The sequence below is a fragment of the Limnohabitans sp. T6-20 genome (genome assembly GCF_003063505.1).
Lineage (GTDB): Bacteria > Pseudomonadota > Gammaproteobacteria > Burkholderiales > Burkholderiaceae_C > Limnohabitans_A.
Map to the genome: position 1 here is coordinate 1,203,628 of NZ_NERW01000001.1, position 57,671 is coordinate 1,261,298.

At 61.3% G+C, this 57,671-nt stretch carries 46 protein-coding genes (2 of these 46 only partly in view); 16 read left to right on the plus strand and 30 right to left on the minus strand.

The annotated features are described in order from the left end of the window. The 3 genes in view from B9Z33_RS05800 to B9Z33_RS05810 are tightly spaced (at most 18 nt apart) and all read right to left on the minus strand, a layout consistent with a single transcriptional unit that may run on beyond the window. On the minus strand, positions 1-886 hold the 5' portion of the coding sequence (locus B9Z33_RS05800; protein WP_108285963.1) for a complex I NDUFA9 subunit family protein. The gene continues 77 nt to the left of window position 1, outside the view; the window shows 886 of its 963 coding nt (coding positions 1-886); the start codon lies at positions 884-886; its stop codon lies beyond the left edge, outside the window. Beyond that, complete coding sequence (locus B9Z33_RS05805; protein ID WP_108286188.1) at positions 887-1,972, minus strand: M14 family metallopeptidase; 1,086 nt, start codon at positions 1,970-1,972, stop codon at positions 887-889. 18 nt (positions 1,973-1,990) lie between these two features. Beyond that, on the minus strand, positions 1,991-3,202 hold the full coding sequence (locus B9Z33_RS05810; RefSeq protein WP_108285964.1) for a M20 aminoacylase family protein: 1,212 nt from the start codon (positions 3,200-3,202) through the stop codon (positions 1,991-1,993). A gap of 118 nt (positions 3,203-3,320) precedes the next feature. Here B9Z33_RS05810 and B9Z33_RS05815 point away from each other — a divergent pair, with 118 nt between their 5' ends. The 4 genes from B9Z33_RS05815 (at position 3,321) to B9Z33_RS05830 (ending at position 7,391) form a co-directional block, all read left to right on the plus strand. Continuing rightward, the gene (locus tag B9Z33_RS05815) at positions 3,321-3,743 is read left to right on the plus strand and encodes a hypothetical protein (protein WP_233252738.1); all 423 of its coding nucleotides are present in this window, start codon (positions 3,321-3,323) and stop codon (positions 3,741-3,743) included. After that, entirely contained in the window at positions 3,740-4,741 is a 1,002-nt protein-coding gene (locus tag B9Z33_RS05820; protein WP_108285966.1) for a CapA family protein, read from the plus strand. Before B9Z33_RS05815 ends, B9Z33_RS05820 begins: the two co-directional genes overlap by 4 nt. Before the next feature lie 223 nt (positions 4,742-4,964). Next, complete coding sequence (locus B9Z33_RS05825; RefSeq protein WP_108285967.1) at positions 4,965-7,061, plus strand: molybdopterin-dependent oxidoreductase; 2,097 nt, start codon at positions 4,965-4,967, stop codon at positions 7,059-7,061. A gap of 27 nt (positions 7,062-7,088) precedes the next feature. After that, on the plus strand, positions 7,089-7,391 hold the full coding sequence (locus B9Z33_RS05830) for a polyhydroxyalkanoic acid system family protein (RefSeq protein ID WP_108285968.1): 303 nt from the start codon (positions 7,089-7,091) through the stop codon (positions 7,389-7,391). Between the two features lie 220 nt (positions 7,392-7,611). Here the strand turns inward: B9Z33_RS05830 and B9Z33_RS05835 are convergent, their stop codons facing one another. Further along, on the minus strand, positions 7,612-9,588 hold the full coding sequence (locus B9Z33_RS05835) for a lytic transglycosylase domain-containing protein (protein WP_108285969.1): 1,977 nt from the start codon (positions 9,586-9,588) through the stop codon (positions 7,612-7,614). A gap of 9 nt (positions 9,589-9,597) precedes the next feature. On the opposite strand from B9Z33_RS05835, the gene B9Z33_RS05840 reads away from it, so the two are divergent. Beyond that, entirely contained in the window at positions 9,598-10,182 is a 585-nt protein-coding gene (locus B9Z33_RS05840; RefSeq protein ID WP_108285970.1) for a 5-formyltetrahydrofolate cyclo-ligase, read from the plus strand. 31 nt (positions 10,183-10,213) lie between these two features. Here B9Z33_RS05840 and B9Z33_RS05845 read toward each other — a convergent pair whose 3' ends face one another. Beyond that, positions 10,214-11,218 (minus strand): LysR substrate-binding domain-containing protein, encoded by a 1,005-nt coding sequence (locus tag B9Z33_RS05845; protein WP_108286189.1) that lies wholly within the window; start codon positions 11,216-11,218, stop codon positions 10,214-10,216. A 152-nt stretch (positions 11,219-11,370) separates the two neighbouring features. On the opposite strand from B9Z33_RS05845, the gene B9Z33_RS05850 reads away from it, so the two are divergent. The 3 genes from B9Z33_RS05850 (at position 11,371) to B9Z33_RS05860 (ending at position 13,847) form a co-directional block, all read left to right on the plus strand. Beyond that, positions 11,371-11,841 (plus strand): DUF2917 domain-containing protein, encoded by a 471-nt coding sequence (locus tag B9Z33_RS05850; protein ID WP_158270181.1) that lies wholly within the window; start codon positions 11,371-11,373, stop codon positions 11,839-11,841. Positions 11,842-11,925: 84 nt separating this feature from the next. Then, a complete protein-coding gene (locus B9Z33_RS05855; RefSeq protein WP_108286190.1) occupies positions 11,926-12,555 on the plus strand; it encodes a TetR/AcrR family transcriptional regulator in 630 nt (209 codons plus the stop codon). A gap of 278 nt (positions 12,556-12,833) precedes the next feature. After that, a complete protein-coding gene (locus tag B9Z33_RS05860) occupies positions 12,834-13,847 on the plus strand; it encodes an MBL fold metallo-hydrolase (protein ID WP_108285972.1) in 1,014 nt (337 codons plus the stop codon). 68 nt (positions 13,848-13,915) lie between these two features. Here B9Z33_RS05860 and B9Z33_RS05865 read toward each other — a convergent pair whose 3' ends face one another. Both B9Z33_RS05865 and B9Z33_RS05870 read right to left on the minus strand, forming a co-directional pair. After that, positions 13,916-14,764: a DUF6279 family lipoprotein gene (locus B9Z33_RS05865; protein ID WP_108285973.1), complete on the minus strand. Its 849-nt coding sequence runs from the start codon at positions 14,762-14,764 to the stop codon at positions 13,916-13,918. Continuing rightward, on the minus strand, positions 14,764-15,369 hold the full coding sequence (locus B9Z33_RS05870; RefSeq protein ID WP_108285974.1) for a proprotein convertase P-domain-containing protein: 606 nt from the start codon (positions 15,367-15,369) through the stop codon (positions 14,764-14,766). Before B9Z33_RS05870 ends, B9Z33_RS05865 begins: the two co-directional genes overlap by 1 nt. A 122-nt stretch (positions 15,370-15,491) precedes the next feature. Between B9Z33_RS05870 and glmU the strand changes: the two genes are divergently transcribed. Further along, a complete protein-coding gene (gene glmU / locus B9Z33_RS05875; protein ID WP_108285975.1) occupies positions 15,492-16,901 on the plus strand; it encodes a bifunctional UDP-N-acetylglucosamine diphosphorylase/glucosamine-1-phosphate N-acetyltransferase GlmU in 1,410 nt (469 codons plus the stop codon). Between the two features lie 169 nt (positions 16,902-17,070). On the opposite strand, the gene B9Z33_RS05880 is transcribed toward glmU, so the two are convergent. Further along, positions 17,071-17,568, minus strand: a complete 498-nt coding sequence (locus tag B9Z33_RS05880) for an Lrp/AsnC family transcriptional regulator (protein WP_108285976.1) — start codon at positions 17,566-17,568, stop codon at positions 17,071-17,073. A 148-nt stretch (positions 17,569-17,716) separates the two neighbouring features. On the opposite strand from B9Z33_RS05880, the gene glmS reads away from it, so the two are divergent. Continuing rightward, on the plus strand, positions 17,717-19,579 hold the full coding sequence (gene glmS / locus B9Z33_RS05885) for a glutamine--fructose-6-phosphate transaminase (isomerizing) (protein ID WP_108285977.1): 1,863 nt from the start codon (positions 17,717-17,719) through the stop codon (positions 19,577-19,579). A gap of 211 nt (positions 19,580-19,790) precedes the next feature. Here glmS and istB read toward each other — a convergent pair whose 3' ends face one another. Continuing rightward, positions 19,791-20,615, minus strand: coding sequence for an IS21-like element helper ATPase IstB (gene istB, locus B9Z33_RS05890; RefSeq protein WP_108285978.1), 825 nt, complete (start codon positions 20,613-20,615; stop codon positions 19,791-19,793). Then, entirely contained in the window at positions 20,608-22,119 is a 1,512-nt protein-coding gene (gene istA / locus B9Z33_RS05895; RefSeq protein ID WP_108285979.1) for an IS21 family transposase, read from the minus strand. Before istA ends, istB begins: the two co-directional genes overlap by 8 nt. 45 nt (positions 22,120-22,164) lie before the next feature. Between istA and B9Z33_RS15700 the strand changes: the two genes are divergently transcribed. Then, positions 22,165-22,632 carry a transposase gene (locus B9Z33_RS15700; protein ID WP_233252739.1) on the plus strand — a complete coding sequence of 156 codons (468 nt, stop codon included), beginning with the start codon at positions 22,165-22,167 and terminating at the stop codon, positions 22,630-22,632. A 230-nt stretch (positions 22,633-22,862) separates the two neighbouring features. On the opposite strand, the gene B9Z33_RS05905 is transcribed toward B9Z33_RS15700, so the two are convergent. From B9Z33_RS05905 to B9Z33_RS05990, 18 genes are all read right to left on the minus strand, one after another. After that, a complete protein-coding gene (locus B9Z33_RS05905; RefSeq protein ID WP_108285980.1) occupies positions 22,863-23,744 on the minus strand; it encodes a formate dehydrogenase accessory sulfurtransferase FdhD in 882 nt (293 codons plus the stop codon). A 70-nt stretch (positions 23,745-23,814) separates the two neighbouring features. Next, positions 23,815-24,165 (minus strand): hypothetical protein, encoded by a 351-nt coding sequence (locus B9Z33_RS05910; RefSeq protein ID WP_108285981.1) that lies wholly within the window; start codon positions 24,163-24,165, stop codon positions 23,815-23,817. Positions 24,166-24,179: 14 nt separating this feature from the next. Beyond that, complete coding sequence (locus B9Z33_RS05915; protein ID WP_108286191.1) at positions 24,180-25,358, minus strand: formate dehydrogenase subunit gamma; 1,179 nt, start codon at positions 25,356-25,358, stop codon at positions 24,180-24,182. 17 nt (positions 25,359-25,375) lie between these two features. Next, positions 25,376-25,600: a hypothetical protein gene (locus B9Z33_RS05920; protein ID WP_108285982.1), complete on the minus strand. Its 225-nt coding sequence runs from the start codon at positions 25,598-25,600 to the stop codon at positions 25,376-25,378. Positions 25,601-25,602: 2 nt separating this feature from the next. Beyond that, on the minus strand, positions 25,603-26,205 hold the full coding sequence (gene fdh3B / locus B9Z33_RS05925; RefSeq protein WP_108285983.1) for a formate dehydrogenase FDH3 subunit beta: 603 nt from the start codon (positions 26,203-26,205) through the stop codon (positions 25,603-25,605). A gap of 10 nt (positions 26,206-26,215) precedes the next feature. Then, positions 26,216-29,176, minus strand: a complete 2,961-nt coding sequence (locus B9Z33_RS05930; protein ID WP_108285984.1) for a formate dehydrogenase subunit alpha — start codon at positions 29,174-29,176, stop codon at positions 26,216-26,218. Between the two features lie 46 nt (positions 29,177-29,222). Continuing rightward, positions 29,223-29,429, minus strand: a complete 207-nt coding sequence (locus B9Z33_RS05935; protein WP_108285985.1) for a formate dehydrogenase — start codon at positions 29,427-29,429, stop codon at positions 29,223-29,225. A gap of 254 nt (positions 29,430-29,683) precedes the next feature. Continuing rightward, positions 29,684-30,310, minus strand: a complete 627-nt coding sequence (locus B9Z33_RS05940; RefSeq protein ID WP_108285986.1) for a molecular chaperone — start codon at positions 30,308-30,310, stop codon at positions 29,684-29,686. Positions 30,311-30,313: 3 nt separating this feature from the next. Beyond that, positions 30,314-32,428, minus strand: coding sequence for a 4Fe-4S binding protein (locus B9Z33_RS05945; RefSeq protein WP_108285987.1), 2,115 nt, complete (start codon positions 32,426-32,428; stop codon positions 30,314-30,316). After that, positions 32,388-33,092, minus strand: coding sequence for a DUF3306 domain-containing protein (locus B9Z33_RS05950; protein ID WP_108285988.1), 705 nt, complete (start codon positions 33,090-33,092; stop codon positions 32,388-32,390). The genes B9Z33_RS05945 and B9Z33_RS05950 overlap by 41 nt, the downstream gene beginning before the upstream one ends. After that, a complete protein-coding gene (locus tag B9Z33_RS05955; protein ID WP_108285989.1) occupies positions 33,089-33,646 on the minus strand; it encodes a DUF3305 domain-containing protein in 558 nt (185 codons plus the stop codon). Before B9Z33_RS05955 ends, B9Z33_RS05950 begins: the two co-directional genes overlap by 4 nt. Positions 33,647-33,676: 30 nt before the next feature. Then, positions 33,677-35,161: a sensor histidine kinase gene (locus B9Z33_RS05960; RefSeq protein ID WP_108285990.1), complete on the minus strand. Its 1,485-nt coding sequence runs from the start codon at positions 35,159-35,161 to the stop codon at positions 33,677-33,679. A gap of 78 nt (positions 35,162-35,239) precedes the next feature. Further along, on the minus strand, positions 35,240-38,026 hold the full coding sequence (gene fdhF, locus B9Z33_RS05965; protein WP_108285991.1) for a formate dehydrogenase subunit alpha: 2,787 nt from the start codon (positions 38,024-38,026) through the stop codon (positions 35,240-35,242). Between the two features lie 121 nt (positions 38,027-38,147). Next, positions 38,148-39,872 (minus strand): NADH-ubiquinone oxidoreductase-F iron-sulfur binding region domain-containing protein, encoded by a 1,725-nt coding sequence (locus B9Z33_RS05970; protein WP_108285992.1) that lies wholly within the window; start codon positions 39,870-39,872, stop codon positions 38,148-38,150. 189 nt (positions 39,873-40,061) lie between these two features. Next, on the minus strand, positions 40,062-41,354 hold the full coding sequence (boxA, locus tag B9Z33_RS05975) for a benzoyl-CoA 2,3-epoxidase subunit BoxA (RefSeq protein ID WP_108285993.1): 1,293 nt from the start codon (positions 41,352-41,354) through the stop codon (positions 40,062-40,064). A gap of 339 nt (positions 41,355-41,693) precedes the next feature. Then, entirely contained in the window at positions 41,694-43,121 is a 1,428-nt protein-coding gene (boxB, locus tag B9Z33_RS05980; protein WP_108285994.1) for a benzoyl-CoA 2,3-epoxidase subunit BoxB, read from the minus strand. Between the two features lie 89 nt (positions 43,122-43,210). Beyond that, positions 43,211-44,869: a 2,3-epoxybenzoyl-CoA dihydrolase gene (boxC, locus tag B9Z33_RS05985; RefSeq protein ID WP_108285995.1), complete on the minus strand. Its 1,659-nt coding sequence runs from the start codon at positions 44,867-44,869 to the stop codon at positions 43,211-43,213. A 161-nt stretch (positions 44,870-45,030) separates the two neighbouring features. Then, the gene (locus B9Z33_RS05990) at positions 45,031-45,945 is read right to left on the minus strand and encodes a helix-turn-helix transcriptional regulator (RefSeq protein WP_108285996.1); all 915 of its coding nucleotides are present in this window, start codon (positions 45,943-45,945) and stop codon (positions 45,031-45,033) included. A gap of 191 nt (positions 45,946-46,136) precedes the next feature. On the opposite strand from B9Z33_RS05990, the gene B9Z33_RS05995 reads away from it, so the two are divergent. Continuing rightward, positions 46,137-47,708 carry a 3,4-dehydroadipyl-CoA semialdehyde dehydrogenase gene (locus tag B9Z33_RS05995; RefSeq protein ID WP_108286192.1) on the plus strand — a complete coding sequence of 524 codons (1,572 nt, stop codon included), beginning with the start codon at positions 46,137-46,139 and terminating at the stop codon, positions 47,706-47,708. A 142-nt stretch (positions 47,709-47,850) separates the two neighbouring features. Then, entirely contained in the window at positions 47,851-49,416 is a 1,566-nt protein-coding gene (locus tag B9Z33_RS06000; protein WP_108286193.1) for a benzoate-CoA ligase family protein, read from the plus strand. A 92-nt stretch (positions 49,417-49,508) separates the two neighbouring features. Here B9Z33_RS06000 and B9Z33_RS06005 read toward each other — a convergent pair whose 3' ends face one another. Together B9Z33_RS06005 and apbC are read right to left on the minus strand one after the other, a co-directional pair. After that, a complete protein-coding gene (locus B9Z33_RS06005; RefSeq protein WP_146183829.1) occupies positions 49,509-51,920 on the minus strand; it encodes a response regulator in 2,412 nt (803 codons plus the stop codon). Positions 51,921-52,072: 152 nt separating this feature from the next. Then, positions 52,073-53,161 carry an iron-sulfur cluster carrier protein ApbC gene (apbC, locus tag B9Z33_RS06010; protein ID WP_108285998.1) on the minus strand — a complete coding sequence of 363 codons (1,089 nt, stop codon included), beginning with the start codon at positions 53,159-53,161 and terminating at the stop codon, positions 52,073-52,075. A 103-nt stretch (positions 53,162-53,264) separates the two neighbouring features. Between apbC and metG the strand changes: the two genes are divergently transcribed. The 3 genes in view from metG to B9Z33_RS06025 are tightly spaced (at most 40 nt apart) and all read left to right on the plus strand, a layout consistent with a single transcriptional unit that may run on beyond the window. Next, positions 53,265-55,358, plus strand: coding sequence for a methionine--tRNA ligase (gene metG, locus B9Z33_RS06015; RefSeq protein ID WP_108285999.1), 2,094 nt, complete (start codon positions 53,265-53,267; stop codon positions 55,356-55,358). A 27-nt stretch (positions 55,359-55,385) separates the two neighbouring features. Beyond that, positions 55,386-56,123, plus strand: coding sequence for a YoaK family protein (locus B9Z33_RS06020; protein WP_108286000.1), 738 nt, complete (start codon positions 55,386-55,388; stop codon positions 56,121-56,123). 40 nt (positions 56,124-56,163) lie between these two features. Next, on the plus strand, positions 56,164-57,671 hold the 5' portion of the coding sequence (locus B9Z33_RS06025; RefSeq protein ID WP_108286001.1) for a SulP family inorganic anion transporter. 172 nt of this gene lie beyond the right edge of the window; the window shows 1,508 of its 1,680 coding nt (coding positions 1-1,508); it begins with the start codon at positions 56,164-56,166; its stop codon lies beyond the right edge, outside the window.

Below are 57,671 nucleotides of genomic sequence, written 5' to 3' on the forward strand. Positions count from 1 at the left end.
CAGCGGCCGATGCGGCACTGATGCCCAATGCGGCCAGGCCGGGGTGTTGACCCGTGGCGATGTTGTCCACCTTCATGGACGCCAGGTTGTCCCGGCTCATCAGCGGCTCGCCGGGAGCCATTTCCATCGCGAGCGCCTGCAACCAACCCACCCAGTGGGGCAGGGGGATGATCGGGCGGCCCCGGCCGTGGTTCACGCCTGCCCACTGGCCAGCGCGCTGCACCAGCTCGCCCAGGGTCATGACGTCTGGCCCGCACAGCTCATACGTCTGACCGATGGTGTCCGGCTTTTGCAGGCAAGCCACCACGGCGTGGGCCACGTCGGCCACCCACACCGGCGCAAAGCGTGTGCCGCTGCCCGCCAAGGGCATGAAGGGCGCGATGGCCTGCAGGTCGGCAAACAGGTTGAGGAATTTGTCTTCAGCACCAAAGATCACGCTGGGGCGCAGCATCGTGAGTTGCAGGCCAGCGCCTTGCAGCACCGTTTCGCCGCGTGCCTTGCTGCGTTGGTACATCGAGGAGCCTTGCGCATCGGCACCCAGCGCACTCACATGCACCAGCCGCTGCACACCCGCTTTTTTCATGGCGCTGGCGATTTTGCCGGGCAAGTCCACATGCACGTTCTCAAAGCGGTCTTCGTCGCCGTGCAGCACCGCCACCAGATTCACCACCGCATCGTGGCCGGGCATCAGGCGGGCCAGATCGGCTTCGCTGTGCACCGAGGCTTCAAGCACCGTCAGGCCTGGCAGGCTTTGCACGCTGGCCGCGTTGACGGCCCGGCGCGTGGGCACCGTGGTCTGCCAGCCCAGACGGGCCAGCTGCTCGCACACATGGCGGCCGACAAAGCCAGTGCCGCCCAGCACCAAAACGCGAGGTGTGGTGCTCATTCAGCTGTTCAGGCCGGTGACCGCTTGGTGCATCGACTCCATGGCCTGGTCCACGATTTGGGTGCGCCATTCGTTGGTGTCGACATAAAAGGCGTCCATTAGGTTCTGCTTGATTTGCTGGCGCAGGGCCTCTGGTGCCTCGGGATGCAGGTGCAGCCAATGGTCACCGCGCAGTGCGTACATGACCTTGTCTTGGGTTTGCGTGCCGTATTCCATGGCAATGCCGGTGTATTCGGCTTGTGGGCATTCCTGATAGGCCGACATCCACATGAGGCCCGTGAGCATGGGGGAGGTGGATGAGCCGTCGTAAATCGAGGTGACGCCTTGGCCCCACCAGGCCTTGGCCCGGGTGTAGGCGGCCGCGTCGTCAGCACAGGCAAAAATGCGCTCACCGAGACCACTGGGGCCCAAGCCTGTGTGCAGGTCGATCCAGGCCAGTTTTTGGCACCGTTGGCCGTACTTTTGCAGCACCTTGCGCAGCGTCAGGTTGCTCCAGGTCGGCGCTTGACCACCAAAGAAAAGGCCGTCGGGGAATTCGTGCTGGCCTTTGGAGATGGCGGCCTGAAAGGCTTTCATGCCACGCTCGGCGATGTACTGGGTGGTCGCGGCCGCGTTGGCGGCATCCGGGGGCCAGACCTCGGGCAACAAGATGGGTTGGATCTCTTTGTAGGCGGCGTTCTCGGGCAGGGGCTTGGAGAAGTCCTGAAAGTTGCGGTTGATGTCCACGTTTTCGTGGGTCACGCGCCGCACATGCGAGAACCCATGCGGGTTGAGCGCATGGATGTAAAGCACCGCCACGCCTTGGGCCTTGGCCGCTGCGCGCCAGGCGGCGTTTTGCAGCGCATGGACCTGCACGCCCGAGCCGCAGTAGCCTTCCACCCCGTGGCAGGCGCTGCTGATGACCAGCAGGCGCTGGGCATCGGGGGCACCATCGAAGACCACGTCCATGGCGAGTTCTTCACCGTCTCGGCCTTTGAGCGGGTGAATGTTCGAGTCAACCGTCAGACCTGCTGCCTGTGCAGCACTCAGGAATTTTTGACGGGCTTGCGCGTAGCTTTTTGAAAAGCCGTTTTGGATGTCGGACATGGGCATTCCTGAAAAGGATTATTTGGCTTGCGTGGGGTTGGCCAGCCACTGTGTGGCGAGTTCCACCCAATAAGTGCCGCCCAGCGGGATCAGGTCGTCGTTGAAGTCGTAGCTCGGGTTGTGCAAGGTGCAGGGCCCGCCGCCGTGGCCCATTTCGCGGTGCGCGCCGTCGCCATTGCTGATGAACACATAGGCACCAGGCTTGGCTTGCAGCATGTACGAAAAGTCTTCGGCGCCCATGGTGGGCTCCTGTTCAACGACATGCTCTGCGCCCACGATGCCCGACATGACCTGGCGTGCAAAGTCGGCTTCGGCTGGGCTGTTGATCGTGGGCGGGTAGTTGCGGTCGAACTCGAATTCGCACTTCGCCTCAAAGGCGGCGCAGATCGATTCGGCCACCTGCTTCATGCGGGTCTCGATCAGGTCGAGCACTTCGATGCTGAAGGTGCGCACTGTGCCCTGCAGTTCACAGAAGTCGGGCACCACGTTGGTGGCTTCGCCCGCGTGGATCATGGTGACCGAGATCACGCCCGCGTCCACCGGCTTCTTGTTGCGGGTGATGATGGTCTGAAAGCCTTGCACCATTTGGCAGGCGATTGGCACCGGGTCGATGCCGTTGTGTGGCAGCGCGGCATGGCTGCCTTTGCCGCGGATGGTGATCTTGAACTCGTTGCTGGACGCCATCACCGGGCCTGCGCTCACGGCAAAAGTGCCCACGGGTGCGCCGGGCCAGTTGTGCATGCCGAACACGGCTTGCATGGGAAACTTGTCGAACAGGCCGTCCTTGATCATCTCTCGGGCACCGCCACCGCCTTCTTCGGCAGGTTGGAAGATCAAATACACCGTGCCGTCAAAGTCGCGGTGCTTGGCAAAGTGTTTGGCAGCCGCCAGCAGCATGGCCGTGTGACCGTCGTGGCCGCAGGCGTGCATCTTGCCTTGGTGTTTGCTGGCGTGGGCGAAGGTGTTGAACTCCTGCATGGGCAGCGCGTCGATGTCGGCGCGCAAGCCAATACCTCGCCCGCAAGCGCCGCCATCGCGCCCGTGCACGATGCCGACCACGCCTGTGGTGCCCATGCCGCGGTGGATGGGGATGCCCCAGTCGGTCAGCAGCTTGGCCACCACATCTGCGGTGCGCACTTCCTGAAAGCACAGCTCAGGGTGTGCATGAATATCTTTGCGAATGGCCGCAATGCTGGCCGCGTCGGTGAGGATGGAGTCGATGATTTTCATGAATACAGTCTAGCGGGACTTGGTGATGTTTGCCAAGCCAACACCCCAAATGACCCGACTGTCACCTGGGTGCCCGGGGCAGAGTGCAAAATCGTGCACACATCCCATCATGACTTGTATGCATCCTTCATCCATTCAACGGCCTTGGCGCACTGTGGTCAGCGCCCTTGGGGCCTTCCTTTGGGCTGGCGTGGTGGCCGCCGAGCCCCAACTCACATGCCAAGTGACCTATGCCGGAAGCACCCACACCGTGCTGGCCCGCCCGGTGGCCGACCCCTATTCAGTGCCGTCTGTGGACATTGGTGGGCGTTTTTTGTTCAAAGCCGTCATGGTGGGCGATGCGGCCAGCGTGAGCCGCGTCTTGCTGTACGCCTACCAGGACGCCACACCCCATCCGGTGTTGATCCATCAGGCCAAATATTTGCCACCTTACCCCCGCGTTTCGCAGCCCTGGCCCATCACGGGTCAGCAGTATTTGTACGCAGGGCCTTTGGAGCGGGAGTTGATTTACAGCTGCACGCTGGAGGGGCTGGCACCATGAAAAAGTTCTTGCTGGTTTGGGCTGTGGTGGGCTGGGGGGCGCTGGCGTGGGCCCAAGAGGCAAGCGCCGCTGACAAGTCCGTCACCTTGGTGTTTGCCGGTGACACGGTGCTCGATGACGCCCCAGGTGCCTTGATTGCGCGTGGCGGTGACCCTTTTGCAGACTTTGCCGCAGTGTTGGCGGGTGCCGACATTCGCATCGCCAATCTGGAATGTGTGGTGGCCACCACGGGAAGCGCTGGCGACAAAAACTTCACCTTCCGGGCGCATCCGCGCGTGTTGCCCGTGGTCAAGAGGCATTTTGATGCGGTGGCCTTGGCCAACAACCATTCGGGTGACTTTGGTCGCGAGGCCTTTGCCGAAATGCTCGGTTTGCTCCAGAACGCGGGTTTGGGCAAGCTGGGCGGCGGCCGCAATTTGTCGGACGCCCATGAACCTTGGGTGGTGGAGCGCAACGGGCTGCGGATCGCGTTCTTGAGCTACAACGAATTCATGCCCCGCAGTTTTGAAGCCGACCACGATGCCCCCGGGGTGGCCTGGAGCGAGGATGAACAGGTGGTGGACGACATCCGCCGTGCCCGTCAGGTGCACCGCGCCGATCTGGTGATTCCCATCATGCATTGGGGCTGGGAGAACGAGTTGGTGGCCAACGCCCGCCAACGCCAACTGGCCCGCCTGATGGTGGCCGCCGGGGCCGATGCCGTGATCGGTGGGCACCCCCATGTGACGCAAGACATCGAACACATCCAGGGCAAGCCCGTCATTTACAGCGTGGGCAACTTCGTGATGAAGGAAACCGACAACGCCAACCAGCGCCGTGGCTGGGTTTTACGCTTGGAGCTGGATAAGCACGGCGTGCGCCTGCTTGACACCCGGGTGGCCCAAATCCGCATGGACGGCGTGCCCGAGCGCGACGACCGTGCGGCCAGCCCTTGCTGGCAACGCGGCGATGCGGCGGTGGGCCAGTGCGTGGCGGGGCGGCGCGTGAAGTCTCGCTGACAGCGAGTCGCGGTGCCTTAGGTTGCTGCTGTGGCGGTGCAAGCATTCGGCTGCAGGGGCAGCCTCCCACAAAACCCCAAAGCTCAAAGCTCATGCCCATTCATGTGCCGCTGACTTGCCCTCCCTGTGGGAGCGAGCCCCTGCTCGCGAATGTTGGCGAGGCCTACGGCGCATGCTGGGCTGCGCGACAATCGGCTTCTGACATGTTGACCGCCATCGCCCCATGAACCACACCCCTGCCACCACCCTGGTGCGCGGCGCTTGCCCGCACGATTGCCCCGACACCTGCGCCTTGCTGACCACGGTGGAGAACGGTCGTGCCACCAAAGTGCAAGGCAACCCGGCGCACGCGCAGACCGACGGCGTGCTGTGCACCAAGGTCTCGCGCTACACCGAGCGCATCTACCACCCGGACCGCTTGCTGCAACCCTTAAAACGTGTCGGCCCCAAGGGCTCGGGCCAGTTCGAGCCTGTGAGCTGGGACGAAGCGCTGGACAGCATTGCCACACGCCTGAAAACCATCGCCGCACGCCACCCGCAGGCCATCCTGCCCTACAGCTACGCGGGCACCATGGGCTTGGTGCAAAGCGAGTCGATTGCGGCGCGGTTTTTTCACCAGTTGGGCGCATCGCTCCTGGATCGCACGATTTGCGCCTCTGCCGGGGCCGAAGCCCTGACGCAGACCTTGGGCAACAAGGTGGGCATGAAGGTCGAGTTTTTTGCCGAATCCAAGCTCATCGTCATCTGGGGTAGCAACTCGATTGGCAGCAACCTGCACTTTTGGCGCGTTGCCCAAGCGGCCAAGCGCCAGGGGGCCAAGCTGGTGTGCATCGACCCCCGGCGCAGCGAAACGGCCGAAAAATGCCACGAACACATCGCCCTGCGCCCCGGCACCGACGCCGCGCTGGCGTTGGCCCTCATGCACGAGCTGATCGTCAATGGCTGGTTGGACCAGGACTACATCGACCGCTACACCTTGGGCTGGGACGCCCTGAAAGCGCGCGCCTTGCAATGGACGCCCGAACGTGCGGCCGACGTGTGCGGCGTGCCGGCCCTGCAAATTCGCCAATTGGCCCGCGACTGGGGCACGACCCAGCCCGCCGCCATTCGCCTGAACTACGGCATGCAGCGCGTGCGCGGTGGCGGCAACGCGGTGCGGGCGATTGCCTGCTTGCCTGCGTTGACAGGTGCCTGGCGGCACCGGGCGGGGGGCTTGCTGCTCAGCAGCTCGGGGCATTTTCCGGTGCGGCGAGCGGCCCTGCAGCGGCCCGACTTGCTGGGCGAGCGCCGCCCGCGCACGATCAACATGACCACCATTGGTGACGATTTGCTGCGCCCGGCTTCGCCCGATTTTGGCCCGCAAATCGAAGCCCTGATCGTTTACAACAGCAACCCGGTGGCGATTGCGCCCGAGTCGGGCAAGGTGGTGCAGGGCTTTGCCCGCGAAGACCTGTTCACGGTGGTGCTGGAGCATTTTCAGACCGATACGGCCGACTATGCCGACTTCATCTTGCCCGCCACCACGCAGCTGGAGCATTGGGACATCCACACCAGCTACGGCCACACCGATGTGTTGCTGAACCGCCCAGCGATTGCGCCTGTGGGCGGTGCACGCACCAACACCGACATCTTTCGGGCGCTGGCTCAGCGCATGGGGTTTGACGACCCATGCTTTGCCGAAACCGACGAGAGCTTGTGCCGCAGCGCCATTGGCGATAACAAAGATTTTGAGGCGCTGTTGGCCAATGGCTTTGCTTCATTGCCCGTGCCCGATGCGCCGTTTGCCGAGGGTGGCTTTCCATCGCCCTCGGGTCGCTGTGAGTTTTTCAGCCAGCGCCTAGCCGACCAGGGGCTGGATGGCCTGCCCGACCATGTGCCCAATTACGAAGTGCTTGGCAGCGATGCGCGCTACCCGCTGGCCATGATCTCGCCGCCTGCGCGCAACTTTCTCAACTCCACCTTCGTCAACGTGCAAAGCCTGCGCGACATCGAAGCCGAGCCGGTGCTGGAGATGCACCCCCAAGACGCGGCAGCGCGTGGCATTGCCGACGGCGCGGTGGTCAAGGTGTTCAACGACCGGGGTACTTACCACTGCAAAGCCAGATTGAACCAGCGGGCGCGGCCCGGTGTGGTCAACGGACTGGGCATCTGGTGGCGCAAGCTGGGCCTGAACGGCACCAATGTGAATGAGCTGACCAGCCAGCACCTGACCGACCTGGGCCGTGCGCCCGTGTTTTACGACTGCCTGGTGGAGGTGGCTGCCGACCCGGCTTTCAAGCCGGTCGCCAATGCAGCGGCCAAGGCCTCAGCCAAGGCCTGAACATCCACGTAACCCCCTTTGCACACCATGCCTGAACTGAAAATTGAACGAGCACACACCCTGGGCCTGGACGGCGCACGCTTGGTGGCCGAACGCTGGCGCGAGCAGGCCGAACAAGATTGGGGCATGACCTGCGCTTCAGAGCCTGGAGAGGCCTTGGACCGCATGCGCTTTGAACGCAGCGGTGTGAGTGGAGAGCTCTCCGTCAGCGCCACCCGCTTTGACTTGCAGATCAAGTTGGGGTTTTTGCTGGGGGCTTACAGCGGCAAGATTGAAGAAAAAATCCAGGCCAATCTGGATGCTTTGTTGGGTCCAGCGCCGCAGGCCTGATTCCGCCTTCGGCCGCAGGGGCGGCCTCCCACGCAGAGCCCGTCTCCTACACAGAGCTTTTGTCCCTCACACAGAGCTTGTCTTCCACGCAGAGCCAGCTTCCCACGCAGAGCTTGTCCATCACGCAGAGCCTGCCCACCAAACTGGGGCGGCCTGATGGGGTATTCATGTGGGAGCGAGCCCCTGCTCGCGAATGCCTGTTATCCCTGGCCTGCAAGACTCAAGGCAAATCCTTGTTCACCTCGGCCACGGTCGAAGTGCGCGGTCCCACCGAGCCCAGGCGGGCTTTGAGTGACTGGGGTTGGCGCGTCAGGATGGCGGCGTAGTTGGTGGTGTTGGACAGCACTTTTTTCACGTAATCGCGGGTTTCCTGGAACGGGATGTTTTCGGCCCAGATGGCCGCTTCGAGCACCGGGCCGTTGCGCCACGTGCGCGATCGACCCGGCCCGGCGTTGTAGGCCGCTGTGGCCAAAGGCATCGAGCCCTCGAAGTCGTCCAGCACCAGTTTCAGGTAACCCGTGCCGATGGCCACGTTCACTTCGCGGTCGGTGATCTGGTCGGGCGTGAAGCCGGTCATGCCGATCTTTTTGGCGGTCCATTTGGCGGTGGCGGGCATCACCTGCATCAGGCCCGAGGCCCCCACATGCGAGCGGGCGTCCATGACGAAACGGCTTTCCTGGCGGATCAGGCCATACACATAAGCCGGGTCGAGCTTGATGTCGCCCGAGCGGCGCACCACGATCTCGCGCAGCGGCATCGGAAAGCGCTGGTCAAAGTCGATGGCGTCTTTGGTGCGGTCGCTGGTGTTGATGCAGCGGTCCCACACTTGGCGTTGGCAAGCCAGATCGGCAGCGGCCAGCAGCTCGCGGTCGTTCATGCCGCCGGGCGTGTGCAGGTTGGTGCTGTAGTTCCACTCGCGGTTGCCTTCGGGGCGCAGCCCCATCTGGATGGCGTACAAGGCGCGCTGCAGGCCGGGGTTGATGAGGGCGGCGGCTTTTTCTTGCGGGGTCAGGGCGGCAGGGCGTTCGGGCAGGGTGATGGCTTGCCCCAATTCTTCGAGGGCCAGTTGCTCATAAAAACCCCGCACGCTGGCGATGCTGCGCAGCAGGCCTTGGGCTTCTTGCCGCTGGGCCGTGTCTTGCGCTGTGGCCATCAGGGCGCGTGCTCGCCAATACACCCATGCCGGGTCTTTTTGCGATTCGGGGCTCATGGCCTGGGTGGCGGTGAGCACCTGACGCCATTGGCCTTGCCGCAAGGCGGCGCGCACTTTCCAACTCAACAGGTCGTCGTTCAGGTCGCTGTCTTTTTGTACCTTGGCAAAGTGGCTGCTGGCGTTGTCTTGCAGTTTTTGCGCAGCTTGCTTGCCAATCACGCCCCAAGTCCAGTTGCGCTCTTCCTGGCTCAGCTGAATCGACCAGTGCCGGTCCAGCAGTTCGGCCGCTTTGTCGGGCTGGTTGGCAGCCAGGCGGATCAGGGCCAGCACCGCCAGCTCCTTGCGGCTTTTGGTGATGGCGATGATGCGTTTGTCCAGATACCGCTCAGGGTCGGCGTAGATCAGGGCCACTTGTTCAGACAAGCGTGGTGCTTCGATGTCGACGGCAGCTTGTGCCGGGCGGGGGCGGTTGGCTTCCATGGCCAGCCGCGCCTTGCGCCACAGGTCCAGTCCGTTGATTTGTTTGCCCGAGTGCAAATGCTCGGCCACATAGGTGCAGCCGTCGTCGGCCTCGCGCAGGGCGTACCACAGGCGCTTGGCTTCTTCGGCCACGTTCGCCTTGCTGTTCATGGCTTCGGTGGCCAGCGCGTAGCAGCGCACCTCGCGGTCGTCGCGCATGCGGTAGCGCGGGTACTCGGCGGTGAAGGTGGCCCAGTCGCGGCGCTTGCCCAGTTGCAGCAGCCAGTCGGTGCGCAAGCGGTCTTCGTAGTAGCTGCCTGAGTAGGCGTTCAAAAAGCCGCGAATCTCGGATTCAGGGGCGATGTCCAGCCGGGCGCGCATTTCCCAATAGGCCGCCAAAGGCTCCATCACATGGCCACGGGTTTGCGGCAGCAAGGCAGACAAGCGGTTTTTGTCGCCTTTTTTGAAGGCCTGCTGCATCTCCAGGATGACGTCGTCGCCCTTGTTTTGGGCTTGGGCGGCGGCGCTCCAGAGGCTTGTCGCGGTCAATGCACAAACCAGTGTCAGAATCTGAGTGAATTTCATGGGTCGATTATGGACAAAGCTGACGCTAAAAAAGCCTTACGGAAAGCCTTGATTGAAGAAAGGTTGAACCTGCCCGACCGCCAGGCGCGGGCTGAAGCCTTGCAGCGTGTCATGCGCATTTGGCTGTTTGACCGACCCGAAACCGTGATCGGCGCCTATTGGCCCATCAAGGGTGAATTTGACCCCTTGCCCGTGCTGCACCGCTGGAAAGAAGACGGCGAACTCAACGGCGAACCCCAACGCCGCCGCATCGGCCTGCCGGTGGTCAACAAGCAGCACAAAACCCTGACGTTCCACACCTGGTATCCCGGTTGTGCCATGGAAGAGGACGCCTACGGCATCCCCAAACCCAAAGACACCGAAGTCATCGTGCCCACCTTGTTGTTTGTGCCCTGTGTGGGCTACGGCATTGGTGGCTACCGCCTGGGTTATGGCGGCGGTTTTTACGACCGCACCCTGGCCACCTTGCAGCCCAAGCCGTTCACGGTGGGCTTGGGCTATACCCATGGCTTTGTGGACGACCTGGAGCCCGAAGACCACGACGAGCCGCTGGACGCGATCCTGAACGACAACGGGGTGGTGTGGCCGGTTTGACGCGGGCTTGGGTGACCTCTGTCGATGGACCTCAATCGGGGGAGGCCAGCGTTTCCGGGTCAGGCACGTCGCCCGTGGCCAGGCGGGTGTTGTCCGCTTGCTGGCGCAGCCAATCGCAAAAGGCGCGCACTTCGGGGCGCAACTTGCTGCGGGGTGCCACCAGCAGCCAATAAGCCAGCGGCGAGCTCAGCCGCATCTCGGGCAACACTTCCACCAAGTCACCGTTGGCCAGGCTCTCGGCCACCAAGGGCTGACGTGCCAAGGCCACGCCTTGGCCGGTGAGCGCCGCCTGCACGATCTGGTGGGCGTAGTTGAAATACAGCCAGCGCGCAGGAGATGGGGCGGCTGTTTTGCCGGGGGCATGGGGGCTGAAGGTGTCCAGCCAGCGCTGCCAGCTTAGCCATTCCATGTGTTGGGTGCGGTAGGCATCGCCGGCTTCGATCAGCGTGCAGCGCATCAAATCGGCCACGTTGCGGATGGGCTGTGATTTCAACAGCCACGGGCTGGCGACCACGGTCAGTTGTTCGCCAAACAGGCGCTCTGCGGAGCCGCTGATTTGGCTGGGGTTGGCGTAGCGCAAAGCCAGGTCCACATCGGTGTTGTTCATGTCCACGGCGGCGTCGGTGGCATCGATCCGGATGTCGATGTCCGGGTGCTCGCGTTGGAATATTTCAAGCCGGGGGATCAACCACATGCTGGCAAACGAAGCCCAGGTGGTGATGGACACGCTTTGGCGTCCGGTGCTCTGGCGGATGCGTCGCACCGCCGAATCGATGCGTTCCAGCGAAGCGCTGGCTGTTCGGTGCAGCAAGCTGCCTGAGCTGGTCAGCTCCACCGAGCGGGTGTGCCGCAAAAACAGCGGTGTGCCGACCTCGTGCTCCAACGCCTGGATTTGCCGGCTGACCGCGCTTTGGGTCAGGGCCAGCTCCTCTGCCGCCACCCGGAAGTTCAGGTGTCTGGCCACGGCGTCAAACGCCCTCAGATAGCTCATCGAGATCGGACGGGTGCGGGCAGCTGGGGCGGGGGAGGGCGGCATGGTGGTGCCCATGATACGGGCGCAGCGCGCTTTCATTCATGCATTTGGCGCATCAATGGAGGTGAGGATTTTCATTGGACGCTGAATGCTTTGGCTTGCATCATGAATGCACCGACGCTTTTGTCGGCGTCGCGATCACCCTGGAGATGGAGATGTCTGAATCCGCACTGTGCACTTCTTTGCAAGACTGTCAAAAACTGAAAACTGTCCGCTGGACAGGCACTTGGCGCTTGGCCCCCCGGCGCGCCATGAGCCTGCTGCCCCGCCAGGACAGCCAGTTGCTGATGGTGCAAGGCACGGCATGGATCACTTGGGAAAAACCCATCGACCGTGGGGCCCGAAGCGATGGCGACCATTTTCTGGAAGCCGGGCAGATCATTGACGTGCCCGCCGGGGCTCGCTTGGTCATGGAAGCGCGCCACAGCGGTGAGACGCTGCACTTTGACTGGCGCGAAATGCCGCCGGGCCTTGCGCTGCAGCGCTTGCCCCAGGCCACTTTGCCTGAACTGCTCAGGCAATGGCTGCAAGCCTGGGGGCAGGTGGGCGGGGCCAGTGCCAGGCTGGCGCGTGGGCTGTGCCGCCCTCGGCTGGGCGGGCTGACCGCAGGTGACTTGCCCGCCTGATGGTTTGACTGCGTGCCCAACTGAGTACCCGATTCAGTGTCCGACTCAGTGGGGGCCTTGGGCTGTGGCTGGCAGAATGCCGCCATGGCCCGACCCAAATCAGCAACCCACGACATCAAGCGCGACGCGATCCTCGACATCGCGGCGCAATGCTTTGCCCAGCGCAGTTACCCTGCGGCCAGCATGAACGAGATCGCCACGGCGTGTGGCACGTCCAAAGCGCGGCTGTACCACTATTACGACAGCAAAGAGGCGATCCTGTTTGACTTGCTGGACCGCCACACCCAGCGCCTGCTGGCGCTGATTGCGCAGACGGAGGCGACTGCGCAGCGCAAGAACTTGGACGAGCGGGCGACGCTGCACGAGCTGGTGCGGGCGTTTTTGCAGGAATACGAAACCTCGGCCACCCGGCACGCAGCCTTGCTCAACGACACGCAGTTTTTGAGCGATGCGCCCGACCCTGCGCTGGGCGCGGCTTTGGTCTCGCCCAGGGACCTGATCCTCAACCGCCAGCGCGACATCGTGGCCGCCATGACCCGCTTCATGAAGCGCGCTTACCCCGAGCGCCTGACCCCGACCAACCAGACCGCGCTGACCATGATGCTGCTGGGCATGATCAACTGGACCTTCACCTGGCTGCGCCCGGGCGGCCCGATCAGCTATGCGGCCTTTGCCGAAGAGGTCATTTCGATGCTGGAAAAGGGTTTGGGCTGAGTTTCTTGCCATCTCTTTGGGGCTTCCATGTGGGAGCTAGCCCCTGCTCGCGAATGTCTGCCAAAGGCATGCAGGCATTCGGCCGCAGGGGCGGCCTCCCACAGGGAGAGAGTCTGTGTCATTCGGTTGCAAGGGCAACCTTTCACGGCAAAAAGAAGCGTTGCAGCTCTTCGTGGGGCTGCCTCCCACAAAGACATTTTGAAGATCTGTCATTTACCAATCCGTAATTCATTTCGTTTAGGTAAAATCCACACCATTCATTGACCGGAGAAACTGCCATGTCCACCGCCCCGACCAAAGCCCCCACCAAAGCCTTCGCCAGTCAAGCCGACTTGGACGAAAAGAAGATCACTTTCGAGCAACTCAGCCAGCATTGCTGGGCCTACACCGCCGAAGGCGACCCCAACTCGGGCGTGATCATTGGTGACCGCTTCATCATGGTGAGCGACGCCACAGCCACCCCGGCCATGGCGCAAGACCTGATCAAGAAAATCCGCACCGTCAGTGACCTGCCCATCAAGTACGTGCTGCTGACCCACTACCATGCGGTGCGCGTGCTGGGCGCTTACGCCTACGCCGCCGAAGGCGCGACCGAGATCATCGCCAGCGAAGGCACTTTGGGCCTGATCAAAGAGCGTGGCGCGCAAGACATGAAGAGCGAGATGGAGCGCTTCCCGCGCCTGTTCCGTGGCGCTGACAGCGTGCCTGGCCTGACCTGGCCCACCATGGTGGTCGATGGCGGCAACCCCACCAAAGGCGAAGTGCCCGGCAAGCTCAGCATCAACCTGGGCGGTGTGGTGGTGCAGATCTGGCATCCGGGCCCGGGCCACACCCGTGGCGACACGATTGCCTGGGTGGAAGAAGAAAAAGTGCTGTTCTCGGGTGACCTGGTCGAGTACGAAGCCGGGGTGTACACCGGTGACGCGCAACTCGAAGAGTGGCCTGCCACGCTCGAAGCCCTGCGCGCCCTGAAGGCCGAGTTCATCGTGCCCGGTCGCGGCGAAGCCATGAAGGGCAATGCCAACGTCAACAAGGCGCTGGACTACACCAAGCGCTGGGTCGAGACCTTGTACAAGGCAGGCAAAGAAGCCGTGGCCGCCAAGATGGACCTGAAAGCCGCCATGGCCCACACCCGCCAAAGCATGGATCCGATCTTTGGCCATGTGTTCATTTACGAGCACTGCCTGCCGTTTGACGTGACGCGAGCGTATGACGAAGCCAGCGGGATCAAGAACCCCCGCATCTGGACAGCCGAGCGCGACATGGAAATGTGGAAAGCGCTGCAAAGCTGAAGCGCTGCATCCGCCCGAGCCCGAACCACAACCCCGCCCTGATCCGGCGGGGTTTTGTTTTTTGGGGGTCAGGGTTTGATCAGGTCTTTGATGTCACGCACATAAGCGCGCAGGGTGCGTGCCGCACGCAGCCGCTGCTCGGGGCTGGTGGTGTTGTGCAGCTGCGCCAGGTTGTCGCAGGCTTGTTGTGTCATTTTTTGCACCAGTGCGCGGCCCGCTTCGTCGGGGGGCATGAACCAGCGTTGCCAGACACCCCACAACTCGGCTTCAGCCTGGTCTGCGGGCAGCTCGCTTTTTGAGAGGCGGCGCAAAGTGAACAGCAGGTCTTGTTCACGGCGCAAGCGGTCGTGCCGACCCCATTCGGGGCTCCACACCGACTGGCTGACCTGCGTTTTGATCAGTGCAATTTGCGCAGCGCTCAGATCGCCATAAAAAGAACGGTAGCGCTCCAGTGTTTTCTCCAGGCGTCTTTCAAGGCGTTCGCTCGCGCTGCCTTGCAGCCATTGCTTGTCCCAGTCTTCGTTTTTGCTTTCCTGATGCCGTGCCAGGTGGCTCAGTTGGCGAGGTCCCAGCATCTGCACCACGGGGGCGGCTTGGGTGATGGCCACCCGCATGCTTCGGTCCATTTTGGTTTGTATGTCAGCCCATGCACTGCACACCTGGCTGGCCTGCACCGGGCCTTGGCTGAGTTCGACGCTGCGCTGCAACAGGTCTTGGTAAGTGGCGAGTTCCTGGCTGCGGTGCCATTGGTAGATGCTGGCCAGCGCGTCTTTGGTTCGGTCGGTCTGGGCGTCATTGAAAGAGATGGCGCTGTCCAGCCACCAGTAAGACAGCGCGGGCAGCTGTTGGTAGCCCAGCTTGATGGCGCTGCAGCCTTGCAACAGCAGCAGCGAGAGGCAGATCAGCCATGCTCGCATCAGTTCAGGCCTTGAACAACGACCCGCCACTGAATCAATGTCCCCACATCGCCTGCATTTTGGTCGCTGACGTTGAGTGTCCAAAGGCCGAGGGTTTTGACACTGGACTGAACCGTCGGCAGCAGGTCGATGCGCTGGAGTTTGCCTTGGCCGGAATCACAGGCTGTTCCTGTCGCGTTCCAGTCGGTAGGGGCTGTCACGGTCAGTGGGCTGCCGGAAGGTGGTGTGATTTTCCACACGAGGTCCGCAGGGCGCTGGTGGTTCAGGCAGATTTCGAGTGTGGCAGAAGAGACGGATGTCAGGCTGCAATTTTGATTGTCCCAAGTGACGGAGATACCGCTTGTGTTGTTGTCCGGTATGGCCGTACCCGATGTCGCAGGATTGGCGGCCCATAAGATGCGGGAGTCGCAGGTGGTGCTGACCGAGCTGGCAGGATTTGGTGCGTCACTGACAGGCGTCCCACCCCCTCCGCCCCCGCAAGCGGCCAGAAAACAGGTCGCCGCGAACAGGGTCGCCAGCCAAAAAGGTGATCGCATGCAAAGCTCCGAAAGGTATTGGGCTTGTATCGGCTTGAGTGGCCAATATTCAAGAACTATTTTCGCCATTGTCCACCCATGCAGATCTCCGCGACTTGACCGTGCTCAAGTGGCAGGGACGGGCCGCCAGTCTGGCGATAATTGCGGGGTGCGCCGCGCCCTGAGCCCGGCCCCGCTTTTGAAAGAAATCCATGAGTTTGAACACCCCGTTTCCTGTTGATGTGGTCGTGATGGCCGCAGGCAAAGGCACCCGCATGAAAAGTCGCCTGCCCAAGGTCTTGCAGCGTCTGGCCGGGGTGCCGCTGGTGCAGCATGTGCTGAACACGGCGGCGCAGCTGAACGCCCGCTCGGCGGTGGTCATCACCGGCCATGGGGCTGACCAGGTCGAGCCACTGCTGCTGGCCTCCGGGCAGGCGCTGGCGGTGCAGTGCGTGCGCCAGGAGCCGCAGCTGGGCACCGGCCACGCCGTGCAGCAGGCTGTACCCGCGTTGGCTGACGATGGCGTGGTGGTCATCCTGTCGGGCGATGTGCCGCTGACCCAGGCTGATACTTTGCTAGCGCTGATCGCCCAGTGCGGCGGCGACAAGCTGGCGCTGCTCACCATCGACTTTGCCGACCCTACGGGCTATGGCCGCATTGTTCGTGATGGTGATGCCGTCAAGGCCATCGTCGAGCACAAAGACGCTACCGAGGCGCAACGCCAAATCAAAGAGGTCTACAGCGGCATCATGGCCGTGCCTGCGCGTCTGCTCAAAGCCTGGCTGGCCCGTCTGGACAACCAGAATGCCCAGGGCGAGTACTACCTGACCGACGTGGTCAAGTTCGCTGTGGCCGACGGCGTGCCTGTGGTGGCCCACAAGATTGCCGATGCGCTGCAAGTGGCGGGCATCAACAGCCCGGTGCAACTGGCCGAGCTGGAGCGTGCCCACCAGCTGCGCCAGGCCCACCGGTTCATGGAGCAGGGCGTGCGCCTGAAAGACCCGGCCCGTTTTGATCTGCGCGGCCAGCTCGACTGCGCACAAGACGTCGAGATCGACGTGAACTGCATTTTTGAAGGCCAGGTGTCTTTGGGCGAGGGCGTGAAGGTGGGCGCGAACTGCGTGCTGGCCAACTGCATCATCGCCACCGGCGCGGTCATCCACCCCTTCACCCACATCGACGGTGAAAAACTCGGCGTGTCGGTGGGCGAGGGCGCGTTGATCGGCCCGTTTGCCCGCTTGCGCCCCGGCGCGCAGCTGGGGGCCGAGGTGCACATCGGCAACTTTGTTGAGGTCAAAAATTCCACCCTGGCCAAAGGCGCCAAAGCCAACCACCTGGCCTATCTGGGCGACGCCACCGTGGGCGAGCGGGTGAATTACGGCGCGGGCAGCATCACCGCCAACTACGACGGGGCCAACAAGCACCGCACCGTGATCGAAGCCGACGTGCACATCGGCAGCAACTGCGTGCTGGTGGCCCCGGTGACCATTGGCGCAGGCGGCACCGTGGGCGGCGGATCGACCATCACCAAGAGCACCGAGCCCGGCGCTTTGAGCGTGGCACGCGGCAAACAAATCAGCATCGCCAACTGGGTGCGGCCTGCCAAAAAGCCCAAGGCCTGAAGCTGCTCAGTGGGGGATGCGGCCTGACCGGGTTTTGGTGGGAGGCTGCCCCTGCAGCCGAACGGTGAATCGACCACTTCTTTTTTTCGGGTGCTTTCGCTGAACCTGCATTCGCGCGCAGTGGCGCGCTCCCACGAAGCCCTAATCGCGGCGGCTGCGATCGGGTTTTTTAAGCAGCAGGCGGTTTCAGCAATGGCCAAGTGGTGGTGAACTTGGCCCGCTTGGTGGCGAAGAACGCTTTCACATTGCGCACATTGGCGTCTTGCGTGAACAGCGTCTGACTGATGGCCAGGTAATGCGGCATGTCGTGGGCCTGCACCACCAGCATGAAGTCGGGGCCGGGCGACACGCGCCAGCACTGCTGCACTGCATCGTGCGCCACGGCGCGGGCCTCAAAGGCATCCAGGTGTTCGCTGCCTTGCCGGTCCAGCGACACCTCCACCAACGCCGTGAGGCCGTGGCCAAGGCTTTGGCTGAGACGGTCGGCGCTCAGCACCGCCACTTGCCGCTCAATCCAGCCGCCCTCGGTCAGCCGTTTGACGCGCCGCAGGCAGGTGGGGGGCGAGACGTTGACCCGCTCGGCCAACGCCACATTGCTGATGCTGGCATCGCGTTGCAGGGCGTTCAGCAGTTGCAGGTCAATAGAGTCGAGCTCGTTGTGTTCCATGAATCGTATTTTATTGAAATTTAATTTCAATATGAGATTTTTGTGAAATTTTAAATCTAAAGAAGTCTTGATATTGATCTGAAATTTCAAGTGAGCAAGCCTAACATCCCACCAGTTTTGTGAAAACACCCCATTCAGGAGCTTCAACATGTGTGGCATCGTCGGCGCCGTTTCTTCCCGCAACATCGTTCCCGTGCTGGTGCAGGGCCTGCAACGGCTTGAATACCGGGGTTATGACTCGTGCGGCGTGGCTGTGCACGCGGCCAGCCTGAACGGCAAAACTGGCGGCTTGCAGCGCGCCCGCAGCACCTCGCGCGTGGCTGAGTTGATGGACCAGGTCACCGCTGACCACATCGAAGGCGGCACCGGCATCGCCCACACCCGCTGGGCCACGCACGGTGCACCCGCTGTGCACAACGCGCACCCGCACTTCAGCCACGGCACGGGCGCGGCAGATGCCAAGCCGGGCAAAGTGGCCTTGGTGCACAACGGCATCATCGAAAACCACGAAGAACTGCGCGCCGCCCTGCAAGCCAAGGGCTATGTGTTTTTGAGCCAAACCGATACCGAGGTCATCGCCCACCTGGTGGACAGCGTGTACGACGGCGATATTTTTGAAGCCGTCAAAACCGCCATCCGCCAACTGCACGGCGCGTACGCGATTGCCGTGTTCCACAAAGACGAGCCCCAGCGCGTGATCGGCGCTCGCGCAGGTTCTCCGCTGATCCTGGGTGTGGGCCAAGGCGAAACCTTCTTGGCCAGCGACGCGATGGCGCTGGCCGGCGTGACCGACCAGATCGTCTATCTGGAAGAGGGCGACGTGGTCGACATTCAGCTGGGCAAATACTGGGTGGTGGACCGTGAGCACAAGGCCGTGACCCGCGCCGTGAAGACCGTGCACGCACACAGCGGCGCGGCCGAGCTGGGTCCTTACCGCCACTACATGCAAAAAGAAATCTTCGAGCAGCCGCGTGCGATTGCCGACACGCTCGAAGGCGTGGAAGGCATCACGCCCGAGTTGTTTGGCGACGGCGCTTACAGCACCTTCAAGGCCATCGACAACGTGTTGATCTTGGCCTGTGGCACCAGCTACTACAGCGGCTGCGTGGCCAAGTACTGGATCGAGGCGATCTCCAAAGTGCCCTGCCAGGTCGAGATCGCCAGCGAATACCGCTACCGCGAATCGGTGCCCAACCCCAACACGCTGATCGTCACCATCACCCAAAGCGGCGAGACCGCCGACACACTGGCCGCGTTGCGCCACGCGCAGAGCCTGGGCATGACGCACACGCTCACCATTTGCAACGTGTCCACCAGCGCCATGGTGCGCGAATGCAAACACGCTTATGTGACCCGCGCCGGGGCCGAGATCGGTGTGGCCTCCACCAAGGCCTTCACCACCCAACTGGCAGGCTTGTTCTTGCTCACGCTGGCGCTGGCGCAGACCAAAGGCCGCTTGAGCGACGAAGAGGAAGCCGGGCACATCAAAGCCATGCGCCACCTGCCCGCCGCGCTGCAAGCCGTGCTGGCGCTGGAGCCGCAGGTCATCGCCTGGGCACAAGAATTCGCCAGCAAGGAAAACGCGCTGTTCCTGGGCCGGGGCACGCACTACCCCATCGCCCTCGAAGGTGCACTCAAGCTCAAAGAAATCACCTACATCCACGCCGAAGCCTATGCGGCAGGTGAACTCAAACACGGCCCACTGGCCTTGGTGACCAGCGCCATGCCCGTGGTGACCGTCGCGCCCAATGACCAGCTGCTCGAAAAGCTCAAGAGCAATATGCAAGAAGTGCGAGCCCGCGGCGGCGTGCTCTATGTGCTGGCCGATGGTGACACCAAGATCGAAAGCAGCGAAGGCGTCAACGTCATCCGCATGCCCGAGCACTACGGTGTGCTGTCACCGATCTTGCATGTGGTGCCGCTGCAGTTGCTGAGTTATCACACGGCGTGTGCGCGGGGGACGGATGTGGACAAGCCGAGGAATTTGGCGAAGAGCGTGACGGTGGAGTAATTCCGTTCGGGGGTATTTCAGAGGGTGGTTTTCTCGTCCGCTTTCAGATGGTGCTGACTACGGGGGCTCTGATGCTCGGAGCATATTCCCCGTACCAAAAGGAACTCTTTGATTGTTGACGCCGATCCAATATTGACCACCTGTGCCGATTGAGTTTTGACCAGGGGCTTGAGCCAGCTTTTATGTCGGCTGGCTGTGGATAACTATAAGTTCAATTGTCGTCCTGCAGCTCCTTTCTCTTCGCTTTGCTTGCCTGCTCCCTGGCTTTAATTCTGCCTCTGGCCTCATTGGAGCTGTGCCTGAACCGGTAGGACTCATTGCCCGTTTCCACAATGTGGCAGTGGTGCGTCAACCGGTCTAACAGCGCCGTCGTCATCTTGGCATCCCCAAACACGCTCGACCATTCGGCAAACGTCAGGTTTGTCGTGATCAGCACACTCACTCGTTCATAGAGCTTGGACAGCAAGTGAAACAGCAAGGCCCCTCCGGCTTGGCTGAACGGCAAATACCCCAACTCATCAAGCACCACCAAGTCCATGCGCGACAAACTCAGCGCAAGCCGACCCGCCTTGCCTTGCGCCTTCTCTTGCTCCAGCGCATTGACCAGGTCCACCGTCGAGTAGAACCTGACCTTTTTGCCGTGTTGCGTCAGCCCCGAGATACCCAGTGCCGTGGCCAGGTGCGTTTTGCCCGTCCCCGGCCCCCCAATGAGCACCACGTTTTGCGCATCCTGCGTGAACGACAGATCGGCCAGTTTGTGCACCAATGCCCGGTCCACTTGCGAGGCCTCAAAGTTGAAGCCCGCCAAATCCCGGTGCACCGGGAAGCGGGCCGCCTTGGTTTGATGCGCAATCGATCGCATGTGGCGATTGACTGCTTCGGCCTGCAGCAAGTGCTCGATCAGCCAGCGAGATGCGTGCAGCTCGGCATTGCCACCTTGCTCCACCAGATCCGCCCATGCCATGGCCATGCCGCTGAGCCTGAGACTTTTGAGTTCGGCCTGGATGTCCCGCTGTGTTGGCTTGTGCTCAGTCATGCGTCACCTCCACGCTGGACCGCAGGTCGTCGTAGCGCGCCGTGTTGGCCAGTGGCACCTCACTGAGCTGCAGCGATGTTTCGGCTTGCTGCGGCATCGGTGGACTGCTCAAGCGCGCCAACACGTTGCGCACATGCTCCACGCTGATGCCACCGTTGGGCGTGGCACCTTCCAGCAAAACCTCCACCGCCAACAATACAGCGTCCAGCCCCGATTGCGGCACCACGGCCAGCACCTGTGCCATCACCCGGTCACCGCCCGCATGGCGCAACAACGACTGCCTCAGCCTCAGCAGCGCAGGTGGCAAGTCCATAAACGGCGTGCCGTTTCTGAGCGCCCCCGGCTTGCGTTGCACCAGATCGATGTAATGCTGCCAGTCGTAGCTGATTTGCGCCCGGTTGGTCAGCCTCGTGTGGCTGGCCACGATGGCGTCTTGGGCCACCACATCGACTCGGCCCGGATACAGCCTTGTACTCACCAGCTGCCCAGCCCACTCGCACGGCACCGAATATTTGTTGCGCGCCACATTGACCAAACAGGTGCTGCTCACCCGGGCCGGATTCTCCACATACCCATCAAACGGCTCGGGCATGCTCATCAAGTGCTCCCGCTCCAAATCCAGCATCTCGGCCAGCGTGAACTGCTTGTGCTCCGGATGTGGTGTTTCGGCCCAGATCGAGCGGCAGCGCTCAGCCAACCAGGCATTGAGCTCCACAAACGAGCCAAAACGCTTGGTGCCAGCCTCTATCCAGATGCGACTGCGGCTGTCCTGCACGTTCTTCTCCACCACCCCTTTCTCCCAACCCGAAGCAACGTTGCAAAAGTCCGGCTCAAACAGGTAGTGGCTGCACAGCGCATTGAAGCGGGCATTAACGATGCGACCTTTGCCTTTCTTGACCTTGTCCACCGCCGTCTTCATGTTGTCGTAAATGCCCCGGCGCGCCACACCGCCCAGCGCTGCAAAACTGCGGGTGTGCGCGTCAAACAGCATCTCGTGTCCCTGGCTGGGGTAGGCCACCACCCAGAATGCCCGGCTGGCGCACAGCTTGAGATGTGAGACCTGCATGTGGTGGTACACCCCACCAATGAGCAATCCTTCCTCGCTCCAGTCAAACTGAAACGCCTCGCCCAGCTCGAAACTCAAAGGCACATACGCCTTGGATGCCGCCTTGCCCTCGTGCTCGCGCCAACCCCGAATGAAATCCGTCAATCGGCTGTAGCCACCCCGATAGCCCTGCGCCTGCAACTGCGCCAACAACGCCCGCGCACTGCGCCGGGCATGTTTGGGTCGATGGGAATCGGCTTTGAGCGCCTGCACCAACGTCGCCTCAAACGCGCTGAGTTTGGTGAATCCGCTTTGCCTTTTGTATTTGGGAGCCTGGTCGCCCGGGGCCTTGAGCCATTTTTTGACCGTGTTGCGCGACAGCCCTGTGCGCTTGGCGATCTCGCTATTGGAGAGTTGCTCGCGCAACTTCATGCGCCTGACCTTACCTATCATTTCCATGGTGATCACCTTCTTGCTCTCCTGCTGAATATTTCAGCAGGCCAGTTGAACACCCTGGTCAATTTTGAGTCGGCACTACTAGGTTTAGATGGTCAGTTTTCGGTCGGCGTCAACAGCCTTGTTTCCAGCGCTCCCACATCAGCGCTTTCTGGCTATCGGAATAGTAAATCCTTGGTCGTCGCTTCATCTGCAACACTCCTTCCGTTTTCGCGGTGGTTAGTATGTTGCATCGACCGGTTGAATCCGCCGGCGTATGTGGTCATGCCCGATCATTTGCACTGGCTGATGCAACTGGGCGAAGAGGTGGATTTGGGTCGCTGTGTGCAAGGCGTGAAGTCGCTCGTGTCTCGTGAATTAGGTCAGCCCATCTGGCAGCCAGGCTTTCATGACCGTGCGATGCGCAAAGATGAAGATCTTCAAGCCTTGGCCCGATACATCGTGACCAATCCACTTAGAGCTGGTTTGGTGAAACGGGTGGGCGATTACCCGCATTGGGATGCGATGTGGCTTTGAAAAACCTTCGGCCGCAGGAGCGACCTCCCACAGAGTCAGGGCATCTGGCGCTTTGTGGGAGCGAGCCCCTGCTCGCGAATCTTTGCTGGAGCCAATTCACACATTCGGCTGCAGGGGCAGCCTCCCACAGGTGAGATTGAGCCCGTTCAAACATTCGGCTGCAGGGGCAGCCTCCCACAGGGACAGCGCTTCTGGGTTTTCGTGGGAGCGAGCCCCTGCTCGCGAATGGTTTATCGGGCCAGCTCAGGTTGCCAGACGAAGCGCTCTGCGCCGCTGAAACACAGAAAGCGTTTGTTGGTGGCGCGTCCGATGGCGCACAGCCCCAGGCGGTTGGCCACGTCGAGGCCCATTTGTGTGATGCCGCTGCGGGACACGACCACGGGCACGCCCATTTGGGCAGACTTGATCACCATCTCGCTGGTCAGGCGGCCTGTCGTATAAAAAACCTTGTCTTGGCCATCGATGTCGTTCATCCACATCCAGCCAGCGATGGTGTCCACCGCGTTGTGACGGCCCACGTCTTCGACGAACATGAGCATCTGCTCGCCCTGAAACAACGCACAGCCGTGCACAGAGCCAGAAGACTTGTAGGTGGTTTCTTGCACGCGGATGGCGTTGACCAAGCCGTACAACTGGCCCTGTGTGATTTGGGCTGACGGCAATTCGATCTCGTCGATGTGGGCCATCAGGTCGCCAAACACGCTGCCTTGGCCACAGCCGGTGGTCACCACGCGGTCGGCGCTGCGCTCGACCACGACTTGGGCACCCGGGCGGGTTTTGACGGCAGCCACACCGGGCTCACCCATCTCGCCTTCGCCCAGACTCCAGTCCACGGTGATGGATTCGATTTGATCCACCGAGTCGATCAGGCGCTGGTTGCGCAAGAAACCGAGCACCAGTAGTTCAGCCTGCCCGCCCAAAGTCATCAAAGTCACCAGCTCTTTTTTGTCGAGGTAAATGGTGAGCGCCCGCTCTGCAGGGATTTGAGTTTCGGATGTCTCGCCAAACTCATTGCACACAGTCACCGCGCGGGTGAGTGCGACCCGCGCATGGGTGAGGCGGGGTTTGGGCAGTGCCGGGGCAGCAACAGGAGCGTTCAAAACAACAGACATGGCTTGAGCCTAACGCAAAAATCCCCCGCCGTTGCCGACGGGGGATTTGCAGCAAACAGGTTGAATGAGGTCAGCCTTTTTTGGCGGGTGCTGCAGCTGCGGGTTTGGCCGCAGGTGCAGGGGCTGCGCCAGCAGCAGGCGCTGCAGCCGTCTGCTCTGCTGGCTTGTAGGCACCAGGGTCCACGCAAGCCGGTGTGGCAGGCACGGTGGATTTGGCCGCCGATTTGTGGGTCTTGTGGTAGTGGGCCGCTACTTTTTCGCGGGACTTGCACAGCTGGAAGTCGGCAACTTTGTTGCCGTGCGAGGTTTTGGCAGCCGCTTCGGCCGCTTTGGCCTTGGCTTCTTCGCTCGGTGCGGGGAGTTTGGCCATTGCACCAAAGCTGATGGCCAGTGCAGACATGACAAGCAGGTATTTTTTCATGATGTTCTCCTGGCTCAAACCGAAGCCGTAGATGCAGCAGGTGCGGAGGCAGCAGCAGGGGTTGAGCGCTGCGCCGGGATCTTGCCTGCCTTGATGTCGTCGTACCAGAGTTCGTGGTGCTCTTTGGCCCAAGTCTCGTCCACATAGCCTTCGCGCATGGCCTTGTAAGCGCCGCGCATGCCAATGGTGCCCATGTAGATGTGACCGATGAACATGGCCATCATGAACAAGGTGGCGACACCGTGAATCATGTTGGCGATTTGCATGGTGCTGCGCTCATAAATGAGGCCGGGAATCAGCTTGTCGAGCACCAGGCCCGACCCCACCACGATGGCGCCCAGGAACAGCACGCCGCCCCAGAACACCACCTTTTCACCGGCATTGAAGCGGTGTGAAGGCACTTCGGTGCCCGAAAACAAACCACCGCCTTTGAGTACCCAGACCAGGTCATCCTTGCTGGGCATGTTGTCTTTGAGGAAGGTGACAAACACCACCACCAAAGACACGGCGAACAGAGGGCCGGCAAAGTTGTGCAGGTTTTTCAGGGCATAGGTCAGCCAGCCAAACAGCGTGCTGCCAATGATGGGCAACAAGAAAAACTTGCCATAAGCCATGACGATGCCGGAGATGGCCAGGGTCACAAAGGCAATGGCGTTGGCCCAGTGGGCCGAGCGCTCAAACGGGGTGAAGCGTTCGATCTTGCGACCGGTTTCCTGGCCATGCAGCTCAAGCGTGCCTTTGCTGAAATAAAACAAGGCCATGGCACCCACGGCGATCAGCAACAAAGCAGCACCATAAGGAATGATGATTTTGTTGCGCACCTGACGCCACGACTCACCGGCCGATGCCAAGCGAGAACCGGGGTATTGCACAAAAGGCTGGATCAGGTTGCCCGCTTCGGGGGCCTGGCTTTTGGGCAGGCTGCTGTAGCCGGTGACGCCCTGCCCCACCGCACGCCACATGGGCGCGTTGTTGCCGGGTTGGACCTGGCCGCGCTCGGCGTTGGTTTGGTCTTTGTATTTCGGATCGGCATCGGCACCCGGTGCGATCTGGAAGACGTTGGCGCTTTTCACGCCCAAGCTGGTCTCAGCCGGGGCAGCTGCTGGAGCGGGGGCTGCTGCAGGGACCTGCGTCTGGGCGGCAACGCCCCACGCGGCCAATGCCAGCCCGATGGTCAGTAAGAAGCGACGCATGAACTTCTCCTTGGCGCTCACTTGGGTGCGCGGACGTGGTCGTTCATGCCATAAGTGGCACGGGCCTTGAGGTGGTTGGCCCACCCGTCTTTGTCACCGGCTTTCCAGCCAGGCGCAGTGAACGTGGCCACGCCAGTGCCGCTCTCGGCAGGCTTGTCGGTGCGCACGCCCTTGACCTCTTGCGGCTTTTCGCCGCAAGCCGCCAACAAAACAACGCTGCAAATGATGAAGGCTGCTTTCATGCTCAGGCTCCTTGCTTGGCTTGGTTGCCGTAGGCGGTGCCCCAACCCCAGACTTCGGCACCTTTGCCACGGCTGATCACCCGGCCGCGCAGGATGTCGGTGATGACATCGCCGTCACCTGCCAACAAGGCCTTGGTCGAGCACATTTCGGCGCAAGCAGGCAGCTTGCCTTCGGCCAAACGGTTGCGACCGTATTTGTCGAACTCGGCTTGGCTGCCGTGCTCTTCTGGGCCGCCGGCGCAGAAGGTGCATTTGTCCATCTTGCCGCGCACACCGAAGGTGCCGCTGGATGGGAACTGTGGCGCACCGAACGGACAGGCATAAGAGCAGTAACCGCAGCCAATGCAGATGTCCTTGTCGTGCAGGACCACGCCTTCTTCGGTTTTGTAGAAGCAGTTGACGGGGCAAACCGCCATGCACGGTGCGTCCGAGCAGTGCATGCAAGCGACCGAGATCGACTTTTCACCGGGAACGCCATCGTTCAGGGTGACCACACGGCGGCGGTTGACGCCCCATGGGACTTCGTGTTCGTTTTTGCAAGCGGTAACGCAACCATTGCATTCGATGCAGCGCTCTGCATCACAGATGAATTTCATTCGTGCCATCGTGTTCTCCTCAAGCCTTCTCGATGTTGCAGATGGTGGTCTTGGTCTCTTGCATCATGGTGACGCTGTCATAACCGTAGGTGGTGGCGGTGTTGACCGCCTCGCCGCGCACGATGGGCGCTGCACCTTTGGGGTAATGCGCCAACATGTCGGCACCTTGCCAACGACCCGAGAAGTGGAAAGGCATCCAGACGGTGCCCGTGTCCACACGCTCGGTCACCAAGGCCTGCACGTTCAGGCGTGCACCTGTCGCGCCCAACAACCAGACACGGTCGCCGTTGCGGATGCCACGGTCGGCTGCTGTCTTGGGATTGATTTCGACAAAGGCTTCTTGCTGCAACTCGGCCAACCAGGGGTTGGATCGGGTTTCTTCGCCGCCACCTTCGTATTCGACCAAACGGCCCGAAGTCAGGATGAGCGGGAACTTCTCGTGCATCTTGTCGGCGATGTTTTTGTCCTGCACGGTTTTGTACAGGGTGGGCAAACGCCAGAAGGCTTTTTTGTCTTCGTGCGTGGGGTACTTGGCCATCATGTCCGGACGGGTGCCGTACAAAGGCTCGCGGTGCTGCGGGATCGGATCAGGGAAGTTCCAGACCACAGCGCGGGCCTTGGCGTTGCCAAAGGGGTGGCAGCCGTGTTCTTTCATGAACACACGGATCATGCCGCCCGACGAATCGGTCTTCCAGTTCTTGCCTTCGGCCGCTGTTTTTTCGGCTTCGGTCAATTCGTCCCACCAGCCCAGCTTTTTCAAAAGGATGTGGTCGAGTTCAGGGTAGCCGGTGGTGATGTCGGCACCCAGCGAGTGCGAACCGTCTTCGGCCAGCAGGCTCTTGCCTTCGCGCTCCACACCGAAGTTGGCGCGGAAGTTACCGCCGCCGTCCATGACGTGTTTGGAGGTGTCGTACAGGTTGGCTGAACCAGGGTGCTTGAGTTCGGGCGTGCCGTAGCAAGGCCATGGCAGACCGAAGTAATCGCCGGTGAAGTCGTAGCCGGTTTCCTTGTCCTTGCCACCTTTGGCCTTGAGGGTCTTCACATCGAACACATTCATGTTCTTCATGTGGGCCTTCAGGCGCTCTGGGCTCTGGCCGGTGTAGCCAATGGTCCAGACGCACTTGTTGATTTCACGCAGGATGTCTTCGGGCACGGGCTCGTCCAGGCCCTTGACCTTTTGCATCTTGTAGTTCTTGGACAGCTCTTTGGCAAAGCCCAGTTTTTCGGCCAGCTGGTGCATGATCATGTGGTCCGAGCGGCTCTCCCACAATGGATCGATGACTTTCTCGCGCCACTGCAGCGAACGGTTGGAGGCGGTACACGATCCGCTGGTCTCGAACTGCGTTGCGGCGGGCAACAGGTACACGGCGCGGTTGGGGTTCAGGTCTTCGGCTTTGCCGGGCATGGCGGCCATGGCCGCTGTGGCCGATGGGTAAGGGTCCACCACCACCAGCAAGTCCAGCTTGTCCATGGCGCGCTTCATGTCGAGGCCACGGGTTTGCGAGTTGGGTGCATGACCCCAATAAAACACGCCGCGCAGGTTGCTGTCCTGGTCGATCAGCTCGTTGTTCTCGAGCACGCCGTCGATCCAGCGCGAGACGGTGATGCCGTTCTTGCCCATCATGGCGGGCGAGGCAAACTGCTTTTTGATCCACTCGAAGTCGACGCCCCAAGCTTTGGCAAAGTGCTTCCAAGAGCCTTCGGCCAAGCCGTAGTAACCGGGCAAAGAATCGGGGTTGGGGCCGACGTCGGTCGCGCCTTGCACGTTGTCGTGGCCACGGAAAATGTTGGTGCCGCCACCGGACTTGCCCACGTTGCCCAGGGCCAGTTGCAAGATGCAGGAGGCACGCACGATGGCGTTGCCAATGGTGTGCTGCGTTTGGCCCATGCACCAGACGATGGTGCCGGGGTTGTTCTCGTGCAGCATCTTGGCGATCTTGAAGACTTGGTCTTCCTTCACGCCGCAAGCCTCTTCCACCTTGTCGGGTGTCCACTTGGCCAGCACTTCTGTCTTGATGGCATCCATGCCGTAGACACGGTCGTTGATGTATTTTTTGTCTTCCCAGCCGTTCTTGAAGATGTGGTACAGCACACCGAACAGGAAAGGAATGTCGGTGCCCGAACGGATGCGCACGTATTCGTCAGCCTTGGCTGCCGTGCGGGTGAAGCGCGGGTCGACCACGATCATCTTGCAGCCGTTTTCCTTGGCGTGCAGCATGTGCAACATCGACACGGGGTGGGCTTCTGCGGCGTTGGAGCCGATGTACAAAGCGACCTTGCTGTTTTGCATGTCGTTGTACGAGTTGGTCATGGCACCATAACCCCAGGTGTTGGCCACACCGGCCACCGTGGTGGAGTGGCAAATGCGGGCCTGGTGGTCGCAGTTGTTGGAGCCCCAGAAGCTGACAAACTTGCGCAGCAAATAGGCCTGCTCGTTGTTGTGCTTGGACGAGCCAATGAAGTAAACGCTGTCGGGGCCGCTGGCCTTGCGCAGCTCCAGCATCTTGGCGCTGATCTCGGTCAGGGCGGTGTCCCAGCTGATGCGCTCGTATTTGCCATTGACCAACTTCATGGGGTAGCGCAGGCGGTATTCGCCATGGCCGTGCTCGCGCAGGGCTGCACCTTTTGCGCAGTGGGCGCCCAAGTTGATGGGCGAATCGAACACGGCTTCCTGGCGCACCCAGACGCCGTTTTCGACGACGGCATCGACCGCACAGCCCACTGAGCAGTGGGTGCACACGGTGCGCTTGACTTCGACCTTGCCTGCGCCAAGCAAACTGGCACCGGTGGCAGCCTGGGCTTTTTGCACCAGGCTCAGCTGCGATGCGGCCAAGCCAACACCGACACCCAGACCCGAACGGCGCAGGAAACTGCGGCGATCAAGTGTGGGCAAAGCCTGCGACAAACCACGGCGCAAGCTGTGGATGAAAGGAGAAGAAACGGCACCGGTCGTACCGGTTTGTTTTTTGGTCAGCAACATGGAGGGCTCCAGTTGGGGATGAACGGGAAGAAGGCGGAAATCGGAATCAGACGCGGGTGGTCTTGTAATACTGCTGAACGTGTTCGCTCAAGCTGTATCCACCGCCACGCGTGGGTTTGGGCAAGGCGGCCGCAACCGGTGCGGTCGACTTGACCACGCCAGGCAACACGGCGGTGGCGGCAGCCACGGCACCCACGGTCGCAACACCCGAGAACAGGCTGCGGCGCGAAAGAGAAGAAGTTTTGGAAGACATGAGAGACTCCAGAATTGATTGAACCAATGACCTATTGACTTAGGCAATTTTTTGCATAGGGCGATGTTAACGGCCCCAAGAGGCCTTCTCAAAGTAAAAACCCTTACATCGCTTGGGTATGGGCCCGACAAATGAGATTCAAAGCACTGACTCAATGGCCATGTGTGCTGGCGAACACAGCCCCGACACCAGAGTCCGCGAAGCAGGCTTGCTCAACTTGAGATTTTTTGCAGCACAAGCCCAAATTTTTTCAATCAAGCAACCAGATCAAAGCCTTGTGACTCCACACTGATGAAGGCAGAGGTGAAGGCCGCTGCGCGTGCATAAAAGACAGCCCTAGGATGGGCTTGCAGCGCTTGGCACAAAGCTGGCAGCCAGGATTGCACATGTTGGTTGAAAAACGCTTGCTGACGGGTCAGGTTGGACACCGCCACATCGTCGCCCGCAATCAAAAACCGCATGACTTCAAAGACGTAAGCCACATGGTCTTCTGTTTCAGGCATGGCCTCGCTGCGGCCCAGGCCCAGCTCTGCCAGATCGTCGCGCAAACGCACCAAGGGCTTTTCATTCAAAAAACCGCTCAGGTAATGCGAGCCGAACAGGTAGACCTCGGGCTTGCCCACGCCGCCAAAGAGGCTGGTGAATTCGCTGGCAATCTGCGCCTGGCTCAGGCTGCGGGCGCAAGCCACCAGCTCACGCCAGGGCTCTTCCAGGAATCCCCCCGCGTCGGGGGCCTCGGTGACCGCCACTTGCAGCTGGCCCAGCAATTCTTCGCCAGGGGCTTGGTAGTAAAGCTGCGACAGCAGGCCATACACCTCGGCGCGTGCGGTTTCTTCGTCCAGCGCGTGGCTGTTGGAGGACAGGTTCAGGTCTTGGCTCATGGCTTATTGCGGTTTGGAAGGGTTGGCACCGGCGATGCGCACCTGGTTTTCGTCGGTGAACATGTCCACCACGCGGCAGTCGCCGCACATTTTGAGGCGTTCCAGCGCCGCCCCCTGGAACATGCTGTGGCCCGCCAGACGGCCCAGCATGGTCTCAATGGCTTTGAGCGTGCCAAAGGGTTTGCTGCAACGGATGCAAGCATAAGGCGGGCTGCCGTGCAGCACGCGCGGTTGCTGGCGTTCAGCCAGCAGCGACAGGCGAGGCTGCAGCGTGATGGCGTTTTCGGGGCAGGTCTTGGCGCACAAGCCGCACTGCACACAATTTTTTTCTACCAAGCGGATTTCGGGCTGCAGCGGGTTGTCTTGCAGCGCCGAAGAAGGGCAGGCCCCCACGCAGCTCATGCACAGCGTGCATTTGCTGCCATCGACCACGATGGTGCCCAAGGGCGATCCGGCGGCGGGCAAGTCGAGTGCTTTGGGGCGGGTGCTTTCGTCCTGCGCCATCACGGGCGATTGGGCCATCAGGTGGTCAATGACCAGCTCTAGGTTGCTGCGTTTTTCGGCTTGCACGGCGTGGCGGGCGGCCACGGCAGGCCCTGTGGGCAAAGTCGAGGCTTTCAGGTTGCGGGCGGTCAGGTGCTGCAAGTCGGCGTCCAACGATGACGGGGTTTTCGCCTCGATCAACTGGAAGTGCACACCGGTGTAACCCAGGCCATTGAGCAGGCTTTGGGCCACGGCCATTTGTTCCATGAGCGCGGCGCGGTATTGCGGCGCTTCTTCGGTGGTGAGCAGCACCATGACCTGGCGTGCACCATAAGCCACGGCCGAGAGCCACAGCTCCATGCCCACGCTGGCCGTGTGCCACAAGGCCACGGGCATGACCCGAGCGGGCACGCCCTGCATGACGCCCAGCTGCGCACCCCGACCCAACTCGTCGATCAGGGCCTGGCCTTTGTCCTGGCTGTGCAGCAGCAGCGCGGCATCGCGCCCGCCTGCGGCCTGATAAGCCGACAGCAGCGTGCGGATTTTGGTCCCCTGCTCTGCCGGGCGCGGGTAGGCGTAGGTCAGTGCGCCGGTCGGGCAAGCCGTGGTGCAGGCCCCGCAGCCCACACACAGGTTGGGGTTGACCACGATTTGCTGGCGACTCTTGTCGGAGCGCACGGCTTCGGCCGAGCAAATGTCAATGCAGGCGCTGCAGCCGACTTGTTCGTTGCGGCTGTGGGCGCAGAGTTTTTGTTTGTAGGCAAAAAAGCGGGGCTTTTCAAACTCACCCACCAGCTCGCGCACTTTCAGCAAGGTTTGCAGGTCTTGCCCGTCCCAGCGAAAGTAGCCCTGCGGCAAAGCGTGCGACGTGAACGTGGGCGAGGCTTTGTCGCCGCGCAAGTCAAGCACCACGTCAAAGCGCTCGGTTTGGGGGCGGGCATCGCGGGTGAAGTCGATGGCACCGGCCGCCTCGCACACTTTGACACAGTCACGGTGCGAGGTGCAACGCGACAGGTCTACCTGGTAATCGAGGCCAATGGCCTGCTCGGGGCAGGCGGCCACGCAGGCGTTGCAGCGGGTGCACAGGTCCAGATCAATCGGGTTGCTGGCGTCCCACGACACGTCAAACGCGCCCAGCCAGCCGCTCAGGCTTTGCAGACGGCCCGCCAACACCGGAAAACGCCGCTCCTGGCTGCCCCCGGCGTTGCCGGGGCCTTGGGCAAACACGGTGACCTGCATCGCATCGGCCAAAAAGCTGGCCGCGCGTTCGGCGGCGTCGATCGCGCCGATGATGAGCACGCGGCCTTCGCTTTTGTAGGTGACCGTGGGCACCGGCTCGGGTTCGGGCAGACGGGCAGCGGCCAGCAAGGCCGCCATTTTGGGCATGGCGTGTTCGGCTTCGCGTCCCCAGCCACCGGTTTCGCGGATGTTGACAAAACGGATCGGCGAGATGGCGCCTTCGGTTTGCTCAGCCAGTTCGCTGAACAGGCGCTTTTCCTGGGTGCAGGCCACCACCACGGTTTCGCCGGATTTCACGGCTTTTTGAAAGCTACCGGCTTCGCGGCGGCACAAGGTGGTGTGGAGCGTCAGGTCTTCACCCAGTGCTTTGCCCAGGGTCTGGGCTTGCAGGGGCATGGTTTGGTTGCAGTTGCAAATCAGGGTGGTCATGTTCTAAGGGGTCGGTGGCCTGCAGATTTGGGGTGAGCTGCAGTGCCTGAGTCATTTGGGATTGCGGCGACTGTGCCACAAGTGGTGAGCCTTCTGGTGCGTCAGGACTTTGCTCAGGGTTTTCCAGTGCTTGAGGCACGTCCACTTTGGTGGGCAAGTCCTTGGCCTTTTTCGGGAACAAGTTCAACAACTCGGCCCCCACCATTTTTTCAAGCATGCCCGCTGGCAAGGGGTCTGGCGTGTTGTAGTCGCCGATGTAAATGTCCAAACCATCCATGACATTGAAGTGCGGGTCGGTGAAGAGTTTCTTCATGGCCGCGTTGCGCACTTCGCCCGGAACACCCTCGCGCATGAAGGCCTGAAAGTCAGACGCTGGTGTCAGGCCCTGCACATCTTCGAGGGTGGGGACAGGCAACGGCTCTTGCGCCACGGCTTGGCCCGAAGCATCTTGAGCCACGGGCTTGGCGTTTGCCGTTGTCGCAGGCTGTTGAGCCACGGCCGTGGGAGATGCCGCTTGGGGGTCTGTGCTGGTGCGAGACCGCTGGGGCGAGTCTTGGGCCAGCTCTGCTTGTGCGGCCTGATCCAGTCCTTGCTTGCGACGCGACCAGCGGCTGAAAAAATTGTCGCTCATGCCCCGGACCTTCCGCCTTTGCGCTTGGCATCGGTGCTGACCGATACCGGTTGCCCAAAACGATCCGTCAGGCGCTGGAAGCTTTGCGGGCGCTGGCGCTTTTTCTCTTCCGGCTCAAAATACTGCTCGGCAAAACTTTGCATCCACGCCAGCACTTCGGCAGGAGCGGGCACGGTTTCCACGGTTTCCTGTGCATCCAGCCAACGGCCTGCATCGTGGTAGCTCAAGCTCACGGCTTGTGGCACCGCCACCGGCTCACTGCCATCTTCGGCATCGATGAGCCGCCACATCACAAAGTAGCAAGGTGTGGGGGATGTGGCGTTGAGCCAATAGCCTTCTGCATCGTCGGTGAAAAGCGCGACTTCATGGGCGGGATGCATCCAGAGCGACTCCACATCCGTCTGTCGCAGGCAACGGGGCTCGGTGCCAAAACCGGCTTCATGGGGCACCACATCGGCCAGCACCCAGCGCCAGGCTTGCCAACGTGCCATTGGGCCTTGGACCGCCTCACGGCGCATCAGGACAGCCACATCAATTTGCGGACGTGTAGACATGAACAACAAAACCCCTGGAAAAATGGACCATCACGATGCCAACGCATACTCGTGTGATGGCAGGCTCAACAAGAATACCGTACCTTGTCCAGCCTCGCTCTCAAAGCCCAAATGCCCACGGTGAGACGCCACGATGGACTGACTCAGCCACAGGCCGACGCCCATGCCTTGTGACTTGGACGTCTTGAACAAGGCAAACACATCCGCTTGCTGTGAAGGGTCGATGCCGCAGCCGTTGTCCGAGATTTTCAAATCCACAAAGCCGGGACGAAGCTCGCCCGTGATGCGAATGCGCGAAGGCAGCGCTGGCTTTTCGACCAAGGCATCGATCGCATTGTTCAACAAATTGAGCACGACTTGCTGCAGCTGGGTCACGTCACCCGTCATGGGCAAAGGGGTTTTCAAATCAACGTCCAGCGCAATGCCGCAGCGCTCTGCGCGGGCGCGCACGATGTGGATGACATCCTGCACCAAGACCGCCAAGTCCATGCGTTCGAATTCGCCCTTGCCCGTGGCAAACATGCTGCGCAAGGTGCGGATGATGGCTGCCGCATGGCGTGTGTCGTCGCGGATCAGGGCGGCCAATTTGTTGGCCTCGGCCTCGGCCAAACCGGGGTCATTCTTCTTTCTCAGGTGGGCCTCGATCAACTCGGTCTTGAGCACGATGGTGGTCAATGGCTGATTCAGTTCATGGGCAATGCTGGCCACCAAGGCCCCCATGCCTGCGCTTTTGTTGGACAGCGTCAACTGGCGGATGATTTCTTCGCGCTCACTGAGCAGCGCCGACAAATCTTCGGAGTGTTGCTGGAACAAGGCCGAGCGTTCTTGCTCACGCGCCAGGCCCTGCTCTGCCTGAATCTGGGCTTTGTGCATCTGGTCCACAAAAATCTGCATGAAGCCCACACTGAGCATGGTGATGGCGACAAACTGGCCCCCGAACACCACCGCCTGGTCCCAGGACATTTCATACAAATCCGTGGCACCCCAACCACCCAAAATGGCGATGGTCTTGATGCCCAGCGTGCTCGCCAGCAACCAGCCCGCAGACTGCACAGCCTTGGAACCAAATGGGTCATGCGTGGCGGCAATGCGCCGGCCTGAGACCACGTATTCCAGGCAATTGAGGGTGTAAAACCCGTAAAAGAACAAGATCACACCGGCCTCGGAGCCGCCCGAAAAATAATAGCCATAGGTGGCAAACAGGTACGCCCCATTGAACGAGGCCATGCCCCACAGCCAGCGGCGGTTGGCGGGTCCATCCAAAGATCGCAGCGCTGCCTGACGCCCGAAATTGCCCAAGGCCATGAACAACACACCCCAGAAAACCACGGCATCGGTGGGCAAGATACCCCGGCAACCCAACACCCAAACCCCCAGCGCGCTGAAGAGGCCCGAAACACTCCAAATCGTGACCAGGCCGCTGCGGTAGCGCGCCAAGCCATACCAGATGGCTGCATGCAGCATCAGGTAAAGAAAAGCATCCATCCAGAAGATGGTTTGCACGTCGATGTTCAAGCGAAATCCCCCGGCCAGCGGTCTGTGTGAAACCCTTGTGCTGCAAGGTGTGCAGCACAAGGGATGGACAGCGCCGGATTATGAGGGCTGCAGCGCCGAGACCCGAACCGCGCAGTATTTGAACTCCGGGATCTTGCCAAACGGATCGAGCGCGGCGTTGGTCAGCTCGTTGGCTGCCGCCTCCACATAGGCGAAGGGCATGAACACCGCGCCTTGTGGCGTGCCATCGTCACGGCGCAGTTGCAGCACCACCTCGCCACGGCGTGAGGCAACGCGCACATGCTGCCCGGCCTGCAGCCCCAGCCGGGCGAGGTCGGCACCGCACATCGAGGCTGTGGCCGCAGGCTCCAGCGCGTCGAGCACCGTGGCGCGGCGCGTCATGCTACCGGTATGCCAGTGCTCCAGTTGCCGCCCGGTGATCAGCACCATCGGGTACTCTGCATCGGGCTGCTCGTTGGCCGGGATCAGGCTGGCGGGCACCAAGCGCACACGGCCGTCTGCCGTCGGGAAGTGGTCATGGAAGACGATGGGCTGGCCCGGATCATCGGCGCTCACGCACGGGTACGTGACCGAGCCTGCGTTCAGGCGCGCCCAGTCGATGCCGCCAATGGCCGGGGCCATGGCCTGGCGCATTTCTTCATAAACCTCGGCCACACCCTCGTGCTCGCCTGCGTAGTGCCAGTTCAGGCCCATGCGCTGGGCGATCTGCTGGATGATCCAGAGGTCGGGTTTGGCCTCGCCCGGCGGCAGCACGGCCTGGCGGCCCATCTGCACCGTGCGGTCGGTGTTGCTGACGGTGCCGGTCTTCTCGGGCCAAGCGCTGGCGGGCAGCACCACATCGGCCAGCCAAGCGGTTTCGGTCAAGAAGATGTCCTGCACCACCAGGTGCTGCAAACTGGCCAGCGCATGACGCGCATGGTTCAAGTCCGGGTCGCTCATGGCTGGGTTCTCGCCCATGATGTACATGCCGCGCACCTTGTGCGGGTCGCTGTCTGGCGCCAGCGCCTTGTGCATGATCTCGACCACGGTGTAGCCGGGTTGGTCATCGAGCTTCGTGTCCCAAAACTTTTCAAACCAGTCATGCGCCGACTTGTCGGTCACCCGCTGGTAGTTGGGGTACATCATCGGGATCAGGCCCGCATCGCTCGCGCCTTGCACATTGTTCTGACCACGCAGCGGGTGCAGGCCCGTGCCGGGGCGGCCGATCTGGCCGGTGATGCTGGCCAGCGCAATCAGGCAGCGCACGTTGTCGGTGCCGTGCACGTGCTGGCTCACGCCCATGCCCCACAAAATCATGGCGGCTTTGGCCGTGGCATAGGCCCGGGCCACCTCGCGGATGGTGTCTGCCGGAATGCCACAAATGGCGCTCATGGCTTCGGGCGTGAAGTCCTGCACATGGGCCTTGAGTTCGGCCACGTTGTCGGCGCGTTCCTTCAAGAACGCTTCATTGCACAGCCCCTCATGCACGATGACGTGCAGCATGGCGTTGAGCAAGGCCACATCGGTGTCGGCCTTGAACTGCAAGTTGCGCCAGGTGTGGCGGCCGATGTCGGTGATGCGGGGGTCGGCCAAAACGATACGGGTGCCGCGCTGGGCGGCGTTTTTCATCCAGCTGGCGGCCACCGGGTGGTTGGCCGTGGGATTGGAGCCGATCACGATGATGAGGTCGGAGTGCTCGACATCGCGCACCGGGTTGCTCACTGCGCCCGAGCCCACGCCTTCGAGCAGCGCGGCCACGCTGGACGCGTGGCACAGGCGCGTGCAGTGGTCCACGTTGTTGCTGCCAAAGCCAGTGCGCACCAGCTTCTGGAACAAATAGGCCTCTTCGTTGCTGCCTTTGGCGGAGCCAAAACCGGCGAGGGATTTGGGGCCGTACGCTTGCCACAATGCGTTGAGCGGCTGTGTTGCCAGATCGAGCGCTTCTTCCCAGGACGCTTCGCGGAAGACTTCGCGCCAATCGGTTTGGCCATCCAGCAAGGACACGTCTTTGGCCACACCTGCTTTGCGGATCAGTGGCTGGGTGATGCGGTCCGGGCTGTGGATGTAGTCCATGCCAAAGCGGCCCTTGACGCACAAACGCCCTTCGTTGGCCGGGCCTTCGCGGCCTTGGACGCTGATGATTTTTTCATCTTTGACTTGGTAGGTGACCAGGCAACCCACGCCGCAAAACGGGCAGACGGAGTCCACATCACGGTCCACCTTTTGCGGGCCGATGTGGCTCTTGGGCATGAGCGCACCGGTGGGGCAGGCCTGCACACATTCGCCGCAACCCACGCAGCTGCTGCCGCCCATCGGGTCGGCCAGGTCAAACACCACCTGGGTGTGTGCACCCCTGAAGGCCAGACCGATCACGTCGTTGACTTGCAGATCACGGCAAGCGCGTTCGCAGCGGTTGCACTGGATGCAGGCGTCCAGGTTCACGGCCATGGCCGGGTGCGACAGGTCGGCGGGCACCGTCTCACGTTTGAGCGCGGCCAATGCAGGGCGCACCTGCACGCCATGGTGCTCGGCCCACTGACTCAGTTCGCCATGCGGGGCCTCGGCGCGGTCATCCAGCCATTTGTGGCCCTGCTCGGGCAGGTCGGCCAGCAGCATCTCCAGCACCATCTTCTGGCTTTTGACGGCGCGCTCGCTGTCGGTGCGCACCTGCATGCCAGGCGTGGCGCTGCGGCAGCAGCTCGGAGCCAGGGTGCGCTCACCAGCGACCTCGACCACGCAAGCGCGGCAATTGCCGTCGGGCGCCAGGCCCTCCTTGTGGCACAGGTGCGGAATGGCGATGCCCAAATCCTTGGCGATGTTGAAAATGCTTTTCCCGGCAGGCGCTTCAACCGATTGGCCATTGAGGGTGAATTGAACCTTGCTCATGCCATGCCCCTCACCGCACCTAAAAATCCCTGTAGGAGGCTGCCCCTGCAGCCGAATGGCTGATGTGGCTCCGGCTGACATTCGCGAGCGGGGGCTCGCTCCCACAACACATCACGGCACATCATGCGGCCCCCACTTCATGCGGAAAGTAGTCCAGCACACATCGGATCGGATTCGGCGCGGCCTGACCCAAGCCGCAGATGGACGCATCTCCCATGACTTGCGCCAAATCTTGCAGGGTGTCGGCATCCCAGGTAGTCGCTGTCATCAATTGGGCGGCCTTGTCGGTGCCCACGCGACAGGGTGTGCATTGGCCGCAGCTCTCGTGCGCAAAAAAGCGCATCACGTTCAGCGCCGCATCGCGGGCGCTGTCGTGTTGGCCGAGCACCATCACGGCGGCCGAACCGATGAAGCAGCCGTGCGGCTGCAGCGTGTCAAAGTCCAGCGGCACATCGGCCAAGCGCGCCGGCAAGATGCCGCCGCTGGCACCACCAGGCAGGTAAGCGTAGAGCGTGTGGCCTTCGGCCATGCCGCCGCAGTATTCATCCACCAGTTCGCGCAAGGTGATACCCGCTGGCGCGAGCTTGACGCCCGGCTGCTTGACGCGGCCGCTCACACTAAAACGGCGCAGGCCTTTACGGCCATGGCGTCCGTGCGCTGCATAGCTGTCTGCGCCTTGCTCCAGCAATTCGCGAATCCAGTAAAGGGTCTCGAAGTTGTGCTCCAGCGTCGGGTGACCGAACAGGCCCACCTCGGCGATGTAGGGCGGGCGCAGGCGCGGCTCGCCACGCTTGCCCTCAATGCTCTCGATCATGGCCGACTCTTCGCCGCAGATGTAGGCCCCTGCGCCCCGACGCAATTCGATGCGCGGCAAGGCACATGGCGGGTTGGCACGCAAATCGGCCAGCGCTTGCGTGAGCAGCACGCGTGCTTCGTGGTACTCGTCGCGCAAGTAAATGTAGACCGCCTCGCAGCCCACCACGCTGGCGGCGATCAGCACGCCCTCCAGAAAACGGTGCGGATCGGCCTCCAGACAAGTGCGGTCCTTGAAGGTGCCGGGCTCGCCCTCGTCGATGTTCACGGCCATCAGGCGTGGGCCAGGCTGGCTGCGCACGATGCGCCATTTGCGGCCTGCCGGGAAGCCTGCGCCACCCAGGCCACGTAAGCCTGATGACTCCAGCACCTGGATGACCGATTCAGCCTCGCGCTCTCCTGAAGCGACTTGCCGTGCCAGCCGATAGCCCCCGGCTTGCAGGTAGGCGGCCATGCCGATGGCGTCGGGCAGTGCGTTGGGCGTGGTCTGGTTCTGGACCACGCGCTGCGCAACCGTTTCAGCCGTCGCGCAGGCCACCGCCTGCTGGCCCACTTGTGCGGCGGGTGCCTGCTCGCAGCGACCGAGGCAGGGTACGTTAACAACCTGCACATCACCCGTCAGATCGCGCTGCAGCTGACGCAGCAGCGTGTCGCTGCCCGCGAGGCTGCAGCTCAGGCTGTCGCACACCCGCACGGTGATGCGTGGGGCAACAACATCGTCTTTGAGTATCTGGAAGTGGTGGTAAAACGAGGCCACCTCGAAGACCTCCACCACCGACAGCCGCATCTCGGCCGCCAGCGCCACGATGTGGCGCTCGAACAGACCATGGAAATGGTCGTTGAGCACATGCAGGTGCTCGATCAGCAGATCGCGGCGGTGGCCGTCTTCAGGCACGGGCCCGATCAGGGCCTGCAATTCAGCTCGGGCGTCGTCCGTGGCTTGTCGGCCCTTGAGTTGCGAGCGGGGCTTTCGCAGCGCTTCACGCACCTGTTTCAGTTCAATGCGTGTTTCAGAAGTTGTGTTGGTCTGCATGGCTTATGTCTCGGTCAAACGCGCCCAGAAATGTGTATTGACTCATCACAGCCAAGTATCTGTGGGAGGCTGCCCCTGCAGCCGAATGCTGGCATTGGCGGCAAAGGCAACCCTTCGCGAGCGGGGGCTCGCTCCCACCTCAACAGATCAGGAGACAGCCAGTTCACCGGCACACCCCTTTTCCAAAAATCAATAAGTCTCGAGGTGCAGGCGGCCTTCTTTTTTCAGGGCCGTGCCGATGTTGTCCCAGTCCAGTCCGGCGTTTTGCGCGATATCACGCAAGGCCATGACCACGCCCTCTTCCATGCTTTTCAGGCCACACACATAAAAACAGGTGTTGCCGTCTTTGAGCAAAGAGGCCACATCGGCGGCGCGGTCACGCAAGGCGTCTTGCACATAGCGTTTGGTCTTGCCTTCTTCACGCGAGAAGGCGAATTCGATGTCGATGAAGTCTTTGGGCAGGTTGTTCAGCGGGCCAAAGTAGGGCAGCTCAGAGGGCGTGCGGGCACCGAAAAAAAGCATCAGCTTGCCGCCCTCGAACTTGCCGCTGGCACGCAGGCGGCGACGCCATTCGGTCATGGCGCGCATGGGGGCAGAACCTGTGCCCGTGCAGATCATGACGATGTTGCTCTTGGGGTGGTTGGGCATCAGGAAGCTGGCGCCAAACGGGCCGATCACCTGCACCTTGTCGCCCACATTGAGGTCGCACATGTAGTTGGAACCAACGCCGCGAACAGGCTTGCCGTCGTGGTCTTCGAGCACGCGCTTGATGGTCAGCGACAGGTTGTTGTGGCCAGGGCGCTCGCCATTGCGGGGGCTGGCGATGGAGTACTGGCGCGCATGGTGCGGCTTGCCTTTGGCGTCTTCGCCAGGGGGCAAGATGCCGATTGACTGGCCTTCCAGCACCGGGAAAGGCAGGTTGCCGAAGTCGAGCACGATGTGGTGGGTGTCGTAGTCTTTCCCGACTTCGGTCACGCGCAGGTTGCCGGTGACGGTGGCGGTGATGGTTTTGTCTTGCGCCTTGGGGCCATAAAGGTTGGTGTAGGCGTGCGCGGCAGACCAAGGGGGAATGGTCGCCCCGAAATGGGCTGAGTTGAAACCCGAAGCAGCGGCGGTGCTGGCAGCCGATGACGAAGAAGCTGCGGCCTGCACAGCGGCTTGTGCTTCTTGTTCTGCAGCACCGGTATCGCCACCAGCGGCAGCCAGTTCTTCGGCGCTCAGCTCAGCAGGCAGTTCGTCCCACTTGAGTTGTTCTTCGATGCTGTAGGCCCTGGCCTTGGGCATCATGCGCCAGTTGTCAATCGAGCCTGTGGGGCAAGGCGAGATGCAGTCCATGCAGAGGTTGCAGATGTCGGCCTTGACCACGTAGTTGAGCGAGTCGTGCGTGATCGCGCCCACCGGGCAGATCGCTTCGCAGGTGTTGCAGCGGATGCAGATCTCGGGGTCAATGACGTGCTGTTTGATCAGGATGTCTGTGCTCATGGAATGCCTCCTCAGGCTTTCGGTGTTGTGTTCTGTGTCTGTCGTGAACTGCGGCTGCGGTGTTCTGGGTCTGCATAGACCGCTGCGCGATGGCTTGGGGCGGGACGCCTCATACTGGGGTACCAGAAATCGGCGCCCCGCCCCAAGCCATCCCACAGCTGAAAACCGTTTCAAGCCTTGGCAGTCTACAGGCGTTTACGGACCGCAAACACCATGCAGTTGACAGAGGAAGGGGCGGGTGACGATTTCTGGTACCCCAGCATAAGGAACCCGCCCCTTCCTCTGTCAACTGCCGCCCCCGCAACAGCAGAGGCAGCAGTCGATCAAAAGTTCAACGCATCAGTTGAAGCGGACGTAATCAAAGTCCACTGGCTGACGGTTGATGCCCATGACGGGTGGCGCGATCCAGTTGGCGAACTTGCCTGGCTCGACGACACGGCCCATCAGGCTGGCCACATAAGCGCGGTCTTCGTTGGTGGGCAACCACTCGCCCACTTGCGCCATCCACTGCTCGTCGGTCACCACTTGACCATCGGGCGTGATCTTGGAGCCGGACAAAGAGCCAATGTTGCGGTGGAAGGCTTTGTGCGGTGCCTTCAAGGTGAAAGGAATGCCCGCCTTGGCGATCACACGGTTCCAACGGTCGATACCGCCTTTGGAATCGGTGATGTAGTCGTCACGCAGCACTTCGTTCAAAGCGTTGAGCATCGGCACTTCTTTCTCAACCAGCTTGCCGTCTTCGACCGACAGGATCTTGTAGCTGTTGCCCTTGAGCACGTGGTCATCACCACGCTTGCCTTCTTCGTAACGGCCTTTCAGACCGGAGCTGTAGAAGGTGGCGGCATTCGACGACTCGTCGGCACCAAACAAGTCGATGGTCACCGAGAAGTGGAAGTTGATGTAACGCTGGATGGTGGGCAGATCGATCACACCGGCAGCGCGCAGTTTGCCCACGTCGTCGGTCTTGAGTTCGTTCATCACATCCACCGTGCGCTGGATGGTGCGGCTCACGCCGGACTCGCCCACAAACATGTGGTGCGCTTCTTCGGTCAGCATGAACTTGGTGGTGCGGGCCAAGGGGTCGAATGCCGACTCGGCCAAGGCGCACAACTGGAACTTGCCGTCACGGTCGGTGAAGTAAGTGAACATGAAGAAGCTCAACCAGTCAGGGGTCTTCTCGTTGAACGCTTGCAAGATGCGGGGATTGTCTTGGTTACCGCTGTTGCGCTGGAGCAATGCATCGGCTTCTTCACGGCCGTCTTTGCCGAAGTATTTGTGCAGCAGGTAGACCATGGCCCACAGGTGGCGGCCTTCTTCGACGTTGATCTGGAACAGGTTGCGCAGGTCGTACATGCTGGGCGCGGTCAGGCCCAGGTGGCGCTGCTGCTCGACCGATGCGGGCTCGGTGTCGCCCTGCGTCACGATGATGCGGCGCAGGTTGGCGCGGTGTTCGCCAGGCACGTCTTGCCAGGCTTTTTCACCGATGTGGTCACCGAAATGGATCTTGCGGTCTTGCTCGCCGGGGTTCATGAACACGCCCCAACGGTAGTCGCGCATCTTGACGTGGCCAAACTGGGCCCAGCCTTGCGGGTCCACGCTCACGGCCGTGCGCAGGTACACGTCCATGTCGGTCGAGCCTTCGGGGCCCATGTCGTCCCACCAGTTGATGAAGTTGGGCTGCCACTGCTCGAGGGCGCGCTGCAGCGTGCGGTCTTCGCTCAAGTTGACGTTGTTGGGAATTTTTTCGCTGTAGTTGATACCGGACATGAGAGTCTCCAGAAATTAAAGCAACGGTGGGGGAAAATTTCGGTTGCAGCGCGGACCACCGGGCACCACGCTGCACAACGCAAAAAACATCAAACGCGGTTCATGTCGAACTGGACTTTTTCGCCTTTGCCGTAGACCTTCAGGGCACCCTTTTCGCCGACGGCGTTGGGGCGCTGGAAGATCCAGTTTTGCCAGGCGGTCAGGCGACCAAAAATGCGGGTGGCCATGTTTTCTTTCTGGGCAAAACGCAGGTTGGCTTCCAGACCGGTCAGCGCGTCAGGCGACATGGACGAGCGCTCTTCCAGAGCCAAACGGATCTCGTCAGCCCAGTCGATGTCGTCAGGTGCGGCCGTGACCAAGCCCAGGGCCAGTGCAGCGTCGGCGTCGAGCGCTTGGCCAATGGCGCCGCGTGCGGCTTCCATGGCAGGCACTTCTTCATAAAAGCGGCGCTGCAGGCGGGTCTGGTCGTTGACCATGGGGAAGAAACCGAAGTTCATTTCGCTCAATTGAATCTTGGGGGCCTTGGCGGCATCGTCGGGCAAAGCCAGCATGTAAGCGCGGTCGGCACAGAAAGCCAGCTCGGCGAGTGTGCCAACAAAACATGTCCCCTCTTCGATCAGGGCGAACAGGCTGCGCGAAGACACATCCATGCGGGCCAGCGTGCGGCGCAGGTGGCCAATGGTTTCACGCACCAACCAGTGGTCTTTGTGGGCCAACAAGGTCTCGTCCGAGGCCAGCACGGCTGCGGCATCGCCCGAAGTCTTGAGCACCCAGGTGCCGATGTCGAGTTCGTTGGTGCGCATGTGCAAGATGGCGTCGTCCAGTTCGCGCACCATCTGCAGCGGCCACCAGTTCACGCCAGCAGCTTCGATGCCGGCGATGTCGGTCGGCTGTGCCGTGGCAGGGGCTTTGACGGTGAAGGTGGCGATGCGCTTGGCGCGGTCAATTTCAACGGTGACGTTGGTGTAAGTCAGGGCATCGGCCGCGATGGTGCGACTCAAAGGGGTCAGGCTCACGCCTTTGGCGCCTGCGGTGCGGATGCTGCCAGCGGCCAGTTTTTGGGCGCGGGCTTGCACGGCCTCCTTGAACACGGCAGGCTTGGCGATCGCGTCGACCAGACGCCAGTCCACGGCTTTTTGACCGCGCACACCTTCAACACTGGTGCAAAAAATGTCGGCCAAGTCGTGGCGCACATGGCGCTTGTCGGTCACGCGGGTCAGACCACCGGTGCCAGGCAACACGCCGAGCAAAGGCACTTCGGGCAGCGACACGGCGCTGGAGCGGTCGTCGACCAACACGATTTCGTCACAAGCCAGGGCCAGCTCGTAACCGCCGCCAGCGCAAGCGCCGTTCAGGGCGGCCACGAATTTCAAACCGTCGTGCTTGCTGGAGTCTTCGATGCCGTTGCGGGTCTCGTTGGTGAACTTGCAGAAGTTCACTTTCCAGCCGTGGGTCGACACACCCAGCATGAAGATGTTGGCGCCGGAGCAGAACACGCGGTCCTTCAGGCTGGTCACCACCACCGAGCGCACTTCGGGGTGCTCGAAACGGATGCGCTGCAGCGCGTCGTGCAATTCGATGTCCACACCCAGGTCATAGCTGTTGAGCTTGAGCTTGTAGCCAGGACGGATGCCGGCGTCTTCGTTGATGTTGATCGACAAAGTCGCGATCTCGCCATCAAAGGCCAGGTTGATGTGCTTGTATTGCGAGGGGTTGGTTTGGTAGTCAACCTGGAAAGCTTGCGTCATTTGAGTGTCTCCGTTGAGGAAGGTGGATGCTGATTTCGGTCAAAAAATGCATTTCAGTGCATGTTGGACGGAATTTTAGTGCAGGTCACCCACACACACAACATGCACTTTATTGCATTTACTAGGTATTTTCCCTAGGAAATGCATTTTTCTGCCACCCCTCAGACCGGCAGCGTCAAATGTTGGCGAACCGAAGTACGCAAGGCGGCGAAGGCTTGGTCTTCGCTGCGGCCACTGGTGTTGATGGCCAAGTCGGCTTTGGAATAAAAAGCCGAGCGCCCTTCCAGGATGCGCTTGAGGTCTTCCATCGCCTCGCGGCTGGCGGCCATGGGGCGCATGTCGCCCTGCGCGGCCACGCGGCCCATGTGGTCAGCGGCATCAGCCTGCAGCCACACGGTGGTGCAATGCGAGAGCAGCAGATTGAAGTTGGCCGAATCCGACACCAGCCCGCCCGGCGTGGCGATCACCACTTCGGGGTAAATCTGGATCGCCTCTTCAAGCGCCCGGCGCTCGTAACGGCGGTACGCGTTGGCGCCATACAGGTTGTGGATCTCGCTGATCTGGCAACCGGCAAACTGCTCGATCTCACGGCTCAGCTCAATGAACGGAAAGCCCATGTCATCGGCCAGGCGCTGCCCCAGAGAGGTCTTGCCTGCGCCGCGCAAACCGATCAAAGCGATGCGGTTTTTGCGCTCTTGGGCGTTGCCGCCTTCACCAAACATTTCGCTCAGCTGCACACGCGCACGGCGCAAATCGGCCTCGCTGCGCTTGGACAACAACTCGCGGATCAGCAGCCACTCGGGCGAGGTGGTGGTCACATCGCCCAGCAACTCGGCCAGCGAACACTGCAGCGCCTGCGCCACTTGCAGCAGCACCAGCACCGAGACGTTGCCCGTGCCGTATTCGAGGTTGGCCAGGTGCCGTTCGGACACATCTGCGGCCAGCGCCACGGCGCGGCGCGTCATGCCCTGGCGCGAACGCAAAGTGCGCACGCGCTCGCCCAGCGCCTCCAAAAATGGATTGCGCTTGGTTTCCGGCTCGAATGGCTCCGTCAACGTGGACTCTTGACTGGTCATGTTCAACTTTTGATCAAAGGCAAGGGAAAACCCTTAAATTTCAACAAGCCCAAAACATGCACTTTATTGCATACTTGGAGGCACGCACAATAGTGCATCAACCGCTGTTTATACCGCCAACTGAACAGCAAGAACAGTTTTTTGTTGCATGCCCATGCATGCACACCCCCAAAACCCTTGGAAAGCTCCACATGACCACCGCAATGCTCCCCAACTTCATCGCAGGCCGCTGGCAAACGGGCACCGGCGCAGGCACGCCGATGTTTGACCCCGTGCTGGGCACCGAGCTGGCCCGCGTGTCGAGCGCCGGCATCGACCTGGCCGAAGGCTTTGCTTTTGCCCGCGAACAAGGCGGCGCTGCCCTCCGCGCCCTGAGCTACGGCCAGCGTGCCGCCCTGCTCACCCAAATCACCGAAGTGCTGCAAGCCAACCGCGACGCGTATTACGAGATCGCCACCGCCAACAGCGGCACCGTGGCCAAGGACTCGGGCGTGGACATCGACGGCGCGATCTTTACCCTGGGCTACTACGCCAAGCAGGGTGCGACCCTAGGCGATGCCACGCTGCTGCTCGACGGCCAGCGCATCCGCATGGCCAAAGACCCGGCTTTCCAGACCCAGCACATCCAGGTGCCTACACGGGGCGTGGCGCTGCTCATCAACGCCTTCAACTTCCCCAGCTGGGGCTTGTGGGAAAAAGCCGCCCCGGCCCTGCTCGCGGGCGTGCCGGTCATCATCAAGCCCGCCACCGCCACCGCCTGGCTGACCCAGCGCATGATCAAAGACGTGGTCGATGCGGGCGTGCTGCCCGTGGGCGCTTTGTCGGTGATTTGCGGCTCGTCCGCTGGCCTGATGGACCAGCTGCAAGCCTTCGACGTGGTGAGCTTCACCGGCTCGGCCGAGACCGGCAAGATCATCCGCAGCCACCGCGCCGTGACCGAGCTGTCGGTGCGCTGCAACATCGAGGCCGACAGCCTGAACTCTGCCCTGCTCTCGCCCACCGCCACAGCGGACAGCGAAGCCTTCAAACTGCTGGTGGCCGAAGTGGCCCGCGAGATGACCGTCAAGTCAGGCCAGAAGTGCACGGCGATTCGCCGCGTGTTTGTGCCACGCGCCTTGTATGCCGCCGCCGCCAAAGCGATTGGCGCACGCCTGGCGAAAACCACCGTGGGTAACCCGCGCAACGAGACCGTGCGCATGGGCGCGCTGGTGAGCCAGGAGCAAAAGGCCAGTGTGCTGGCAGGGCTGGCCCAGCTCAAGACCGAAGCCACCGTGCTGTTTGACGGCAGCGCACCGGGTCTGGTCGATGCCGACGCGGCCAGCGCCTGCGTGGCCCCGGTGTTGCTGGGCACCGAATCGCCCATGACGGCCCAAGTGCTCCATGCGGTGGAGGTGTTCGGCCCCGTGTCCACCCTGATGCCTTACGACAGCATCGAAGAGGCTTACGCCATGATCCGCCGCGGCGAAGGCTCGCTGGTGTGCTCGGTCTACAGCGAAGACCCGGCCTTCACGGCGCAAGCCTCGGTCGAGCTGGCCAGCAGCCATGGCCGAGTGCACGCGATTTCGCCCGACGTGGCGGCCCTGCACAGCGGCCACGGCAACGTGATGCCCATGAGCCTGCACGGCGGCCCTGGCCGCGCCGGGGGTGGCGAAGAGTTGGGGGGTCTCAGGGCACTCAATTTCTACCACCGCCGCACAGCGGTGCAGGGCAGCTCGCTCGCGCTGGATGCGCTGGCGGCGCAAGGCAGCCATCTGGCCTTGTGATTTTGTGGGAGGCTGCCCCCGCAGCCGAATGCTGGATGAAACCACATTCGGTCGCAGGGGCGACCTCCCACAAAAACGCCCACAAAAACCTGACACGCCAAACCACATCTGCACCACACTGGACACCCCGAGGAGACAAAACATGACACGCAACGTGATTGCCCCGAGCACCGATTTCAACTTCGCCCAGCACTTGATCGCCGCCAATTCAGCACGCCCGGCCAAAACCGCCCTGATCGACGATGTGGGCACGCTCACCTACGGCGAGCTGACCGAGCAGATCCGCCGCTTTGCAGGCGGCCTCAAGGCCATGGGCCTCAAGCGCGAAGAGCGTGTGCTCTTGCTCATGCAAGACAGCAGTGACTGGGTCGTGGCTTTTCTGGGCTCACTCTACGCAGGCGTGGTGCCCGTCGCGGTGAACACCCTGCTGACGGCCGAAGACTATGCCTTCATGCTGAGCAACAGCCGCGCCCAAGCCGCGTTGGTGTCAGGGGCCTTGCTGCCCACACTGCAAGCGGCCATGGACCTGGTCAAGACCGAAGTGCAGCATGTGGTGGTGTCGCGCCCCACAACAGCCCTGACCCAGGGTCAGTTCAACATGGCCGACTTTGTGGCACAAAACCAGCCCGTCCTGCCCGCGCAAACACTGGCCGATGAACCAGCCTTCTGGCTGTACTCCTCAGGCTCCACCGGCAAGCCCAAAGGCACCGTGCACAGCCAGGGTAATCTGTACTGGACGGCCGAGTTGTATGGCAAGGGCGTGCTGGAGCTCAAAGAAAGCGACACGGTGTTCTCGGCCGCCAAGCTGTTCTTTGCCTACGGCCTGGGCAATGCCCTCACCTTCCCCTTGAGCGTGGGTGCCAGTGTGGTGCTGATGGCCGAGCGCCCCACCCCGCAGGCCACCTTCAAGCGTATGGTCGATCACCAGCCCACCGTGTTTTACGGCGCACCCACCGGCTACGGCGGCATGCTGGCCAGCCCCGACCTGCCCGCCAAAAGCCAGGTCGCGCTGCGCCTGTGCTCGTCGGCTGGTGAAGCCCTGCCCCGGGACATTGGCGAGCGCTGGACAGCCCACTTCGGCTGCGAAATCATCGACGGCATCGGCTCCACCGAGATGCTGCACGTCTTCTTGTCCAACCGCCCCGGCGATGTGCGCTACGGCACGACCGGCAAGGCAGTGCCCGGCTACGAAGTGCAGCTGCGCAACGAAGACGGCAGCGTGGTCACCGGCCACAACGAGATCGGTGACTTGTACATCCAGGGGCCCAGCAGCGCCTTGATGTACTGGAACAACCGCGAGAAAACCCGCGACACCTTCCAGGGCGTGTGGACCAAAAGCGGCGACAAGTACACCCGCGACCCCGATGGCTACTACACCTACGCAGGCCGCAACGACGACATGCTGAAAGTCAGTGGCATTTATGTCTCACCGTTTGAAGTCGAAGCCACGCTGGTGCAGCACCCCGCCATTCTCGAAGCGGCCGTGATCGGCAAGGAAGACACCGACGGCCTGACCAAGACCAAGGCCTTCATCGTGCTCAAGCAAGGCCAGAGCCTGACGCAAGAAGAAGTCAAAGCCTTTGTGAAAGAGCGCCTGGCCCCCTACAAGTACCCCCGCTTCATCGACTTTGTGGCCGAGTTGCCCAAGACGGCTACCGGGAAGATTCAGCGTTTCCGTTTGCGCGACCTGGAAAAATCGGCGCACTGAAAAAATAACCAACCCATTGCGCCTACCGGTGGCGCAATGGGTCGGCTGTTGTGGCGGTGCGTGCGGCTCAGCAGCGGGAATCAAGCCCCAGTTCAGGCCGCGTTGACAGGTGTGAGCACTCGCGTGATTTCCTTTTGCAAGGCTGCCTGAGACATGGGCTTGGACACATAGCCATCCGCACCCGCTGCAATGAAACGCTCCTTGTCTCCCGTCATGGCGTGTGCCGTGACCATCAGGACAGGTGTTCGGTGACCCGTGCTGGCCTCCTGGATGCGCAATTGCCGCAAGGCCGTGACGCCGTCCATCACAGGCATCATCACATCCATCAAAACCACGTCGAAGCGCTCTACCGCCAAGCGGTCCAAAGCTTGTTGCCCGTCTGCGGCAATGGCATAGCGATAGCCCATGCGCTGCAGCATGATCTCGGCCAACTTGCGGTTGATTTCATGGTCTTCGACCAGCAAAACAGACCAAGTCGGTGCACCCGCAATGGCAGGAACAAGCGCCGCGGATTTCTCGGAGGGCATCGAGGCCAGCACCCGAACGCTCGATGGGCTGATTTTTTTCACTGGCAAGGTCGCTACAAAACTGGCACCTTTGCCAGGATGGCCCTCGGCCGTGATGTACCCGCCCATCAACTGCAACAAACTGCGCGTGATCGCCAACCCCAGGCCTGTACCACCGAAGGACCGCGTGACCGAGCCATCGGCTTGCGTGAAGGGGCTGAACAAGGCCTCTGTGCGTTCTGGATCGAACCCGATGCCGGTGTCGATGATGCTGATGCGCAGCAGCACCGTCTGATCATCCACCGCTGACAACACTTCGGTTTTAACGGTCACTGAACCCTGATCGGTGAACTTGATCGCATTGCCGATCAGATTGGTCAAAACCTGACGCATGCGCACCGGGTCCATCCAGACCAGCTCCGGGACATCGTCCGCAGTTTCCAGCAACAACGAGACCCCTTTGACACGGGCCAATTGCTCCAGAGACCGGACTGTGTGGCGGATCAACTGAGCCGGACTGACCTCGAGCAACTCCAGCTCCAAGGCCTTGGCCTCGATCTTGGAAAAATCCAGGATTTCATTGATGATTTGAAGAAGGTGGTTGGCCGAATCGCGCGCCAGCGTCAGATATTCTTTTTGAAGCTCGGGCGATGTCGTCTCAAGCGCCAACTCGGTCATGCCCACAATGCCATTCATCGGGGTGCGGATTTCATGGCTCATGTTGGCCAAAAATTCACCTCGCATGCGGTTGGCCTGCTCGGCTTTGTCTTTGGCCTCGATCAGCAGGTCCTGCGCACTCTGGATGGCCGTGAAGTCCTGCATCACACCCACAAAAAAATGTTCATTTTCAAGATGGGTTTCGCTGATGGTCAAACGCACCGGAAACATGCTGCCATCGTGTCTTCGCCCACGCATGACCCGTGGCTGATTCATCAGTTTTTTACGCCCCGTGGTCAGATAGGCTTGCATGTACTGGTCATGCTGTTCGTTTTCTGCTGCAGGCATCAACAAATTGATGCGCTGGCCCATCAGCGCCTCCATGCTGTAGCCGAAAATCGCGGCTGTCGCATCGTTGCATTGAACAATGTGGCCTTTGGAGTCGGCCACCACAATCGCCTCGGGGACCGATTTGAAAATGCTGTGAAGCTTGCCCTCACTCAGGCGCAAATGCCCTTCGACCAATTTGCGTTCGGCAATTTCATCACTGAGTTGGCGAATGGCCAGCTGACGCTCGGTTGATAACTGGCGTGAAGTCATCAAGGCCACGCGAATCCGTTTGACGGAAAACCAGATCAACAGCAAGCCAAAAAACAGCAGCGCCAGCAACACCGCAAAAGTGCGGTTGAGCACCCCCGTGCTGGCAAGCTGCCACTGCGAAACCGGCAGCACCACCTCGAGTGCACCACGCACATCACCCACCTTCCAGTCCGTGCGCGGTGAACCCGGATAGCTGTTGTGGCAGGCCACACAATTGGGCAGCATGCGGTCGGCCTGCGCAAAGCGCAAAACTCGGCTGCCGTTCATCACCTCTTCACGCACGTAAGGCTTGTTTGGCTGCTCTTTGAGGTGCTGCAATGCCAGCTTCTGGAAATCATCGAGCGAACGCTCGGACTCACGCCACGGAAACGGCAGGTCACTGTACAAGCGGACCTGTGTACCCCCATCCACCTTGGACAAGTAATGGCCCAAATCGATTGTCAAGGTCGCAGGCAAGGGCAAGGCGTTGTCTTGCGATTTGTAATCGTGCGTGACCGTCATCCCACTTTTGACGGCCCGAGGCACCAGTTCCTGGGCGTAGAAATTTCGGAATTGCGTGACCGAAGCGGCATGGGTTTGAGCGCTTTCTGCGGCGTATTGCTGCACCACAACTTCACTCGACTGGTAGGTGTAAAAAACAACCCACAGCCCCGTGACGATCAACACCCCTCCGAGCCACTCCATGGGCCAGCGCAGCAGCAACGGACGAATCGACGAAATCAGACGGTTTAAAACATTCACTTTGTTTCCCGGTATGCAAAGTGAATGATATCAATGAACACCTAGGTTTTCATTTTTAGAAACAACATCGTCTGCGGTGAATTCGCATCCATGGCAGTCGCATGCAAGTGTCGCCAACTCTGGTGCTTCAAGATCGCTGGCGACCTTGCCGCTCAGGTGTCCTTGCTGACCTTGATGGTCGGGAACTTGCTCGAAAAGTCCTTGGCCTTGGCCGCGATCTTGACCGCCACCTGACGGGCCACCGCCTTGTAGATCTGGGCGACTTCGCCGTCGGGGTCAGACACCACGGTGGGTTTGCCGTTGTCGGCTTGCAGGCGAATTTGCATGTCCAGCGGCAGTGCACCCAGGTAATCCATGCCGTATTCGGCCGCCATCTTCTTGCCGCCATCGGCACCAAAAATGTGCTCGACATGGCCGCAGTTGGTGCACACGTGCACCGCCATGTTCTCGACCAGACCCAAAATCGGCACGCCGACTTTTTCGAACATCTTCACGCCTTTTTTGGCGTCCAGCAAGGCGATGTCTTGCGGGGTGGTCACGATCACAGCGCCCGTCATGGGCACGCGCTGGCTCAGTGTGAGCTGGATGTCGCCAGTGCCGGGCGGCATGTCGACGATCAAATAATCCAGTTCTTTCCAGTTGGTCTGGCGCAGCAACTGCTCCAGCGCCTGGGTGGCCATGGGGCCGCGCCAGATCATGGCTTCGTCCTGGCTGACCAAGAAACCGATCGACATGACCTGCACGCCGTAGTTCTCCATGGGCTCCATGGTCTGGCCGTCTTCGCTTTCGGGGCGGCCTTCGATGCCCATCATCATGGGCTGGCTGGGGCCGTAGATGTCGGCGTCCAGCAGGCCCACTTTGGCCCCCTCGGCGGCCAGCGCCAGCGCCAGGTTGACGGCGGTGGTGCTTTTGCCCACGCCGCCCTTGCCCGAGGCCACGGCCACGATGTTTTTGACCTGCGGCAGCAGCGCCACGCCGCGCTGAGCGGCATGGGCGGTGATCTTGCTGGTGACGTTGGCCGACACGTTGGCCACGCCTGCAACGCCTTTGGCAGCCGCAATCAAGGCCTGACGCAGCGCCGGAATCTGGCTTTTGGCGGGATAGCCCAGCTCCACATCAAAAGACACATCGCTGCCTTCGACTTGGAGGTTCTTGAGTGTTTTGGTGGAAACGAAATCTTTGCCCGTGTTCGGGTCGATGACGGTTTGCAGCGCTTGCAGGAGTTGTTCGGTGGTCGCCATGGGGGTCTAATGCTTTCTGAGCTATCCAAGAATGGGGGGCAGTTTACCGACATGCGGCCCGGTACACCCTAAAATCACCGATTCCCCTACAAGTTGCCCCACCATGTCTGCCCCCACCGCGCCCCGCCAGCTTTTCGTCACCACCGCCCTGCCGTATGCCAACGGCAATTTCCACATCGGCCACATCATGGAATACATCCAGGCCGACATCTGGGTGCGGTTCCAGCGCATGCAGGGCAGCCAGGTGAACTTTGTGGGCGCTGACGACACACATGGCGCGCCGATCATGATCGCGGCAGAAAAAGCGGGCAAGACGCCCCAGCAGTTCGTGGCCGACATCGCGGCGGGCCGCAAGCCCTATCTGGACGGCTTTCACATCGCTTTTGACAACTGGCACAGCACCGACGCGCCTGAGAACCACGAGCTGGCGCGCCAGATTTACCGCGACCTGCGCGACATTTCCGAGGCCGACGGTGGCTCGCTGATCGAAGTGCGCGCCGTGGAACAGTTCTTTGACCCTGAAAAGAACATGTTCTTGCCCGACCGTTTCATCAAAGGCGAGTGCCCCAAGTGCCACGCCAAAGACCAGTACGGCGACAACTGCGAGGTCTGCGGCGCGGTCTATGCCCCCACCGACCTGATCAACCCGTTTTCGGCCCTGTCGGGTGCCAAGCCTGAACTCAAGACCTCGGAGCATTTCTTTTTCAAGCTGTCCGACCCGCGCTGCGTTGAGTTTTTGACTCAGTGGACACAAGACGGCAAGCTGCAACCCGAGGTGGCCAACAAGGTCAAAGAGTGGTTTTCGGTGCGCACCAACCCCGACGGCACGACCAGCGAAGGCCTGGGCGACTGGGACATCTCGCGCGATGCGCCTTACTTTGGCATCGAGATCCCTGATGCACCGGGCAAATACTTTTATGTCTGGCTCGATGCGCCCGTGGGCTACCTGGCGTCCCTGAAAAACCTGCTGGACAAGCGCGGCGAAGATTACGCCGCCTACATGGCCAACCCCGATCTGGAACAGATCCACTTCATCGGCAAGGACATCGTCACCTTCCACACGCTGTTCTGGCCCGCCATGCTGCACTTCAGCGGCCGCAAGACGCCCAACAAGGTCAATGTGCATGGCTTTTTGACGGTGAACAACGGCGAGAAGATGAGCAAAAGCCGGGGCACAGGTCTGGACCCGCTCAAGTACCTGAGCCTGGGCATGAACCCCGAGTGGCTGCGCTACTACCTGGCAGCCAAGCTGTCGGGCCGCAACGAAGACATCGACTTCAACGCCGAAGACTTCATGGCGCGGGTCAACAGCGATTTGGTGGGCAAGTTCATCAACATCGCCTCGCGCTCGGCGGGTTTCATTGCCAAGCGTTTTGACGGCCAACTGGGCACCGTGAGCGCGGATGGTCAAGCCCTGCTTACCGCACTGCAAAGCGCCACGCCCAGCATCGCCGCTTTTTATGAAGAGCGCGAATACGGCAAGGCCTTGCGAGAAATCATGCTGCTGGCCGACAAGGTCAACGCCTATGTCGACCAGAACAAGCCTTGGGAGCTGGCCAAACAAGAAGGCCAGGAAGAGCGCTTGCACGATGTGTGCACCGCCTGCATCGAAGCCTTCCGCCTGCTGACGCTGCAACTCAAACCGGTGCTGCCTGCACTGGCCGCGCAGGTCGAGGCCTTCCTGAACGTCGCACCGTTCACCTTTGCCGGCGCCCAAAGCCTGCTGGGCGCGGGCCACGGCATCAACGCCTACCAACACCTGATGCAGCGCGTGGACATCAAGCAACTCGAATCGCTGTTTGAATCGCCCGAGCCGGTAGTGCCAGCGCTGATCCCCGGCGGCGAAGAAATCGCCCCCACCATCAGCATCGATGACTTCACCAAAATCGATTTGCGCATCGCCGAAATCGTCAACTGCGAACCGGTCGAAGGCTCGGTCAAGCTGCTGCGCCTGACGCTGGACGTGGGCGAAGGCCGCACGCGCAATGTGTTCAGCGGCATCGCCAGCATGTACAAGCCCGAAGACCTGATTGGCAAGCTCACCGTGATGGTGGCCAACCTGGCCCCGCGCAAGATGAAGTTTGGCGTCAGTGAAGGCATGGTGCTGGCTGCCAGCCACGCCGACGAGAAAGCCGAGCCCGGCATCCACGTGCTGCACCCCTGGCCCGGGGCCAAGCCCGGCATGCGGATTCACTGATCCCCTCACACCCAGAAAACGCTGCACATGTTTCCCCTGATCCACGGATGGACCGATGTGCAGCGAAGCCCGGGGGCCAATCTGCGACTGGGGCTGGTGCTCAGCTTTGTGGCCGGGGCCACCAATGCAGGCGGCTTTCTGGCGGTAGGCCGCTACACCTCGCACATGACGGGCATTGTTTCGTCGGTGGCCGACGATGTGGTGCTGGGCCATCTGGACCTGGCGTTGGCCGGACTGGCTTGTCTTGTGGCTTTTTTGTTAGGTGCGATGTGCACCGCCATCATGGTCAACTGGGGGCTGCGCCAGCACTTGCGCAGCAGCTACAGCTTGCCGCTCATGCTCGAATCCTTTGCCCTGCTGGTGTTTGGCCTGTTTGGTGCCGCCATTGCAGCTTGGTCGCAGGTGTTTTTGCCTGTGACGGTGGTCCTGCTGTGCTTCATCATGGGTTTGCAAAACGCGGTGATCACCAAAATCTCCAAAGCCGAGATCCGCACCACCCACATCACCGGCTTGGTGACCGACATCGGCATTGAACTGGGCAAATGGGTTTACCTCAACCGCTTGCAAGAGCCATCCCCCGTGCGCGCCAACCGCGAACGCCTGCGAATTCAAACTGGACTGGTCCTGGGCTTCCTTCTGGGTGGGCTGCTGGGGGCCATGGGCTTCAAATATTGGGGCTACGTGACCACCGTGCCCTTGGCTGGCCTGCTGTGGCTGCTCAGTCTGCGCCCCTTGCTCGATGACCTGCGCCAGCGTGCCACATAATTGATCTGCCCTGCGCTGAACGCACCTCACCCCAAGACCCATGAACTGGCTGCAAGCAACCCATTTTTTCAGACCCCGATTGCTGGACAGCCTGGAAGGCTACAACAGCCAACGACTCGTGCAGGACATCGGTGCCGGATTCACCGTCGGCGTGGTGGCCTTGCCGCTGGCCATGGCTTTTGCCATTGCCTCGGGCCTCAAACCCGAAGCCGGGCTTTTCACGGCCATCATCGCGGGCTTCCTCATTTCAGCCCTGGGCGGCAGCCGGGTCCAGATTGGTGGGCCAGCGGGGGCCTTCATCGTCATCGTTTACGGCATCGTCGATCGGTATGGCCTGGCCAACCTGATTCTGGCCACGGCCATGTCCGGGGTGTTGCTGTTCCTGATGGGGCTTTTCCGGCTGGGCAACCTGATCCGATTCATTCCAGTGGCCGTGGTCATTGGCTTTACCAATGGCATTGCGGTGTTGATCATGCTCTCGCAAATCAAGGATTTGCTGGGCCTCAAGGTGACCACCATGCCCGCCGATTTCTTTGGCATCGTCAACACCCTCTGGCACAACCTGCAAAGCACCAACCTGGCGGCACTGCTTCTGGCTCTGGCATCCTTGTCGCTGCTGATCGGTTGGCTGCGCATGAGTCGCCGCCTGGCCGAGACCCGATACAACTGGGTCAGCATGATCCCGGGCTCCATCATCGCCCTGGTGTTTGCCACTTTGGCCACCTGGATGCTGTCCTTGCCGGTGGAGACCATTGGCAGCAAATTTGGAGGCATCCCGGCCGCCATGCCTTCATTTCAGTGGCCTGACTTCAGCTGGAACAGCGCCCGCTTTTTGCTGATGCCCACCCTGACACTGGCGCTTTTGGGGGCCATTGAATCCTTGCTCTGCGCACGCATTGCCGACGGCATGATCGGCGACCGCCACAACCCCAACCAGGAGTTGATGGCGCAAGGTGTGGCCAATTTTGTGACGCCATTTTTTGGTGGCATGCCTGCCACAGGCACCATCGCCCGCACTGTCACCAACATCAAAAGTGGCGGCTCCAGTCCCATTTCGGGCATGGTGCATGCGCTGACTTTGCTGGCAGTGGTGTTGGTCGCCGCGCCCTGGGCCGGACACATCCCTTTGGCTTGCCTGGCGGCCATCTTGATGTTTGTGGCCTGGAACATGGGCGAGTGGCTTGAGTTCTGGCAGCTGCGCCAATACCGCATGCCTTACCGGGTGACTTTGCTGGCGGTCTTCTTTCTCACGGTGGTGTTTGACCTGACCGTAGCGGTGGAGGTCGGCCTGATCGCGGCCTGCCTGACCTTCATTTACCGCATCTCCAGCCTCAGCCGAAGCGAACCCGTCAGCCAACTTGACCACCCTGGCCTGGCCGAATTCGCGCACCAGGTGCAGGCCTGGCGTTTGTATGGGGCTTTGTTTTTTGGCGCGGTCAAACTGATCGAGGAAATTGAGGACAACATCAAGACGCCTGTTCTGGTCCTGGATCTGAAAAATGTGATTTACATCGACTCGTCCGGTGCCGACGCCTTGATGAACCTGAT

Coding starts and splice junctions, on each gene's coding strand:
- B9Z33_RS05805 (WP_108286188.1), bottom strand. CDS start 1,972: ATGTCCGACATCCAAAACGGCTTTTCAAAAAGCTACGCGCAAGCCCGT.
- B9Z33_RS05810 (WP_108285964.1), bottom strand. CDS start 3,202: ATGAAAATCATCGACTCCATCCTCACCGACGCGGCCAGCATTGCGGCC.
- B9Z33_RS05815 (WP_233252738.1), top strand. CDS start 3,321: ATGCATCCTTCATCCATTCAACGGCCTTGGCGCACTGTGGTCAGCGCC.
- B9Z33_RS05820 (WP_108285966.1), top strand. CDS start 3,740: ATGAAAAAGTTCTTGCTGGTTTGGGCTGTGGTGGGCTGGGGGGCGCTG.
- B9Z33_RS05825 (WP_108285967.1), top strand. CDS start 4,965: ATGAACCACACCCCTGCCACCACCCTGGTGCGCGGCGCTTGCCCGCAC.
- B9Z33_RS05830 (WP_108285968.1), top strand. CDS start 7,089: ATGCCTGAACTGAAAATTGAACGAGCACACACCCTGGGCCTGGACGGC.
- B9Z33_RS05835 (WP_108285969.1), bottom strand. CDS start 9,588: ATGAAATTCACTCAGATTCTGACACTGGTTTGTGCATTGACCGCGACA.
- B9Z33_RS05840 (WP_108285970.1), top strand. CDS start 9,598: ATGGACAAAGCTGACGCTAAAAAAGCCTTACGGAAAGCCTTGATTGAA.
- B9Z33_RS05845 (WP_108286189.1), bottom strand. CDS start 11,218: ATGCCGCCCTCCCCCGCCCCAGCTGCCCGCACCCGTCCGATCTCGATG.
- B9Z33_RS05850 (WP_158270181.1), top strand. CDS start 11,371: ATGTCTGAATCCGCACTGTGCACTTCTTTGCAAGACTGTCAAAAACTG.
- B9Z33_RS05855 (WP_108286190.1), top strand. CDS start 11,926: ATGGCCCGACCCAAATCAGCAACCCACGACATCAAGCGCGACGCGATC.
- B9Z33_RS05860 (WP_108285972.1), top strand. CDS start 12,834: ATGTCCACCGCCCCGACCAAAGCCCCCACCAAAGCCTTCGCCAGTCAA.
- B9Z33_RS05865 (WP_108285973.1), bottom strand. CDS start 14,764: ATGCGAGCATGGCTGATCTGCCTCTCGCTGCTGCTGTTGCAAGGCTGC.
- B9Z33_RS05870 (WP_108285974.1), bottom strand. CDS start 15,369: ATGGCGAAAATAGTTCTTGAATATTGGCCACTCAAGCCGATACAAGCC.
- glmU (WP_108285975.1), top strand. CDS start 15,492: ATGAGTTTGAACACCCCGTTTCCTGTTGATGTGGTCGTGATGGCCGCA.
- B9Z33_RS05880 (WP_108285976.1), bottom strand. CDS start 17,568: ATGGAACACAACGAGCTCGACTCTATTGACCTGCAACTGCTGAACGCC.
- glmS (WP_108285977.1), top strand. CDS start 17,717: ATGTGTGGCATCGTCGGCGCCGTTTCTTCCCGCAACATCGTTCCCGTG.
- istB (WP_108285978.1), bottom strand. CDS start 20,615: ATGACTGAGCACAAGCCAACACAGCGGGACATCCAGGCCGAACTCAAA.
- istA (WP_108285979.1), bottom strand. CDS start 22,119: ATGGAAATGATAGGTAAGGTCAGGCGCATGAAGTTGCGCGAGCAACTC.
- B9Z33_RS05905 (WP_108285980.1), bottom strand. CDS start 23,744: ATGTCTGTTGTTTTGAACGCTCCTGTTGCTGCCCCGGCACTGCCCAAA.
- B9Z33_RS05910 (WP_108285981.1), bottom strand. CDS start 24,165: ATGAAAAAATACCTGCTTGTCATGTCTGCACTGGCCATCAGCTTTGGT.
- B9Z33_RS05915 (WP_108286191.1), bottom strand. CDS start 25,358: ATGCGTCGCTTCTTACTGACCATCGGGCTGGCATTGGCCGCGTGGGGC.
- B9Z33_RS05920 (WP_108285982.1), bottom strand. CDS start 25,600: ATGAAAGCAGCCTTCATCATTTGCAGCGTTGTTTTGTTGGCGGCTTGC.
- fdh3B (WP_108285983.1), bottom strand. CDS start 26,205: ATGGCACGAATGAAATTCATCTGTGATGCAGAGCGCTGCATCGAATGC.
- B9Z33_RS05930 (WP_108285984.1), bottom strand. CDS start 29,176: ATGTTGCTGACCAAAAAACAAACCGGTACGACCGGTGCCGTTTCTTCT.
- B9Z33_RS05935 (WP_108285985.1), bottom strand. CDS start 29,429: ATGTCTTCCAAAACTTCTTCTCTTTCGCGCCGCAGCCTGTTCTCGGGT.
- B9Z33_RS05940 (WP_108285986.1), bottom strand. CDS start 30,310: ATGAGCCAAGACCTGAACCTGTCCTCCAACAGCCACGCGCTGGACGAA.
- B9Z33_RS05945 (WP_108285987.1), bottom strand. CDS start 32,428: ATGCCCCTGCAAGCCCAGACCCTGGGCAAAGCACTGGGTGAAGACCTG.
- B9Z33_RS05950 (WP_108285988.1), bottom strand. CDS start 33,092: ATGAGCGACAATTTTTTCAGCCGCTGGTCGCGTCGCAAGCAAGGACTG.
- B9Z33_RS05955 (WP_108285989.1), bottom strand. CDS start 33,646: ATGTCTACACGTCCGCAAATTGATGTGGCTGTCCTGATGCGCCGTGAG.
- fdhF (WP_108285991.1), bottom strand. CDS start 38,026: ATGAGCAAGGTTCAATTCACCCTCAATGGCCAATCGGTTGAAGCGCCT.
- B9Z33_RS05970 (WP_108285992.1), bottom strand. CDS start 39,872: ATGCAGACCAACACAACTTCTGAAACACGCATTGAACTGAAACAGGTG.
- boxA (WP_108285993.1), bottom strand. CDS start 41,354: ATGAGCACAGACATCCTGATCAAACAGCACGTCATTGACCCCGAGATC.
- boxB (WP_108285994.1), bottom strand. CDS start 43,121: ATGTCCGGTATCAACTACAGCGAAAAAATTCCCAACAACGTCAACTTG.
- boxC (WP_108285995.1), bottom strand. CDS start 44,869: ATGACGCAAGCTTTCCAGGTTGACTACCAAACCAACCCCTCGCAATAC.
- B9Z33_RS05990 (WP_108285996.1), bottom strand. CDS start 45,945: ATGACCAGTCAAGAGTCCACGTTGACGGAGCCATTCGAGCCGGAAACC.
- B9Z33_RS05995 (WP_108286192.1), top strand. CDS start 46,137: ATGACCACCGCAATGCTCCCCAACTTCATCGCAGGCCGCTGGCAAACG.
- B9Z33_RS06000 (WP_108286193.1), top strand. CDS start 47,851: ATGACACGCAACGTGATTGCCCCGAGCACCGATTTCAACTTCGCCCAG.
- apbC (WP_108285998.1), bottom strand. CDS start 53,161: ATGGCGACCACCGAACAACTCCTGCAAGCGCTGCAAACCGTCATCGAC.
- metG (WP_108285999.1), top strand. CDS start 53,265: ATGTCTGCCCCCACCGCGCCCCGCCAGCTTTTCGTCACCACCGCCCTG.
- B9Z33_RS06020 (WP_108286000.1), top strand. CDS start 55,386: ATGTTTCCCCTGATCCACGGATGGACCGATGTGCAGCGAAGCCCGGGG.